This is a genomic window from Ferrimonas senticii DSM 18821 (assembly GCF_000422665.1).
In the GTDB taxonomy this organism is placed as follows: Bacteria; Pseudomonadota; Gammaproteobacteria; order Enterobacterales; family Shewanellaceae; genus Ferrimonas; species Ferrimonas senticii.
Window position 1 is genome coordinate 1 of the sequence record NZ_AUGM01000022.1, and the last position, 51972, is coordinate 51972.

Here is a 51972-nt window from a genome sequence, read left to right on the forward strand (position 1 = left end):
GTGATGGTAACGCTGTACGGGCCAGATTCGGAGGCATCGCTGTTGATGGTACCGCTGATGATGCCGGTGTCCGGATCGATCACCAAGCCTGCCGGCAAGCCTTCGGCACTGAAGGTTAGGGTGCCGTCGATATCTTCAAAGTTAGCGCTGACATCGATATTAATGCTGTCGCCATCTGCGCTGGAACGGTCGATTAAGTCTTCGCTGGTCGGTGCATCGTTAACATCGTTAACGGTGACCGTCACAGTGGCGCTATTGGTTGCGCCATTAGCGTCGGTGACGGTGTAGCTGATGGTGGTGTCGCCGTTGAAGTTGGCATTAGGGGTGAAGGTTAGGGTGCCGTCGTCGTTGATGACCACGGTGCCATTGGGGCTGCTGGCAACGGTCACCGTCAGGGCGTCATCATCGCTGTCGTTGCCAAGCACATCGATGGTCACCGGGGTGTCTTCGTCGGTCGTGGCGCTGTCGTCCTCAGCCACTGGGCTCGGGTTAGTCACCGCCCATTCAAAGGTTTCAGTGGTGGTGGCGCCATCGTCGTCGGTGGCGGTGATGGTAACGCTGTACGGGCCAGATTCGGAGGCATCGCTGTTGATGGTACCGCTGATGATGCCGGTGTCCGGATCGATCACCAAGCCTGCCGGTAAGCCCTCGGCGCTGAAGGTTAAGGTGCCATCGATATCTTCAAAGTTGCCGCTGACATCAAGGCTCACCACCTCGCCATCTTCGCCTGAACGATCAATCAAGTCTTCGCTGGTCGGTGCATCGTTAACGTCGTTAACGGTGACCGTAACGGTTGCGCTGCTGGTGCCGCCGTTGCCATCACTGATGGTGTAGTTGATCTGTGCTTCGCCAACGAAATTTGCCGCTGGGGTGAACACCAACTGGCCGTTTTCAATGGTGACAGTACCTTGATCTGGCGCGACCGACGCTTCAACGATGCTGAGGAGATCACCGTCACTGTCGGTGTCGTTAGCCAGCGCATCGATGGCGACTGGCGTGTCTTCATCGGTGCGAATGGCATCGTTATTAGCGATCGGATCGTCGTTAGTTGGTGCAACTTCAATATTGACGGTGGCGCTGTCGCTACCGCCATTGCCATCGCTGATTTGATAGTCAAAGGTGACGGTGCCGTGGAAGTTGTCGGCTGGGATAAATTGGATGCTGCCATCGGTGCCGATCTGCAGTTGGCCATTGGTTACGGCGATGGTTTGGGCTTGGCCGGTGAGGCTGATGCCATTGATGCTGCTGATGGATAAGCCATTGCCATCGGCATCACGGTCGTTGCTGAGCAAATTCAGGTTAACTGGGGTGTCTTCGTCGGTGCGGAGGCGATCGTTATTGGCAACCGGATCGGTATTTAGCGGTAAATCATTGTCGACGAACAAGCGCGGCTGGGGGCTGGCGGCTGGGCCTTCGGTATCAAAACGGCTTTGGGCAAGGGTTTCGGCGGCGGTGCGGTCGACATTGACGAAACTGTCACTGCCATCGGTTTCGCCGTTGCCGGCGGCGGTTTCCGGTAACGCTTCTTGAGATTCGCGCAGTAGCTCAATTACCGCGTCGACTTCGGCGTCGTCATTATTGGCGGTTGATGCAGTGGGAGACGCCACTTCATCGAACTCAATGGCCACTGAAGTCGGCATTAGAATCGTTTCGCCGGCGTAGACGATATCACCCACCTGGACTAAGCGCTCCTCGCCCTCCAGATTGGTGACCAGCAGCTCGACGGCGCCGCTAATGTGAGTGATTTTGACAGTAGAACCCAGCACTTGTGATTGCACGATCGTATCCCTTGACCTGAAAACCGCCCCGTATTCGCTACAGCATTCTTTTGAACAATGTAACAATTGTTACGGATTTTAACGTTTAGATAATATCTCGCTGGTGCTGATATTGCCAACCATCTGAGCAATTAATACCCAGTGCAACTTATTGAATATATGTTCTATTTTTAGGGTTCTTTGTGCTGGTTTGTGGTGAACAACCAGTGCATTGCTCTAGCCCAGAACCGTACTGATGGCGACGATTGCCGAATGAGTTACTAAAAAGTTGTATCGCAGTAAAACGATCTGTGGTCTACCGCCATACTGGAGAGATAAACAACCAAGTCGATTGTGCTGATTTGCCGGTTCGTTTAATGGCTAGCAGAGGAGGGCTGAAGAGTTACATGGCGGTGTCATCGCCACCAGTGGCTACAAACGTTTTCAATTGATAACAAATCGAATGGCTAGGGCGTGTTGACGTTTGGTGTTCAGAATTTGGTCGAGGATAGCGGCTGTCAATCGAGGATTGCGATAGAAGGCATAGTGGCTCTACGTCGAAATCGTATGACGAAGAGTGACAGCTGCTAGTCCGACCCTGCAAGGCGGCCCTAAGTGATCTCTGAACAGCAAAATTAAGCGACCAAGAACAATTTGCTGTCAAAAGCAGCCAACAATGAGCGCAAAAATATACAGCAAAGGTCAACACGCCCTAAATACAGCAAGCCCCAACTGGTCAGTCGGGGCTTGTTTTTGGTGCTTTGAGATAAATCGCGATTAACCGCCGGTGTGGCTCATAAATCGCAAGATCTGGGTTTCAGCACCGGTAGAGAAATGATGCTTCTCTGGCTTGGCGCCCATGGCATCGCGGATCACCTGCTTGAGGTGTTCGATATCATTCGGGTGTTCGCGCACCGCTTTACGTAAGTCGACCGAGTTTTCATTGCCCAAACACAGCAGCAGTTCGCCAGTGGTGGTGACTCGAACTCGGTTGCAGTCGCCGCAAAAGTTGTGGCTGTGGGGACTGATAAAACCGATGCGGATTGGGCTGTCACTCATCTTGTAGTAACGCGCTGGGCCGCCGCTGTTTTCGGTGGTGGCGATCAGGTCAAAGTGCGGCGCAATGCGGGCGCGTACTTCGTCACTGGTCAGCAGCGAGTGATCACGACGATTGTCCGCTAGGATCCCCAGAGGCATCTCTTCGATAAAGGTGATGTCGACCTGCTTTTCTCGTGCAAAACGCACCAGATCGACGATCTCATCATCGTTATTGCCCTTAATGGCAACGGCATTCAACTTCAGGCGCTGGAAGCCGGCGTCACGTGCGGCATCGATGCCAGCCAGTACCCGTTCCAGTTTGCCGGTACGAGTGGTGGCGGTGAAGCGCTCTGGCTGCAAGGTGTCCAGACTGATATTCAGTCGTTGCAGACCAGCATCGGCCAGCGGTTGGGCAAACTTGGTCAGCCGTGAGCCATTGGTGGTCATGCACAGATCGTCCAAGCCCGGCAGTTTGGCGAGCTTATCGACCAACTTAACTAAGTCGGACTTAACCAAAGGTTCGCCGCCGGTAAGGCGGATTTTGCGAACACCCAGTTCAACAAAAGCGCGGCCAATCTGCTCTAACTCTTCCAGAGTTAACACCTCAGAACGGGGCAGAAAGGTGGGCTTTTCATCCATGCAGTAGATGCAACGAAAGTCGCAGTGATCGGTCACTGACAGTCGCAGATAGTCGATCTTGCGGCCAAAGCCGTCGGTCAAACTCATCGGAGTCTTCCTCGGTTACAGCAGATCCGCGAATGGCTGCACCCAAACGGAGTCGCCAGCATTCACGTGATCTTGAGCTTCTTCGATAATGATCAAACAGTTAGCTTGAGTCATTGAGCTCAACATGCCACTGCCTTGGGCGCCGGTGCTGCTAACTTGTAGCTGCCCGGCAGCGCCCAGTTGCATGGTACCGCGAACGAATTCTGTTCGGCCAACCCGACTGCGCAAGGCTGTGGTCGAGATCGCACGGATCAGCGTCGGCTGCCAATTGGCTTCGCCTGCCAGCTTGCGCAAGGTTGGCTGCACAAATTGCATAAATGACACCATGGTGGCGACTGGGTTACCCGGTAAACCAAAGAACAGTGCCTTGCCGATTTGGCCAAAGGCCAGCGGTCGGCCTGGACGCTGGGCGATCTTCCAGAAATTGATTTCGCCGGTGGTGGCCAGCGCGTCTTTGATAAAGTCGGCGTCGCCAACGGAGACACCGCCGGAGGTCAGCACCACGTCGGCTTCGGCGGCGGCTTGGCGCAGCGCTTGTTCCATTGCCGCTTGGTTGTCCTCAATGATCCCCAGATCGATGATGTCACAATCCAGCTTGGCCAGTAGGCCGTGCAGCGAGTAGCGGTTGGAATCGAAGATGCAGTTCGGTTTCAGGTCGTGCTCTGGCGAGCACACTTCATCACCGGTAGAGAAGATCGCCACCTTAGGGCGACGATATACGGTTGGCTGTGCCAAGCCTAAAGAGGCCAGCAAACCGACGGTGGCGGGTTTAATCCGTTCACCAACGGCGGCGGCTTGCTCGCCTACGGCGATGTCTTCGCCAGCTTGGCGCACGTGCTCACCCAGCTTAACGCCATCATCAAAGCGCACCATGCCATCTTGTTCACTGGCCATCTCCCGCATAATCACGGTATCGGATCCAACCGGCATTGGCGCGCCAGTCATGATTTTGACCGCTTGGCCAGCTTGCAGTTGGCCATCGTAGGCGTGACCGGCAAACACCGTGCCCATCAGTTGGTATTGCTCAATGGCGGCATCGAACGCACAGGCGTAGCCGTCCATCGCCGAATTGGTGTGCTGTGGCACATTAATTGGCGAGATCGCCGGCACCGCTAACACGCGATCAATCGCGTCGGTTAGGGCGACGGTTTCGGTTTCGCTGACCGGCTTAACCAGGCTAAGGATATGGTCGATACCCTGTTGTACCGATAGCTGCGAACGACCCTCGGCGCTGCCTTGCGGGCCAAACGGTTGATTGGCTACCGGCTGCCAAGCTGCGATAAACCCTTGAACGTAGTCAGCGATGGCATCGACGTCGTTGATGTCCAGTTGTGGTAGGGCGCAGTCGGCTGGCAGCACGGTGGCGCTGTCGCAGGCGATCGCTTGGATCAGCGCATCGTCCTCAAACACCAACGGCTTGCCCAGCTCGGCGCGGTGCAGTTCCAGTTTTGGCAGCGGCAGGCGTTTAAAGCCTTCGACCAAAATCAGATCGAGGTGACGCTGATCCACCAAGGCTAATAACTCTTTCAGATCCGGATCGCCCTCGACTGGACGTTCCATCATCAGAGCCCGTCGGTTGGAAGAGGCGATCAGCATCTGATCGGCGCCGGATTTGCGCAGTTCGAAGCTATCCTTGCCCGGCTTGTCTACTTCAAAATTGTGGTGGGCATGCTTAAGCACCGCCACTTTCAGGCCACGAGCGGACAGCTCTGGCAGCAGTTTTTTTAGTAGGGTGGTTTTGCCAGTGCCGCTGAAGGCGCAGATCCCCAATACAGGAACTTGGCAGTCGGCAAGGAGTTGGTCCGGCGTCATGAAAACCTCATTAGCGGGTGTGGATGGGGGCGATAACGGGGTTAGCGGTTATCGCCAAGCAGCTCGGCTTCGAGTTGCTGTTTTTGTTCGGGGGTGTTGATGTTGGCAAAGGCGGCAGACTGGCCGTCAAATAGGCAGTAACTCATCCGATGCTGTTGGCACCAAAAGATCACTTTACGTTCGCCAGCATCTAAAAACTGTTGCAGCGATCCCAATAAGTTGCGCTGTAAAAGCATCACGATTGGGTGGTCTTGTTGTTCGTCGCGGGCGATCACCACTTCAGCGTCTTGCTGCTGCAGGTGGGTAAACATCCGTTCGGCTAAGTCGGTTGGCAACCTTGGGGTGTCGCAGGGCACCACTAATACGTAGTCGGTGGTGGCCGCCTCTAACGCACGGCAAACGCCGGCCAAGGGGCCGGCGAAGCCAGGAATGTTATCGCTGTAGACTGGGTAGCCTAACTGCCGATATTGGTCCTGATTGCGGTTAGAGATCAGCAAGGTTGGCAGTTGCTCGGCGTCCAGACGTTGCAGTACGTGCTGCACCATCGGCTGGCCAGCGACATCGATAAGGCCTTTATCTTGACCGCCCATGCGTTGCGCTTGGCCACCGGCCAGTACTGCCAAAGTCAGCTGATTCATTACGTATTTTCCTAAGCTTGTATCCGCAATTGGCCACCTTGCAACTGCCAACGCTGCTGGCATAGCTCGGTTAGTGGCGTTTGCTGGTGACTGGTCACCACGATGGCACAACCCTGTTGTTGCAGTTGCGCCACCATCTCGGTGATCAGCGTAACCGATTCTGGGTCTAAGTTGGCAGTGGGTTCATCCAGCAGCAACAGTTGTGGCTGCATTACCCAAGCCCGCGCCAACGCCAAGCGTTGCCGTTCGCCCCCAGAAAGGACCTGAGCACAACGATGCTCTAGATGTTCTAGGTGGGCGGCGTGCAGCGCCTGTTGGCAGGCTTGTTGGCGTTGGCTGCGGCTCAATTTTAATGAGCCTAAGCCAAACTCCAAGTTCTGGCGAACGCTGCCGGCAAACAGGTACGGTTGTTGGTGTAGATAGATCACCGCCCCACGGCGCTGGGCTGGGCCGTGAAATTGCACTTTGCCTTGGCTTGGTTTTGTCAGCTTTGACAACAACTTTAATAGGGTGGTTTTACCGGCACCGTTGGCACCTTTTAACCACCATGCTTCAGCGGCATTGATGGTGATATCAACGCCGCTAAAGAGGGAACTGTTGTTAAACTCGATACCGAGATTTTGGCCGGATAACAGCATAAATTACCCCCGTACCGGTCGATCGTTGCTGCGGCGTAGGGTGCCGACGGCAAAGTTAAGCAGCAGTGCCAGTACCATCAGTACCGTGCCTAGCGCGATCGCTTGGGCAAAGGTGCCCTTGCTGGTTTCCAGAGCGATGGCGGTGGGAATATTACGGGTCACGTTTTGAATGTTGCCCCCCACCAGCATTGAGGCACCGACTTCGGTAATCACCCGGCTAAAGCCACTGATCACTGCGACTAGAAGCGGTGCTTTCAGTTCGCAGCACAATACCCAGAAAGCACGGATTGGTCCGGCTCCTAAGGTTCGAGCGGTCTCCCAGGCACGCCAATCGGCACTCGAGAAAGTGCCATAGCTTAACGAGACTAATAACGGGAAGGCGAGGAAGAATTGCGCCATTACCATCGCCGGTTGTGAGAACAACCAACGCAGATCCCCAAGGGGACCAAAGCGGTACAGCATTAGGTAAACCAGTAGACCAACCACCACGGTTGGAATGGCTTGCAACGTTTGGAACAGCGATACCAGTAACCAATGTCCCGGAAAGCGAAAAATGGCCAGACCGAAGCCAATTAAGATGGCAGTCGGTAAGGCCATTGCTAATGCTTTGCCAGAAACCGTAAAAGAGACGCCGATGATGTCCCACACCTCGGCGTCAAAAGTTACCAGTAATCGCAGTCCTTCCAGTACGTTGACTAGAAAGCTTTCACCCATCAATTAGCCTTTGTAGGTTGCCTGGAACAGTTGCTTGCCGTTAACACGGAAGCCGTCGATCATCTGTTGACCTTTGTCGCTTACCAGCCAGTCACTCAGGGCTTGGGCGCCTTCGTGGTTCAGATCTGGGTAACGCTCTGGGCTGATTAGGATGATCTGGTATGGGTTAGCCAGAGCTTCTGCGCCTTGGTAGCTCACTTCAGAGCGGATGCGATCCAGGAATGCCAGGTAAGTACCACGGTCAGCCAGCAGGTACGCGCCCATCTCGTCGGCGGTCAGCAGCGCTGGACCCATGCCTTGGCCGATGGCGCTGTAGCCTTTGAAGGTTGGCTCGATACCAGCGGCTTTCCACATCGCCAGCTCTTTCATGTGAGTGCCGGACTCGTCGCCACGAGAAACGAATTTACCGTGATCAGCGATGCGCTGCATGGCGTCGTTGATGTCTTTGGCTTGAGCTAATTTCGCCGGATCTTCCTTAGGACCAACAATCACAAAGTCGTTCATCATCAGGTAGCGTGGCTGATGGCCGTAGCCCTCTTCTACGAACTTAGCTTCCGCTGCTGGGGCATGGGTCATCACCACATCAACATCACCGTTGCGGCCATGACGCAGTGCTTTACCGGTACCGGTGGCGATTACGTGCACGGTGTAGCCAGTGTCTTTGGTGAATTCTGGCAGCAGGTGCGCCAGCAGGCCGGTGTTATCGGTGCTGGTGGTGGTCGCCAGTTTTACCTCGGTGTTGGCTGCCATGGTTGGCAACACGATGGCCAATGCCGCAGAAGCGATCAAAGTGCGTAAAAATTTCATTTAGTGTCCTTGTGGGCAGGATTTATCCAGATTGCCTGTCTTTTTCGAGCGTTATTCGCTAGCTCTTGGCGTTGATTTTAGCAAAAGCAGTGCCAACAGTTTTAGCGGCAAATTCATGCGCGGCTTCACAGAAACAGGGTGTTTAACTTAGTCAAAATGACGCACTTTGCCAAAATGATGAGCAAAATGTTCCTTAAGGGACAAAATGTCGATTAGCAATTTATCGCAAGGGCACAGACTCCATGGTTGATTTAACAACAGCAAATACCGCGATGTCGGTACTGGTGGTCGATGATGAATCGGGCATGCGCTCGTTCTTAAAAAAAGCGTTGTCGCGCAACTTTAGCTTGGTGGAAACCGCCGGTTCGGTCGAGGAAGCGGAGCTGTTGCGCAGCCGCTGTCACTTTGACCTGTTGATTGTCGACATCAGCCTGCCGGGTCGTAATGGCATCGAGTGGCACGAGGCGCTTAATGAGGACAGTCGGCGTTCAGATGTGATCTTTATGACCGGCTTTGCTGATATGGATACCGCCATCCGCGCCCTGCGCGCCGGGGCTTCCGATTTTATCTTAAAGCCATTCCGCTTAGAGCAGATGATGCAAGCGGTGGAACGCTGCATCGAACGGCGGCTATTGCGCCGTGAAAACCTGCTACTTCGCCGTGAAGTAGCGCATAGCCATCCGCATACACTGATCGGCAAAAGCGCCAATATGGTGGAGATGAAAGAGGTGATCCGCCGCGTTGCACCAACCAATTCGGTGGTGTTGATCGAGGGCGAATCCGGTACCGGCAAAGAGTTGGTGGCGCGCAGCCTGCACCAACTGTCCAACCGCAGTGGCCCATTTGTGCCAGTGAACTGCGGTGCTATCGCCCCAGATCTGCTGGAAAGTGAGCTATTCGGTCACCTTTCTGGCGCCTTTACCGGTGCCCGTGGCAACCGCGAGGGGTTATTCAGCTTTGCTAATGGCGGCACCATCTTCTTGGATGAGATTGGTGAGATGCCGTTGCAGATGCAAACCGCGCTGCTGCGAGTGCTAGAGCAACGGGCGATCCGCCCTGTCGGTTCTGAAAAAGAGATCCCGGTGGATGTTCGGATCGTCGCGGCGACCAATCGTGAGCTGCTGGCGGAAGTGGAAGCGGGTCGCTTCCGGCGCGATCTGTACTACCGCCTAAATGTGCTTAATATCGTTATCCCGTCGCTGCGCGAGCGCCCTGATGATGTGGTTGATTTGGTGCATCACTTCACCCGCCAACTGGCCACCGAACTGGGGGTACGGGAGGTGGCTTGGAGCCATGAAGATCTGCAAGTGCTGCAGCGTTATGACTGGCCCGGCAACATCCGCGAGCTGCGCAATATGGTGGAACGCTGCTTGTTGCTCGGCAAACCACCGGCGGATTATTGGCGCAGCCAGCTGCCAGTTGAAGCTGAAGTGGAAGGTCATGGCGAACCGGGTTATCCGGTGACCATGGCACTGAAAGAGGTGGAAAAGCTGCACGTCTTGAAAGTGATTGACGAGCACGGCGGTAATAAGTCGGCCGCCGCTCGGGTGCTTGGGGTTAGCCGCAAGACCTTGGATCGTAAGTTCAAAGAGTGGGGCTTGAACGACTGATGAAGTTCACCCGTTGGCGCCAGTTGGCGCTGCGAGACATGCAGATGATGACCAGCACCGTGCGCTATCGGTTGCTGGTGTTGTTGCTGTTGCCGGTGCTGTTGACCCTCGCCAGTTTAGTGTTTATCACCATCTACTGGAACGTCACCTACACCGGTAGCCAGCTGTTTATGAAGGTGCGCTCGGATCTGTCGGTGGCTCAAGGGGTGCTAAAAAACCAGCGTTTAAACCGTCAGGACTTTTTGAAGCAGCTGCGTCATAGCTGGGAGTTTCAGCGGATTTTAGCCAGTGGCGAACCGGCCGAACTGACCCACTACCTGAGCGAACAGCAGCAGCATTTCGGGCTCAGTTTCCTGCGCTACATCTCACCCGAGCAGCTGCAACTGGATGACGATCTGCGGGCGCTGATGAGCAGCCCGACCCATGGCGGCTTGCAGGTGCTCAGTGCAGCGCAAATGAATCAATTGGATCCGCTGTTGGCCGAGCGAGCCGAGATGGCGGTGGAGGCCACCTTGATGTCGGGGCCGGCACGGCGCAAAGTTGAAACCCGCGGCTTGTTCTCGCGTTTCTTGGTGCCGGTGCTGGATCCGCACAATGTGCTGCATGGTTATCTGGATGGTGGGGTGCTACTGAATCGGGATACTCAGTATGTCGATCAGGTGCGCGACCTAGTCTACGCCGATGATGCCTTGCCCTACGATGTGCTTGGGACCACCACCTTGATGCTGGATGATCTTCGGATCGCCACCAATGTGCCGGATCGCGCCAATGGTGCGCGGGTGATCGGCACCTTGGTGTCGGAGCAAGTGCGCAAAAAAGTGCTGTTGCAGGGCGAGGTGTGGGTTGACCGCGCCTTCGTTTATGACGATTGGTACGTGTCCGCCTACGCGCCGCTGAATGACATCAGCGGCAAACGCATCGGCATGCTCTATACCGGCTTTAGTGAAGAGACCTTTATCGGCAACTACCTGCGCAATATCTACGAGCTAGGCTCGATGTTGTTGGTGGTATTGGTGCTCTCGGGTTGGGCGGTGTATCGCGGCGCTGCCGGTTTGCTGCGGCCGATTGGGCGGATCTCCAAAGTGGTACAGCAGGTGCAGGCGGGGCAAGACCGACGCATTGGCGATCTGGGCTTAAGCCACTCCAACGAACTGTCACAATTGGCCAAACAGTTCGATGTGATGCTGGATCAGTTGCAAGAGCGCAGCCGCCAGATCCAAGCGGCTAACGACCAACTGGAACAAAAGGTGGTGGAACGCACCCAAACGCTGCAGGCACGTACTCTGGAGTTGAAGCAAAACATTGAGCTGCTGAATGCCACCCGCGAGCAGATGGTGACCAATGAGAAATTGGTGGCATTGGGGGAGATGACCGCGGGGATTGCCCACGAAATCAATAACCCGACTGCGGTGATCCTGGGCAACATCGAGCTGATTAAGTGGGAATTGGGTGACAGCGCCGCAACGGTGGAGGAGGAGATCGAACTGATCTTGCAGCAGGTACAGCGGATCAAAGCGATTATCCAGTCGTTGCTGCAGTATGCCCGCCCCGGGCAGATGGATGCGCCAATCAGTTTGCAGCCGATCAATCCGATCATCGACGAGATGCTGGTGCTGGTGCGCCATTCACTGCGCAAGCAGTCGGTCGAAGTGTTGCTGGACTTGCAGGCGCAGCAATCGGCCCAGGTTAACCGGCAGCAACTGTTGCAGGTCCTGATTAACTTGGTGGTTAACGCGGCCCACGCAATGGATGGCGACGGCGAGGTGCGAGTCAGTTCAGAGGATTGGCTCGATGGATCTGGCCAGCCGCAAGGGGTGATCATTCAGGTGGCAGACGATGGCTGCGGCATTCCGACCGAGTTGCAGTCGCGGATCTTTGATCCGTTCTTTACCACCCGTAAGCAGGGCACCGGTTTAGGTTTGTCGCTCAGTTACGGCATTGTGCGCCGTTTCGGCGGCCACTTTGAGGTGGAATCGGCGCCCAACCAAGGTTCGGTGTTCACCCTTAAATTGCCGCTGGCGGCGCCGCTGAACGACGGCAATGAGATGACCTTAAGTTAATTCGATTAGCCAACGAAAAACGCCCGTTGCAGCATGCTGTAACGGGCGTTTTTTTTGGAAGCTATCAGCTATCAGCTATCAGCTATCAGCTATCAGTTGGCAGTTAGCAGCTATTAGTTGTCAGCTGTCAGCTGTCAGCTCGCAGTTGTCAGTCGTTAGTTAGCAGTTGTCAGTTAACCACTAACCGCTGGCGTTACTGCGCGCTCCAGATCAGTTTGCCGCTGTCTTGCAGGTCGTAGCCGCCAAGGCGACGGGCGTGTTCGTGGATCTCAGGCGATTGCAGGGTGCTGAACAGCTCTTGCAGGTGTTGGCGGAAGAACACCCCGCGTGGCATCACAAAGTCGAACGACTCTTGCCCTAACGGCAGAAACGCCAAGCCAAACTCGCCAGCGATCCCTTGGCAGCCAAAGCCAAAGTCGGCGTCGCCACGGGCGATGGTGGCCGCCACTTCATGTTCTGATAACGCTTCGGGTTGCAGATTCAGATCGTTGGCAGTTAAGCCCCGCTCGGCCAAAAAGTTATCCATATGGTGGCGCGAACCGGCACCGGCTTGGCGTGGCACCCAGCGGTATTGCAGCGACAACGCTTCGGTGACGTCTTGGCTTAGGTGGTGGTGTTCGTTGCGCATCAGCAAACCGAAATCGCGGTTGGCACCGTGCACCATGATCCACTGCTTGTGGCTAGCGTGGTGTTTCAACAGTGCCGGGTGCCGCAGATCCCGCTGTTCACGGCTGCTCCAGTGGATACAGCAAAGATCGGTATAACCGTTGGCTAAGTGGGTCAAGCCAGAGCGGGTATCGCTGGGGCAGTAGTTGATTAAGCCGGAGGCGCCGATGCGCTGACTGACGCGGCGGACGGCGTAGTGCAACAACGGATCGTCAGAACCGCCGATCACCAAGCGGTCCGACAGGGTGCCGCCGTGGCAGCTGTCGATGATCCAGCGATCGATCAGGGCTTTGGGGAACAGCCATTTGCCCGTCACTTTGGTGCCCGGCAGTTGGCGCTCGTTGGCCATCGCGTAAACCTTTTTCTCATTCAGATCGAGATATTCGGCTACCTGCTTAGCATTAAGAAACAGGGTGTCCTGACTCATCACTGTGCTCCGTCAAATTCAATGGTTTCAGCGCCGTGGTATACCAGAAAATGGCGCCCTTTGGCACGGGCGATGGTAGTGATCCCCAGCTGTTTTGCCAGATTCAATCCCATTTCTGTGATACCGGAGCGGGACAACAGCACCGGAATGCCCATTTTCGCTACTTTAATTACCATTTCTGAGGTTAAGCGGCCGGTGGTGTAAAACACCTTATCGCCACCATCGAGCCCCTCTAACCACATCTCACCGGCAAGGGTATCGACCGCGTTGTGACGACCAACGTCTTCAACGAAGCTTAAAATTTTGTCTTGCTGACAGATGCCGCAACCGTGGACGGCACCGGCGTTTTTGTAGGTTTCGTTATGCTCGCTTAAGTTTTTTAGCAGCGCATAGATACCGCTTTGGGTCAGTTGCGGTGTCGGCAGTTGGATATCCTCGATGCCGGCGGTAAAACTGCCAAAAACGGTGCCTTGACCACAACCGGTGGTAACGGTTTTTTCACTCATCTTGTCGCTGACGCTACTGGTGTCTTCTTTGGTGATGATCGCGGCGGAGTTGACCTCCCAATCGACAATCACCGATTCCACCTGAGTGATATCACTGATAAAGCTTTGATTTTTCAAATAGCCCAGCGCCAACGCTTCGGGACGGGCGCCCAATGTCATCAAGGTGACGATTGGCTGCCAGTTCAGATACAAGGTCAGCGGGCGTTCGCAGGCGATGTTCTTTTCGACCACTTGCCCTTGTTCGTTGACCGCCGTGACCGCGAGGGTCAATGGGGCTTCGGCGTGAGTTCGGGACAAACGTGGGCGCTGCGAGGCTGAAGTCATTGGTTAATTCACTCTTCAGAGGTAGTTAATGTCTGGGGGAATGTCGCTAAGTTACCGCTAGCGTGATGGCGCTGTCTTGGCCCCCGCTGCAAAACTTATTCCAGCTAGTAAACTAGACTAAATTGGGATCCCCCTCACCGTCTTGTTGTGGGATTGTGGCAACATGACGCGTCTTGCGAAGAGATTTTCTCTGCAAGGCTGATGAAACTGTGATCGCGCTAACTAAAGTGGTTGAAACTGTGGTTAGTTTAACAGTTCGCTGTTTGCTATCGATGCGCAACCCTGCTGAATTGGATAACTGATGTCCCGAAGCGAATCCTACTGGTCATTCTTTGTGACCCTAAAAACCAAACAAGTCTCCGTTGGCCGTTGGGCGCAAACCCAATGGGAGATCGACCAGTTTATCCCTGCCGATGGTGAGATGCCGGAAGGGGCTTACAAGGTCACCATGGAACTGTTTTTGGACGAACGTGCCAATTACCGTCTCAACTTGGATCTGGACGCGCCCAAGCTGTTCCTGATCTGTGATGATCACGGTGATGGTGTGCCGGTGCCACAAAGCGTGACCGCCAACCAAAATATCGCTGCCAGTGCGCTGGAGGGGGACACCCCAGTGTTGGCGATGGCGATGCCAGATGCGGTGGGACTGTGGCTGGAAGCCTTTATTACTCGCCATGGCGAGATGGAGGTCGAAGTGAAGCGACGCAAACACATCAACGTCCGCGGTGAAATGCGCGACCGTCGAGGTTCGTAATGAGCGGCTTTTTCAAACGCTGGCAGGAACGCAAAAGCGAGGTCGCCGAGCACGAGCGGGTTGAAGCGATTGAGCAAGCGCAGCAGCAAGCCGATGAGCAAGTGCGCGCTGCCGCGGAAGCGGAACGCGAAGCCCGTGGCGATGCGCCGATTGAACTGCCCGATCCAGAATCGATTGAGCAGGGCGGCAGCTTTGCTGATTTTCTGAAAGAGGGGGTCGACCCCGCGACTCGTAAACAAGCATTACGGGCACTGTGGTCACAACCTCAATACAATCAGCTTGATGGTTTAGTGGACTATGGCCACGATTACGCCGCCCAGCCGTTGCTGGATGGTGATACCGCCGCGCAGTTGACCCAAAGCGTGTTTCGCCACGTCAAAAAAGCCGCCGATGCCTTGGAAAAATTGGACGATCAGCCAGAGCCGCAACAGCAACTGGCACAACAATCGCCGCCGGCGCTGGATAAGCCGGATACCAAGGCCGATGCAGACGATAAGCCGTCTGCCGAGCAAACCAGCTAACTACGGAATTTCCTATTGTGAGCCAAACTTCCATTTCGTTGGACAACGCCAGCGCACAGGCGCTGCAACAAACCACCTTGCTGGCCAATCTGATCCCAGCAACCGTGAGTTTCACCACCGCCGGCCATCTGCTGCTGGTTGGCCCTGAAGACCGCGTTCGCTTGGCCGCCGCTAAGCTGGATGGCATGGCCAGTCGCACCCTGTTAATCAATGAAGCGGTTAGCCGCAGCGATGACGACTACCTCGAACAGGTGATGATCGCCGCCGAAGCGACCGAGACCCTGCCATGTTTCAACGCTGAACAGCTGCAGATCCGCGGTTTCCTTGGTCAGTTCCAAGTGGCGGCGCTGCTGCCACAGCAGAGCCAACCAATTGCGCTCGCCACCGAAGCCATTGCGCGGCCACATTTTGATCTGGTGCTCGATTTGGGTTCGAGCGCCAGCATCGAGTTGGAGTTACTGCCAGCCGGTTACTTCTACGTAGGCGATGACCAAGCTAAGTTGGTGGATGCGCTGGCGCAACTGCCAGAGCTAAAAGGCCAGTTTGATAAACCGCGCTACGTGCAAATTAACGCCGATGTTTGTGCCCACCATGGAAGTGGTATCAGCGGCTGTCAGCGCTGCTTAAGCGTCTGTCCAGCGGATGCGATCTCCAGCACTGGCAAAAAAATCGAGATCGACGCCAACCTGTGTCACGGTGTTGGCTCCTGTGCCAGCGCTTGTCCAACTGGGGCGATCCAGTACGACCAGCCAACTGCGCCAATTTTGAAAGATTACCTGCAGCGTTTGCTGGCTCGCTATCAGACCCTGTCTGACGTGCGTCCGGTGGTGCTGTTCCATGATGCCACCGTTGGTGCTCAGTTGTTGACGCAACTGCAGCAACTGCCGGCGGGCGTGTTACCGGTCGAGCTGGAAGAGATCGGCGTTGCCGGTGCCGAACAATGGTTGGCGGCCTTGGCCTGGGGGGCTCGCCAAGTGTTGGTGCTGACCCACAGCAACACCCCGGCGACCTTGAAAGCTCTGGTGGAAAGCGAGCATCAGACCTTGATGACGCTGTTCAGCGCAATGGGCGTGGACAGCCAGCGTCTGCAACTGCTGGAAGCCGAGCAACTGACTGAGATCGATGCCATTGTGGCCGCGAGTGGCGAGCTGGCCCCGTTGCCAGTGGCGGCATTCCCAACCGATCTACCGAAACGTGACACCTTCTACAACGCCTTGGATCACCTAAATGGTTGCCACTTGGGCAGTGCCGAGCTGATCGAAGTCGCCGGTGCGCCGTACGGTGAAGTGGTGGTGGATACCGCCAAGTGTACCCTGTGCATGAGCTGTGCGGCTTTGTGTCCGGCTCGCGCCCTAGAAGACGGCGGCGACACCCCAGCATTGCGCTTTACCGAGCAGCGCTGCGTCCAGTGTGGCCTGTGTCAGCAAGCCTGTCCTGAGGGCGCCATTAAGTTGGTGGCGCGCTTTGATCTGGATCGTGAACGCCGCCAAGGCTGTCGCGATCTAAATCGTGAACAACCGTTTGAATGCATTACCTGTGGTAAGCCGTTCGCGACGAAGGCCGTAGTTGAGAAGATGACTACCGCTCTGGCCGGCCACAGTGCCTTTGCTGGCGATGCGATCCAACGTTTGAAGATGTGTGAAGACTGTCGAGTCAAAGATATGTTCACTGACTTGCTCGACGATCCAGAAAAACAATTGCGGGTATAACCATGACCGAGTCCACCGCTGCAGTAAGCAGCCAAGAACAACAACATCTGCGCGCTGACGTTTACCAATTGTTGGCAGCGTTGTTGCGCCATACCCCAAGCCCAGAACTGCTGCAGTTTTTGGCGCAATTGGAACTGGATAGCGAGCAAGACAGCCCAATCATTCGTGCTTGGCATGGTCTTAAGCTGGGCGCGGCCAATGTCGCCCCAGACCAACTTGAAGATGAATACTTCAACCTGTTTATCGGCCTGGGTCATGGTGAAGTTATCCCGTACGCCAGCTGGTATCTAACCGGTTCGCTGATGGACAAGCCGTTGGCATTGCTTCGTCAAGACTTGGCACAGCTCGGCTTCGCCCGTGAAGAGCAGGTCAAAGAGCCAGAAGACCATCTGGCGGCGCTGTGTGAAGTGATGGCGTTTTTGCTGATGGAAGGCAATGCGGCTGAGCAGATCAGTTTCTACCAACGTCATATCGCCCCTTGGGCCGACAAGTTTTTTGCCGATTTGGCCAAGGCTAACAGCGCGAGCTTCTATACTTCAGTTGCAGCCCTAGGCCAAAGCTTTATCGCTATCGAGCAAAGCCACTTCGGCGGATTAACCTTGGATACCCAAGTTACCCAAGCTTAACCCGGGATACCTTCCCTCCGTCGTTGTCACAATCGCTCCTAACTAGGGGCGATTGTTTTATCTAGGTTCGCTAGCCGCTGCGTTGGCGCCGGTGTTGTTGCGACCATTGGCTAACAGCCAACCGCCGCGAGAACTGGCATATCTAGGTGGCCTTTGGGCATTGGACAACTCGACGGTGAAACAGTAATACCAATTCGTGTAAGTAAATGGTTTATCTAGTGCGAAGGAGAAATCGTTTCAATCAAGGCACTCAACGCCACTGCTAGTGGCTCTACCAGTAAGTTGAGTAACGCCGAGTGAAACGATTTGAACCAGCAATAGTGATCAGATATTTAGGCGAACTGGTATAAGAAGTCGTTTCACTTTCACCCACTTCGTTCAAGTCACTGCGGCTTGAACGCACGGAGGTGTTATGACTCAACCGCAACTCAAGCTGAAACGCCGTGGTGCTCTGAAGGCCATTGGCCTTGGCATCGGTGGCGTTGCCCTTGGCAGTGCTACCGCTCAGGCTGCCCCTCGTGCTTCTGAAACTCCCCAATCATCTTCCGCGAAACCTCGTTATCGCGCGTCAGAGCACGTCCTAACCTACTACGCCACACTCAGCGAACAGGAGGGTTAGTGATGAAACTTACCCGTTCTGCAACACCGCAACCGCAGCCCAACCTGGGCGCCAGTAATCTTGGCTTGAATCGACGCCAGTTTTTAAAACGCGCTGGGGTAACCAGTGGCGGCATCGCCGCTGCGTCAATGCTTGGTAGTGGGATGATCCGCAAAGCTGAAGCGGACACCATGGCCGCCGATGGCCCGATTACCACGGTGCGAACCATCTGCACTCACTGCTCGGTCGGCTGCGGGCTTTACGCCGAAACTCAAAATGGCATTTGGACTGGCCATGAGCCGGCCTTTGACCATCCGATCAATCGCGGCAGTCATTGCGCCAAAGGGGCGTCATTGATCCACCATACCCACAGTGAGAAACGGGTGAAGTACCCGATGAAATTGTCAGGCGGCAAATGGCAACGGCTCAGTTGGGATGAGGCGATCAACGAAGTCGGCGATCTGATGCTCAAGATCCGCCAAGAGTCTGGGCCTGATTCGATCTACTTTATGGGATCGGCCAAGACCAACAATGAACAAAGTTACTTGTACCGCAAACTGGCGGCGATGTGGGGCACCAATAACATCGACCATTCGGCGCGGATCTGTCACTCCACTACGGTCGCGGGGGTAGCCAATACCTGGGGCTACGGAGCCATGACTAACTCTTACAACGACATGCACAACTGTAAGAGCATGATCTTTGTTGGCTCGAATGCTGCCGAAGCGCACCCTGTGGCAATGCAGCACATCCTGATCGCCAAGGAGCGGGGCGCCAAAATGATCGTGGTCGATCCGCGTATGACCCGCACTGCTGCCCATGCCGATGAATACGTACACATTCGCCCCGGTACCGACATTCCATTTATTTATGGCCTGCTGTGGCACATCTTCGAAAATGGCTGGGAAGACCAAGACTTTATCGACCGCCGAGCGTGGGGGATGGAGCAGATCCGCGCTGAGGTGAAGAAGTACCCGCCAGCGGAAGTGGAAAATATCGTTGGCGTCACTGGTGCGCAGATGGAGCGGGTGGCGCGGACGCTGGCGGAAAATCGCCCCGGCACCATCGTTTGGTGTATGGGCGGCACCCAGCATACCGTCGGTAACGCTAATACCCGAGCGTACTGCATCTTACAGTTGGCGCTTGGCAACATGGGCAAAAGTGGTGGCGGTGCCAACATCTTCCGTGGCCACGATAACGTTCAAGGGGCAACCGATTTTGGCTTGCTGTTTGACAACCTGCCGGGCTACTACGGTCTGTCAGAAGGGGCGTGGCAGCATTGGTCGCGGGTGTGGGAGTTGGATTATGAATGGGTCAAGTCGCGGTTTGACCAAGGCACCTATTTAGGTAAAGCGCCAATGACCAGCCCGGGCATCCCTTGCTCCCGTTGGCACGATGGCGTGCGCGAAGATAAAACCAAGATTGGCCAGCGCGATAACGTGCGGATGGCGTTCTTCTTAGGCCAATCGGTCAACACCGAAACCCGTGGCCGCGAGGTCAAAGAGGCGCTAGAGAAGATGGATGCGGTGGTGGTGGTCGATCCCTACCCAACCATGGCGGGGGTAATGTCAGATCGCTCCGATGGCGTCTATCTGCTGCCATCCTGTTCACAGTTTGAAACCTACGGCTCGGTATCCGCTTCCAATCGCTCGCTGCAGTGGCGTTCGCGGGTGGTGGAACCGGTATTTGAGTCCAAACCCGACCACGTGATCATGTATCTGTTGGCGAAGAAACTGGGGATTGAAAAGCAGCTGTGCAAAAACATCACAGTTAACGGTGAAGAACCGCTGATTGAAGACATCACCCGCGAATACAACAAGGGGATGTGGACCGTTGGCTATACCGGTCAGTCGCCGGAACGATTGAAAGCGCACCAGCAGAACTGGGGCGACTTTGAATTCGAGGACCTGCAGGCCAAAGGCGGCGCATTGAAAGGCGAAACCTACGGCTTGCCATGGCCATGTTGGGGCACACCGGAACTGAAACACCCGGGTACCCACATCCTCTACGATACCTCTAAGCACATCATGGAAGGCGGCGGTAATTTCCGCGCTCGCTTTGGGGTTGAGTACCAAGGAGAAAACCTGCTGGCGGACGATCCGGGTTCCAAAGGCAACGACATCGGCGAAGGCTTCCCGGAATTCACCGCCGATATGTTGAAGCAGCTTGGCTGGTGGGACGAACTGACAGCCGAAGAGAAACAAGCAGCCGAGGGTCGCAATTGGAAAACCGATCTTTCCGGTGGCATTCAACGGGTCGCCATCAAGCACGGCTGTATCCCCTACGGTAATGCCAAAGCGCGCTGCCGAGTTTGGACCTTCCCAGACGAGGTGCCAATCCACCGTGAACCGCTGTACACCGTCCGTCGCGATCTGGTGTCAAAGTACCCGACCTACGATGATCGCCAGGTGGCACGCCTGCCAACGTTGTACAAGTCGATTCAGCAAAAGGTGATTGCCGAAAACTTGGATAAGAGTCATCCACTGATTGTTACCACCGGTCGTTTGGTGGAATACGAGGGTGGCGGCGAAGAGACGCGCTCGAATCCATGGTTGGCGGAGTTGCAACAGACCATGTTTGTCGAGATGAATCCCGCTGATGCCGCTGCCCGTGGTATCGAGGATGGCGATGCGGTCACACTGCACTCACCGGAGGGCGCGGTGATCCACATCAGCGCGATGATCACCGAACGGGTGATCCCCGGTGAATGTTTTATGCCGTACCACTTTGCTGGGATCTTTGAGGGCAAATCGCTGGCGTCACATTACCCCGAGGGCACGGTGCCCTACGTGATTGGTGAATCGGCCAACACCGCCATGACCTATGGCTATGACATTGTCACTCAGATGCAGGAGACCAAAGTGTCGATCTGCGAGATCCGTAAGGCCTAAGGAGCAGTCGTTATGGCAACAATGAAATTTTTATGCGACACCAAGCGCTGCATCGAATGCAACGGCTGTGTGGTCGCCTGTAAAAACGCCAATGACACCGCGCTGGAGTGGGGGATTCAACGCCGCCGGGTGGTGACCTTAAATGACGGTGTGGTTGGTAAAGAGAGTTCGATTTCGGTCGCCTGCATGCACTGCTATGACGCGCCGTGCATGGCGGTCTGTCCGGCGGATTGCTTTGAGCGTACCGAAGACGGCTTGGTGTTACACAGCAAAGAGAAGTGTATCGGCTGTGGTTACTGCTTGTATGCCTGTCCATTCGGGGCGCCGCAGTTCCCGAAAAAGGCTGCCTTTGGCGCTCGAGGGCAGATGGACAAGTGTACCTACTGTGCCGGCGGACCGGATGCCGAGCCGGGTACCGAGAAAGAGGCTGAATTGTACGGTGCTAACCGCATTGCGGAGGGCAAACTGCCATTTTGCGCTGAGATCTGTGCCACCAAATCGTTGCTGGCTGGCGATGCCGAGGTGATCTCCAAGGTATTCCGCCAACGGGTGGCGACTCGTGGTGCTGACAACGCCGGCTGGGACGGTTAAGGAGGTTCCGATGAGAGCAACCATCACCAGTGCGTTACTGCTGGGGTTTGTGTTGGCCATAATGGCGCTGGCGGTTTCGCCGCCCGCGCTGGCAAAAGCCAGCGAAGCCGAACAACAAGCGCAGGCTAAGGCGCTGCAGGCGGCGCAGTTAGCTGAGATCGATAAAGCCACTGCGCCTGAGGTACCACTGATCCGTTCGGCGCAAGCCGCCGAAGAGATGATCAGCAATCAAAGCAACGCCGAGGGGCTAAGCCCATTGTGGACGGCGGTACGCGAAGGTCAAACCGGCCGTACCACCTCAAAGTCACCGTTCGCCGATAGCTTTATCAATCAGTATGATTTTATGTTGATTGAACAACGGCCTGGCTGGCTCAGTAAAGCACTGACCTTTTCGCTGTTTGGCATGATTGTGGTGTTCGCCGTATTCGTGTTGGTTAATGGTGCCTCCAAGCTCGAGAAGGGGTTCTCGGGAGTCGAGGTAAGGCGCTGGTCGAATGTGGATATCTGGGTTCATTGGCTGATGGCGATCCCCTGTATTTTGCTGATCCTAACCGGATTGGCGCTACTGGCGGGGCGCTGGGTGTTTGCCGATTGGTTGGGGCCTCAGGGGCTGGCGACGCTGGCGGCGATGGCTAAACCGATTCACGACTATATGGCGTTGCCGTTCGCGTTGTTTGGGGTGATTGCGATGTTGCGCTGGATGAAGCACAACATTCCTGCCGGTTACGATCTGAAATGGTTTACCGTGGTTGGTGGCTACCTCAACTTCGGCCCATTTAAGGGACAGCACCCGGATGCGGGCTTTTCCAATGCTGGTGAAAAACTGTGGTACTGGAGTTTCACTCTATTCGGTTTGGCGATCATCGTGTCAGGGATGTTCTTGTTGTTTCCTGAGGCGTTGTCGACCAGTCGCACTGACGCGTTATGGGCGCTGTTGATCCACGCGTCGGCAGCCATCGTGATCACTGGCTTTACTGTGGTGCATATCTTTATGGCCACGGTGCTGTCAGAGGGCGGTATGGTCAATATGGTTACTGGCTATTGCGATGAAAACTGGGCCAAACAGCACCACAACGTTTGGTACGACGAGATCAAGGCCGACGGCAGCATCGAATACAAAACCAGCTAGTTAACGCACCTGCCTCTAAGCGCCCGCACGGTAAGTTACCGTGCGGGCTTTTTTGTTGGCGACCTGCTGGTGCGATAGTGAGCAACCGTCTTGATAATGGTGTTTTTTGCCATCGACAAAGATTGCTGCGATCACGTTTTACGCTGCATAATGGTTAACAAGTTGTAATCGAGGGCAGGGATTATGCTCGCCGTAGTGCAGGATAAGTTTGACGCCTATCGCCGCTTAGCGCGGTTGGATCGGCCGATTGGCACCTTTTTATTGATGTGGCCAACCATGGCGGCGTTGTGGTTAGCTGCGGAAGGGTTGCCCAGCCCGTTTGTACTTGGGGTGTTTTTCATCGGGGTGTGGTTGATGCGTGCCGGTGGTTGCATCATCAACGACTTTGCCGATCGCAAACTGGATGGTCATGTCAGTCGAACCAAGGCGCGGCCGCTGGCTGCGGGCGAAATCCAAAGTTGGGAAGCGCTGTTTTTGTTTGGTGCGTTGGCGTTGCTGTGCTGGGCGTTGGTATTGCAGCTCAATGAGTTGACTGTTCGCTTAGCGTGGGGTGGCATCGTGCTTACGGTTATCTACCCGTTTACCAAGCGGTTTTTGCCTGCGCCACAGATGTTTTTAGGGGTGGTTTGGAGCTGGTCGATTCCGATGGCGTTTGCGGCGCAAACCGGAGAGGTAGCGCCAATTGCTTGGCTGCTGTTCGTGGCCAATTGGTGCTGGACGGTGGCCTACGACACCATGTACGGCATGGTCGATCGTGAGGATGACCTTAAGGTCGGTATTCGTTCTAGTGCCATCTGGTTTGGTCGCTGGGACCGGCATCTGATCGGTCTGTTTCAAGTGATTGCGATGGCGCTGCTGGTAGCGGTTGGCTTGGTGCTAAACCTCGGTGGTTTTTACTTTGCGGGTTTAGCGGTGATGGCTGGGTTATTTATCTATCAGCAATGCTTGATCATTGGTCGAGATCGCGACGCCTGCTTTGTGGCCTTTCTTAATAACAATTGGGCCGGCGCGGCGTTATTCCTTGGAGTCGTGTTGGATTACGCCATCGCCTAATTGTTCTTGTTTTTAAAGCCGCCGATTGGCGGCTTTGTTGTATCCGTTACTAGGGCGTGTCGACGTTTGGTGTTCAGAATTTGGTCGAGGATAGCAGCTGTCAATCGAGGATTGCGATTGAAGGCCCTCTCTTCTGAAATCAAAATCAGGGCTCTACGTCGAAATCGCATGACGAAGAGTGACAGCTGCTAGTCCGACCCTGCAAGGCGCCCCTTAGTGAGCACTAAACAGCAAAATTAACCAATCAAGATCAATTTGCTGTCGAAACAGGCAGCGGTGGGCGCAAAAGTATACAGCAAAGGTCAACACGCCCTAATTACCATCAATGCAACCGTAGCATCACTTGGCGGGCGATGGCTTGGCTGCGTTGCCATTGGCTGCGGCCAATCGTAAAGCAACAGTTCAACTCGTCGCCGTTGACCTCGGCCTGGTGTGGATAGTTACCTTGGTGGCTGCGACCAAAGCCACTCTTTTCGAGCATTCGCTTGGCGGCAACGTTGCTCGCTGTGCAGCTTGCCAGCAAAGTGTCTGCGTCCAGTTCGTTAAAGGCCAAGTCCCTAACAAATCGTAGCGTTTCAGTGGCAAGCCCCTGTCCCCAAACTTGAGGGTGCAGTTGCAAGTTAACGCGGTAATGACCGGGTTGCTGGCGTTGCAGGCTAACCAATCCGCACAGTTGCTGCTGATGATCCAGCAGTGCCAGTTGCAGGTGACTTGGTTGCAAGCCTTGGCCGAGCTGTTCTTGAGTTTTCACAATCTGCGGCAGCAAGCGGTGCTGCTGTTGTCGCGGATCGGTGCCGAGTACACTGGCAATGGAGTGTATATCGCTGATCTGCAACAACCTTAGTGACAGCCGTGGTAACGGCAGTGCTTGCCGGTGGCTTAAGCGTTGCAGCAACGGCAGCGAAGCGGCGGTGTGCACTAAGTGCAGGGCAGGTTGGCAAGACATCGGCTCGGGCTCGGTAGGAAAAATGAGCGCGGATTATCCAGCTATGTGGTGCCATTGGCTGTGATCTGCCGAACAAAAAAAGCACAAGGCGACCAATTTTAGGTCGCCTTGAGAAAATTGTTCACGGGGCTGCTATTTCAGATAGGCAAAGGCATCGCCGATCAGATGCTCGCTGTTGGCACCTTGAGCAAGAAACCGTTCGCGGGCGACACCGGCCATCTCGAAACGACCAGCAACGTAGATATCGTAGTCGCTTAAGTCGGCGATATCGTCACAAACGGCGTCCAATACCGAGCCGTGGCGAGCACCCGCTTGCCACTCGTCAAATACAGGCACGAAGGTTAGCGATGGCAGGCTGTCCGCTAACTGCTCGGCGCGTTGACGTAGATACATGCCGGCGTTATCGCGACAGCCCCAATACAGGATGGTGGGAATGTTATCGTCGATGGCGACCAGCTGTTCCAGCATCGAGTGAGCGTAGCTAAAGCCAGTACCGCCAACCACCAGTAGCCTTGGTCGGCGGCTGTGCAGACGCAGGTGAGCGTGACCAAACGGGGCTTCGATGGAGATTCGGGTGTTGCTGCGCAGGTGCTCAATCACCTGCATGGCGTAGCTTTCTGCTACAAAAGCGCCGATATGCAACTCGATCTGTTTGCTACCGGGGGCGGAAGCGATGGAGAACGGCCGTTTATCTTCTGGCCCCATGACGATGGTCAGGTACTGGCCACCAACAAAGTCAAAAGGCTCTTGTGGGGTTAGGCGCACCTGAAACACGGTGTCGCTGAATGGACTGATGCTGTCCACGTGGCATTCAATGGCTTTCATACTGCTACTGCACTTCCTTTAATCGAGGCCGTATTCGACCCAGCGGGCGTCGACCTTCTGTTTTATCTCGTCATCCATAACGATTGGCTGGCCCCATTCGCGATCGGTCTCCCCTGGCCACTTATTGGTGGCATCCATGCCAATCTTGGAACCCAAGCCGGCAACCGGTGAAGCAAAATCGAGGTAATCGATCGGGGTGTTCTCTACCATCAAGGTATCCCGCGCCGGATCCATGCGGGTGGTCATCGCCCAGATCACATCGTTCCAATCGCGGGCATTAACGTCGTCATCGCAAACGATGATGAACTTGGTGTACATAAACTGGCGAAGGAAACTCCAAGCGCCCATCATCACCCGCTTGGCGTGGCCAGGGTACTGTTTTTTAATGGTAATCACTGCCATTCGGTAGGAGCAACCTTCTGGCGGGAGATAGAAATCTTCGATTTCGGGGTACTGTTTTTTCAGGATTGGTACGAACACTTCGTTGAGCGCTACCCCCAGCATCGCCGGCTCATCCGGTGGGCGGCCAGTGTAGGTGCTGTGGTAGATGGCGTCTCGACGCATGGTCATGTGAGTCACGGTAAATACCGGGAACTGTTCGACCTCGTTGTAGTAACCGGTGTGATCGCCGTAGGGGCCTTCGGCCGCCAGTTCGCCAGGTTCAAGATAGCCTTCAAGAATGATTTCGGCGGTTGCTGGTACCTGCAGATCACAGCTTAGCGCTTTGGCGACCTCGGTGCGTTCTCCGCGCAGTAGTCCGGCAAAGGCGTATTCGCTCATGGCATCGGGCACCGGCGTTACCGCGCCCAAAATGGTGACCGGATCCGCGCCCAGCGCGACCACTACCGGATAGCGTTCGCCAGGGTGTTGCTGTTGAAACTCTTGATAGTCGATGGCGCCGCCACGGTGCGCCAACCAGCGCATGATCAGTTTGTTTTTACTGAGCAACTGCTGGCGATAGATCCCCAAGTTTTGCCGTTTTTGATTCGGCCCTTTAGTGATAGTCAGGCCCCAAGTCACCAAGGGGGCGACATCGCCGGGCCAGCAGTGTTGTATCGGCAGTTTGCTAAGGTCGACTTGATCGCCCTCAAATACCAGTTGTTGGCATTTAGGCCGTGAAACGGATTTCGGTGGCATGTTCAACGCTTGTTTGAACATCGGTACTTTAGCGATCGCGTCTTTAAACCCTGATGGCGGTTCCGGTTCCTTAAGAAACGCCAGTAACTCGCCAACTTCCCTAAGTTTTTTGGGGTCAGTGTGGCCGAGCGCCATGGCGACGCGCTTAGGGGTGCCAAACAAATTAGCCAATACCGGCATGGCGTGGCCTTTGGGATTCTCAAACAGAATCGCCGGCCCTCCAGCACGCAAAACTCGGTCGCAAATTTCGGTCATTTCCAAGTGAGGATCGACCTCTGCGCTGATGCGTTGCAGTTCACCATGGCTTTCAAGGTACTCAACAAATGAACGTAAGTCCTTAAAATTCATCGTTTTTATTCTCTTTGTTAGCTTTCGCGCAACATTATAGCGCAGCATTAGGCAATCTGGCTCCCCAACATTCAATCCTACCGTGGTCGAGCTGTTACTACCTTTTGGATTATTCGCCCCTGAGCGGATGACAATTTGGTATTCGACACAAGGATGTGCCCGATGAAGTACTCTTCTGCGCTGGTGGCAGCGACGACAATGCTGCCGGTCGTTGCGCTGGCGACCCCATTTGCGGATGGTCGCAGCCAAGGGATGGCGGGCGTTGGTATTGCTGCCGGTGATTTTCGCCAAACCTTAGCAAATCCTGCGCTGTTAACTCGTTTTGCCGATGATGATTCGTTTTATTTGCAATTGGGACTTGGGGCCTTGGGCCGTGAGTATGACGATACCATCGATGGCGTTGATGCAACTCAAGATGATATCGCCGCGTTTGAAGCGGCGTTGGCGCAAGGCGATCGCGTGGCGGCGATGGAAATTGCCCTGCGCGCCGGTGAACGGTTACAAGCATTAGAGCAAAATAGCCCCGGTGGCGAATTGGAGTTATTGCTCGGAGGTTACCGTCCCAGTCAAAGTTTGGCGTGGGGAGTGTCGCTAAGCGGCTATGCCGCAGTATCTGGGGTGGTGGACTACGTCGAAAGTGATGAGCAGTTGTTGCGCGAAGCATTGATTACCTTGCAGTTTAACCCTGATGAGATCGCCAGTAACGCCGATCTGCAAGGGGCTTTTGTGTCGGAATTGACGCTGTCGCTGGCTCGTCAATTTACGCTAAATGAGTTACCGCTGTCGGTGGGGATTGCGCCAAAGTTGCAGCGTATCGACAGCTACTATTACAACGCCAACATCTCCAATTTCGACGATGACGATCTGACCGACAATCGTAATATGACCGACACCACCGAATTTAACCTCGATGTCGGTTTTCACAGTGGTTACGGTGCCTGGCAGTGGGCGTTAGTGATCCGCAATCTGCTTGAGCAAGAGTTAACCGACGTGACGGGGCAGTCGCTGATGCTGCGGCCTACTGCGGTTGCGGGGTTAGGGTGGCAAGCGCACGGCTTAACCATCGAGGTCGATTTGGATTTAAACGAAGATGACTCTTTTGAAACCTACATTATGCCCAGCCAATGGGCACGAATTGGCGCCGAGTATGATTTTCGCCAGTGGCTGCAAGCGCGCTTAGGTTTTCGTAGCGACCTGTCGGACAACTACCACGACATTTGGAGTTTTGGCTTGGGATTCAGCCCTGGCCAGATGGTGAGCTTGGATCTGGCGGCGCAATTGGGCGACAACGACGAGCTGGGGGGGCAAATCCAGTTGGGGCTGCGCTTTTAGGGGCACTCGAGCGGATGATAGCGCTGATCGGAATGGTTAAGGCGATAGCAGCGCTGTTGCCAGCGATACAGCCGTTGGCCTTGATGAAGTTCGCTACGAGCGTTGGCTGGTAGTGTCGCTAAGGCGCCGCCTTTATCTTGGGGTAGTTGGCTGTGAATGGTTCGGGCTGACAGTGGCGCTATCCGGATTGGCTGCGGAGGTTGGTCAACACGATAGCGTGGCCAATCGCGGTCGCTTGCCCAGCGGCTGGAGCGCAAGCGATGATCGTGCCAAGTCAGATTGCAGCGGCCATGGGGCTGCCAGACTCGATTGGCCCAATAATGGTTGCCCCAATAGCCGGGGTGACCAACGCTGATCCCCACCGACACACGGGCGCTTGCCGCAGCGCCAAGACCGATGCTCAGACATAGCAGTAACCCAAATCGCAGTAACATTGTGCTACCCCGCTGCTGTTAGTTAACTGACACTCGCTTAAGTATGGCAAAAAATAACCCGAAGCTGGGCTTCGGGTTGTCGGTATTGGCGTCAGCAATCGCGATTACAGGGTCAGCTTGATGGCCGCGGCTGGAGTCAAATTCTTGTTGGTTTGGTAGTAACCCTGACTCTTATCATCTTTAAGACCTGCGGCGCTGCCATAGATCCAGTAGGTATTGGCTTCGTTAGGGTCTTTGGCAATACCGTAAGGCTTACCGGCTAAGCTTTGCAGTGCGTTGCCATCACCTTGTAACAGCGGCGCGTATTCGAACCAATCCATGGTTTCGCCATTGGCGTCGATGGCTTTAATGTCGGAGCGACGTTTGCCTAAGCCCAGTAGCTGGCCTTGGCTAACGGTTAGGTGAGCTTCAGTTTGCTCTTTGCAGGCGCTGTTGCATGAATTGGCCGATTCCGCCTTTAGGGTCCAGTACACTGGCAGACGCTCGCCCTTAGCTAAGAACTTGCCGTCTTTGCTGAATTCGATGTCACGCTTGGCCTGAATAAAACCGACAATGACGTTGTCGAGAATGTCGGTTGGTACCACGTTAAACAGGTAGTTGCCGTTGCCTTTAACAATGCTCGGCACTGATAGGTAACGGCCTTTCGCTGGCACAAAGGTGCCATTGATGTTGACGTACAACGCAGGGCGACTGTAGCGCTGCTTTTTGCCATCAACCTCTTGGGTCATCGACTCATTGAAAAATGCCGCGCCGCCAATTTCGGCCTCTTTGGCCCATTTGTAGGTTTGATTGGCGATGGTGAATGGCAGTTCAAAGGTTTCCGCCAACTCGCGACCGCCAGTGGCGCGGACGTCGGCCGCTAATACACTGCTGTGGGCGGGGGCATCGATAGTGAGCGCAAAATCGGAGCCGGTGATCTGGATGGTACGGCCTTTGTCACCACCAACACGTTGGCTATCTTGGTAATTGATGATCACGTTGAGCAGTTTGTTGCTGCTGTCGCTGTGGATGGCATCCATGTGGCGGATAGAACCATTAGCGGAGGTAGCAAAAATTTCTTGAGTGGGGGCCGCCAGTGCCGAAGCGGAGCACAGCGCCAACAGGGAAAGAGAAACTAAAGTGCGTTTCATAAGATCTAAGTCCGTTCAGTTTATTGCGGGCGAGTTGCCCAAACTAAACTCAGCGGCGCAGCCTAGAATCCATTGCAGATTCCACTGTCGCTTTGCGTCCCTACCTCACGATAGGTTTGCCCTTAGAGTCGAAAATGGAGGCGGAGTTTATCCTTTTTGATGAAATATGAAACCGGAACCAAAACTTTCATTGATCTGCGTCACATTAGATTTTCGGCCAGTGGCTTGAGGTTGTTACGACAATAAAAAAGCCGGCGCATGGCCGACTTTATCAAATTGAGAGCAGCGAACTGTTACTTCGACTTAGCGCGTTTCATCGCGTCAAAGAATTCGTCGTTGGTCTTGGTCATAGCCAACTTGTCGATCAAGAACTCCATCGCTTCCACTTCCTGCATTGGGTTAAGGATCTTACGCAGGATCCACATCTTTTGCAGTTCATCGGCAGACGCCAGCAACTCTTCACGGCGGGTACCAGAGCGGTTGAAGTCGATGGCTGGGAACACGCGACGTTCGGCGATCTTACGGCTTAAGTGCAGTTCCATGTTACCGGTGCCCTTAAACTCTTCGTAGATCACTTCGTCCATCTTCGAACCGGTATCAACCAGTGCGGTGGCGATAATGGTCAGGCTACCGCCCTCTTCGACGTTACGCGCGGCACCGAAGAAACGCTTTGGACGGTGCAGGGCGTTGGCATCGACACCACCAGTCAGCACTTTGCCGGAGCTTGGTACTACGGTGTTGTAGGCGCGGGCCAGACGGGTGATGGAATCCAGCAGGATCACCACATCTTTTTTGTGCTCAACCAGACGCTTGGCTTTTTCGATAACCATCTCGGCCACTTGCACGTGGCGGGAGGCTGGCTCATCAAAGGTAGATGCAACCACTTCGCCTTTGACCAGACGCTGCATCTCGGTTACTTCTTCAGGACGTTCGTCAATCAGCAGTACCATCAACTCACACTCTGGGTGGTTGTGAGCAATCGACTGAGCGATGTTTTGCAGCAGCAGGGTCTTACCGGCTTTTGGCGGTGCCACGATCAGACCGCGTTGGCCTTTACCGATTGGGCTGGCCAGATCCAGTACGCGAGCGGTGATGTCTTCGGTTGAACCGTTACCACGCTCCATCCGCAGACGGTCGTTAGCGTGCAGCGGAGTTAAGTTTTCAAACAGAATTTTGCTGCGCGAGCTTTCAGGGCGGTCGTGGTTAACTTGGTTAACTTTCAACAGCGCGAAGTAGCGTTCGCCATCTTTTGGTGGACGGATTTTACCGTCGATGGAGTCACCGGTGCGCAGGTTAAAGCGGCGGATTTGGCTTGGCGATACGTAGATATCGTCTGGGCCAGCCAGGTATGACGAGTCGGCGCTGCGCAGGAACCCGAAACCATCCTGAAGGATCTCCAATACGCCGTCGCCGAAGATATCTTCGCCGGACTTGGCGTGGGCTTTAAGGATGGCAAACAGAATGTCTTGCTTACGGGCACGAGCAAGGTTTTCCAATCCCATGGATTCGGCCAGAGCAACCAGCTCCGAAACCGGTTTCTGTTTCAATTCGGTTAGGTTCATAGGGGGGTTCTTTTGATCGGTACTGCGCGGCTCAGAGCGGCGCCGACGAACTGTCATAGTCGCGTTCGAATAATTTAAGAGAATGGGTTTTTGCTGAAAAAATCAACAAAGAGAATGTTTGGTTAAGAACTTAGCACCAATGCCGAAGTGCGTCCAGCGCTTTGTCCTATACAAAAGAGCCAGACTAACGATTGTTTAGTCTGGCTCAATTTTATAATAACGATGGCTTACAGGTGGCCGTCGATAAACTCTTTCAGCTGAGTTTTAGAGGCTGCACCGACTTTGGTGCCAACCAGTTCGCCGCCTTTAAATAGCAGCAGAGTTGGAATGCCACGGATGCCGAATTTAGCTGGGGTGGCGTTGTTGTGATCAACGTTCATTTTACCGATGGTCAGCTGGCCATCGTAATCGTCTGCCAGTTCGTTCAATACTGGGGCGATCATTTTGCATGGGCCACACCACTCTGCCCAGAAGTCCACCAATACTGGCTTGTCGGCGTTGATTACATCGGTGTCAAAGCTGTCGTCAGACAGAGTTAGGATCTTGTCGCTCATAAGTTACTCCAATTGTGTCCCATGCTAGGCCATTGCCCTAAGGGTATCTCCTTAATATGGGAGCGAGCTTGCCTGCTTTCAATGGTGGCGGCCAATTACATTATTAGGTCGCGCTAATCGAGCCGCTGGTCAAATAATCGCAAATGATTGCTGCGGCGTGATACTGGCGATAATTTGACGGCTTGGGTTTGCTTTGGCAAGCGCTTCCGATATGCTGCTTGGCATTATGACAAAGACCCATCTTACCGATACCCAATTTGCCGATTTCCCATTGGCAAACTCCGTAGTGGCGGCGCTGCAAGGCGCGGGCTTCAGCCACTGTACTCCCATTCAAGCGTTGACGCTGCCGATTCTGCTTAGCGGTAAAGACATTGCTGGCCAAGCTCAGACTGGCACCGGCAAGACCTTGGCGTTTTTGGTAGCGACCTTCCATGAGCTGCTAAGCCGTGAGGTACCTGCTGATCACGATGGTCACAGCCCGCGCGCATTGATCATGGCGCCAACCCGTGAGTTGGCGATTCAGATCTGCAAAGACGCTGAGCCACTGGCCAAGGCCACCGGTTTGAAACTGGGTCTGGCCTATGGCGGAGAAGGCTACGAAGAGCAGCGTGAAACCATCGCCGCTGGCGTCGATATTCTGGTGGGCACCACCGGTCGTCTGATCGACTACTACAAGCAGGGTGTGTACCAGCTAAATGCCATTCAAGTGATGGTACTGGACGAAGCCGACCGGATGTTCGATCTGGGCTTTATCAAAGACATTCGTTACCTGTTCCGTCGCATGCCTGCGCCAGCAGCGCGTCGTAACATGCTGTTTTCCGCTACCTTGTCATTCAAAGTGCAGGAACTGGCATACGAGCACATGAACGATCCTGAGCATGTGCAGGTAGAGCCAGAGCGCAAGACCGCCAAGCAAATTAAGGAAGAGCTGTTTTATCCGTCCAATGAAGACAAGATGAAACTGCTGCTGACCCTGATCGAAGAGGAATGGCCAGACAAAGGCATTATCTTCGCCAACACCAAGCATCGCTGTGAAGAGATCCACGCTTGGATGGCGGCGGATGGCCATCGGGTTGGCTTGCTGACCGGTGACGTTCATCAGAAGAAACGTCTGAAGATCCTGGAGCTGTTCAAAACCGGCGACATCGACTTCTTGGTCGCCACTGACGTCGCCGCCCGTGGCTTACACATCGCTGATGTGACCCACGTGTTTAACTACGACTTGCCGGACGATTGCGAAGATTACGTCCATCGTATTGGCCGTACTGGCCGTGCTGGCGCTAAAGGTACCTCCATCAGTTTTGCTTGTGAGCAATACGCGATGAACCTGCCAGCGATCGAGGATTACATCGCCCATCGCATTCCGCAAAGCAGCTATGACGCCTCGGCTCTGCTGAGCGATCTGACCGTGCCAAAACGCAGTCACAGTCGCAGTCGTCGCCCTAACGATCGTGGTAACGATCGCAGCGGAGGCCAGCGCGGTGGCCGTCCACCACGCCGTCGCAGCTAACCTGCCCGTCAATAGCGGCCCAATCGTGGCCGCTATTACTTTGGGCTCCAACAGTTTCAATATGCTGTTGGCCCAGCCAAATCATCCTTTCCCGACGGTTATTGCCAAACACAAACGCAAAGTGCGCCTGGCGCGCGGCTTAGCGGCTACTGGCCGGTTAGATCCGCAGGCGGTAACTGAAGCGCTGGCGTGTTTGCAGTGGTTTGGCTTGCTGCTAAAACAAACTCAAGTGCACCAGGTGCAGGTGGTGGCTACCGCCGCGCTGCGACAAGCACTGGATGGGGCGGAATTCTGTCGGCGCGCTGAGCCGCTGCTGGGTTATCCGATAGCAGTGATTAGCGGTGACCGCGAAGCGGAACTGATTTTTCAAGGGATGCGGGCGACCACCAAGGTCGACGGCCGCTGTTTGATGATTGATGTCGGCGGTGCCAGTACCGAGTTGGTGATTGGCGACAATGACATCGACTATAAGATCTCGTTGCCGTTTGGGGCGGTGCTGTACACCGAACGCTTCTTTGCCGCCGGGATCAATCAAGCCAGCTTGGTGGCGGCGCGAGCCGCAGTGATCGGTGCACTGGCACCGGTACGGCAATCGTTATTGCAATTGGGGTGGCAACAAGCGTTGGGGATCTCCGGCAGCTTTCGCAGTGTGTTTGAGTACGAACAATCAAACATCGCCGCAAATGCCCCGATAAGCCCTGCCAAGCTAATGGAACTCGAAGCTAAGCTGCTGGCAAATAATGGTGAACTTCCCGGTTTGTGCATTGAACGGCAACCGACATTTGCCGCTGGCATCGCCATTTTATCGGGGCTGATGAGCAGTTTGCAGATTGAGGCGTTCTACCCCGCAGGTGGGGCGTTGCGGGAGGGGGTCTTGCTGCAGTTAAACCAACAGGTTGAAGTGGCTGGCGCCGCGCTTGAATTGAATTAACGTCACTGTTCGCTAATTGTGACCGATCCAGATCACAGACAGCGGGATCGCGCCGATATTAACTAATGCACTTGAGTACAATCTGCACTCACGCATTAAATTAGTCGATTCAGGCGCAAATAATGACCTCTACTACTACAAAAACCAGCCTTTGGGGGCGTTGGTCTGCGGTACCACTGTGGCTGCAGATCCTTACTGGCATGCTATTGGGTATGGGCACCGGCCTCTACCTTGGTGAAAACGCAGAATATCTAAAACCGATTGGCAGCCTGTTTGTTAACACCATCAAGATGCTGATCGTGCCGTTGGTGTTCTGTTCGTTGATCGTTGGCATCACCTCGATGCGCGATACCCAGAAAATGGGCCGCATCGGCGCTAAGTCCTTCGTGTTTTACATGGCCACCACTGCTGTTGCAATTACCATTGGCCTGGCGTTTGGCGTGCTGTTCCAGCCAGGGGCAGGCCTAGAACTGCCGGTCGCGTCAGCGGCGGAAACGGTAAAAGAGGCTCCCAAGTTTGTCGATATTATCGTTGGCATGATCCCAACCAACCCAGTGGCGGCACTGGCTGGTGGCCACATTCTGCAGGTTATCGTGTTTGCGGTAGCGCTGGGGGTAGCACTGGTCCTGATCGGCGAACGCGGCCAGCCGGCGGTAGCGTTGTTTGAATCGCTGGCTGAAGCGATGTACAAGCTGACCGATCTGGTGATGCGATTAGCCCCTTACGGCGTATTCGCGCTAATGGCTTGGGTGGCTGGCTCTTACGGATTGGCGGTATTGCTGCCACTGATCAAAGTGATTTTGGCGGTATACCTGGGCTGTATGGCTCATATCTTTGGTTTCTACAGCCTGATTTTGGCGTTCATCGCTCGCATCAGCCCAATCACTTTCTTTAAGCATATCTCTGAAGCGATGGCCGTGGCTTACACCACCTCCAGCTCCGCAGGCTCTCTGCCAGCGTCGATGAAATGTGCCGCCAGCTTGGGCGTGAACAAGCGGGTATCCAGCTTCGTATTGCCTTTGGGCACCACCATCAACATGGATGGTACTGCGCTGTACCAAGGCGTATGTGCGTTGTTTGTGGCGCAGGCATTCGGTGTTGATCTGACCATGACTCAGTACCTGACCATCATTGCCACTGCAACCTTGGCGTCCATCGGTACTGCCGGTGTGCCTGGTGCTGGTCTGGTGATGTTGACTCTGGTGCTGACTTCCGTTGGTCTGCCGCTGGAAGGGGTGGCACTGGTGGCTGGTATCGACCGTATTTTGGATATGGCTCGCACCGTGGTAAACGTTTCCGGTGACTTGCTGGCGACCACCGTGATTGCTAAATCTGAAGGTGAGATCAACCAGCAGCAAACCCAAGCTGCGCAGGCTTAAGTAGTCAACCTATCGAATTCAACAGGGCGCTTCGGCGCCCTGTTTGCGTTTATGCGACGGCCAGTTTGGTTGGCGAATAATAGCCATGAATTTCGTGTGGATTTACACATTCTAATCGTTTGATTTGTTGTGTGAATGTTAAATTTTAAGCGATTTTCGGTATGGTGCCTCCCAGTTAACCATCAGCACACTGGTTTTTAGGGAGGGGTACCATGATGGGTAAGCAAACCGCGGTGGCTGTGACACTGCTAGCGGCGCTCGCTGGTTGCAGTGACAATAACGACAACCATGACGTTGCTGCGGAGCAATCGCCAACGGTAGTGTCGCCGTTAGCACACGCCATCTTAGCGGGGATGCAGGTAACCGTTGATGGGACCACCTCGCCGCTAACCGATGGCACTCTTAGCCTTGCAGCCGGACAACCATTCACTCTAACCATTGGCGATTTCAACAGTGCCGAGGTTATCGCCAGTGATGAGTTAACCCTGTTTGCGCTGTTCGGCGCAGAGCCGCAACTGGATGCCAATGCCATCTATCAGGCATTGCAGAATGAGGATTATCAGGGGTCGCTGGCGCAGGTTAGTAACTTGATAAGCTGGCTGTTGGCGTGGGATGAAAATTTCGATCTGAGCGATGGCATTCAAGCACGATCGCTGGATTGGCTGCAGATGAGCGATGGGCTGAGCTTCAATCTACCCTACCGTGATTTTATCGAGCAGCAGTTACAACCGCGTTTACGGCAGCAAGGTTGGCGTTTGGGCTACCCGTTTGAATATGCGCTGCTGCACTATTACCGGCTGCTGGGACTGCAAGTTGCAGGTTTTCGCGAACTGACCGTCGAGCAATATCGCGCCGGTGTGCTGGAGCTCACTTGGCACAGCAGTTACGACGATAACGGCTTACCCATCCGCCGTGCCGGCTACGGCAGTAAAAATGAGTTAGTGGCCAACGACTGGCAGCAAAGTTACAACGATTATCTGCAACCGCTTGAGCGCCGTTTTGATTATTACGATGTCTATGGCCAACTGGTGCAGGGTGATGTGGCACAGCACCGTTACGACCCGCTTGGCAATCGCAGCTATTGGTCTGAAACCGAAGACAGTGGTAACCGATCCTATACCAGTGAAGAGGTAACCCTGCGTAGTCAGCAAGGGTTGCCAACCGTGGTTAGCTATCGCAGTTATGCCGATGGCGACTTGCGGCGGCAACTGGATCACCACTACCTCTACAACGAGCAATTTCAAGCCAGCAGCGTCACGGTTAAGCAAGATCTCGATCCCGAGGTTGATGGCATTGAACTGTCGCAGCAGCAACTATTTGAGTACGACCAGCAGGGCAATCAACGTCGTTTTACCGAGCTTGAGGATGCTGACAACGACGGCGTTGTCGACAGCCGTTTGCTGGTTGAATGGCGCTTTGATGCCGCGGGGCAGCAACTGTTTTACGGTAACTACTTCGATAACGATAACGATGGCGTGATCGATAGCTACAACAGTCGCACCCGCACCTATGACGAGCAAGGTAACAACAGCAGCTATTACTACGTCAACGACAGCGATAACGACGGCAGTTGGGACAGCAACGTCTATAGCCTCTACCGATGGGATGACAATGGCAATCGCATCGGCATCACCAACTATCGTAACTACCTAGATGCCGCTACCTACAGTCAGCGGGAAACCATTGAATACCACTATGATGGCCGCAACCAGCCGATAAGTTATCAATCGTTAACCGACACCAACGGCGATGGCAAGCCGGAGCGTGCCAGCTACTCCAGCACCGAATATCACAACGATGATCAAGGGCGGATCTTAAGTCAGATCCATCGTGCTGATTTTGATGGCGATGGCGTGGTAAACAGCGTGACCACCGAAACTTACCGCTACGACGATAACGGCTTGCTGCAGCAAAGTACGCTGCAAACCGATTTTAACAACGACGGCATTCTCGACCGCGATGAACGCGCGATTTACCACTACGAGGCCGTCGCTGATGTGCTCGGAACCTTGCTGCATCGGCTAAATAATTAAGGGGAAAGGCGATGACACACTCACATTGGATGGTGGCACTGGTTGGCGTCATGGCACTGGTTGGTTGCGATAGCGGTGATACCGAGGCAGAGCAACCGGCGACGATAGCGATCGACTTCAATGGCCTGTTGCCGGATGGATTCCCGGTTCAGTTGGATGGCACCAGCGTTGCGATTACCAATGGCATGCTCAGCGCGGTCAGCGGCCAACAACTGACGCTGAATTTGGGCGAGTTTGTCAGCGAACCGGTGGCAGTGCATGCCGAGTTAACCCTGTTTGAGCTGTTTGCGATTACCCCCAGCACCGATGCGCTGGAACTGGATAGTTTGCTGCGTGATTACGATTATCGAGGCGAGTACGCGCAACTGAGTAACTTGCTAAGTTGGTTGCTGGTGTGGGATCAGAACTTTGATCTTAGCGACGGCCTGCAAGCGCGACCGCTGGATATGGCGATAATGACCGATGGCTTAAATTTGGCGGTGCCATTTCGGGAATTTAACCAGCAGCAATTGCGCCCAAGGTTGGCCAAACAGGGTTGGGAAATTGACTATCCTGTGGAATACGGCCTGCTGCAGTACTATCAACTGCATGGGCTTAAGGTCAGTGGCCAGCGCCTTATTGCAACGGAATACTATGACGCTGACGGCCTCTATCAAACCTATGAGCATGTTTATGATGAAACCGGTTTAAAGGCGCGCTCCTCTTTCTATAACTCGGCCGGGGAGCTACGCCGCGATACCCAATATCAGTACCACCATAGCTATCAGCTAAGCCGCCACCAAAGCCGCCGTTATCTGGAAGACGGTTCGTTATACCGAGAATCGATCCGTGAGTTCCAATACGACCAGTTGGGCAATGAAATTGCCGTCGATGAGCAGTCGTTGGCCTTTGGTGGTGTTAGCAGCGACCAGTATCGTACCAATCGCAGCGCTCAAGGGTTGCCGTTGCAGCGCCAGCAATACGCCTTTGATGAGGGCGTATTGGAGCGCAGCATTGAAAGCTACTGGCGCTATAACGAGTTACACCAGTTACTTGAATTTCGGGTAGAGAACGACAGCGATCGGTTGCAGTTTGGGCTGGAGGAGTTGTTTGTATCGGAGTTTGAATACGATGAGGCTGGCAACCCCGTGCTGCATCGAGAGCGGATTGACTGGCAAGCGGATGGGGTGATCGATAATCGCAGCGAGAGTCGCAGTCAATTTGATGCGCAAGGGCGACTGATCGAGCAGACGCAGCAACAAGACTACGATGGCGATGGCCAGATGGACACTCACAGTCGGCATCAATATCAATACAGCGACAGTGGTTATCAAACCTTCTATCGCTACGACTATGACGGTGATAATGACGGTCAGTTTGATTTCAACATTATTTATCAATATCAGTTTGATGAGCAGGGCAACCGCACGGGTGACATCAACTATCGCGATTACGTTGATGACATGAACTACGGCTTTAAAGAGCTGCACCATTGGCAACGTGACGCGCACGGCAATGTCACCCTCTACCAGCGGCAAAGCGATGATGATGGTGATGGCACCATCGATCGGCGCTACCGCGCTGACTATCAGCTGCAATACGACAACCAAGGGCGGGTTATTGTCCATCAGGAGTGGTTAGACAGCGATGGTGATGGCGAGATCGACAGTTACAGCCGTCACTACAGCGAATTCGATAGCGGCGGTTACCTGTTAGAGACTGGTTACAGCAACGATGAAAACGGCGCTGGCAATGCTAACGCCAGCAGCCGCCAAGTACGCCGTTATCAAGCCAGCGACGACATGCTACTCAGTCTATTTCAGGATCTTATCGAAGATGACTAAAGCTCGCCAGCAAGTATCCGCCTGCTGGCGCTTTAGTGATGAATGCAAACGCGGTTCTTACCGCTGTGTTTGGCGACATACAGTTGCAGATCCGCCAGTCGTACCTGCTGCTCGAAATCGAATGGGATTGAGCGATCATTGGTCGACAGGCCAATGCTCAAGCTGACGCTAAAGTCGCCCTGATCGCTGGGGTAGAGTTGCTGCTCGATCTCATGGCGCAGTTGTTCTGCCAATTCCGTCGCTTGCGCTTCGCGGCAGTTCGGCAGCACCACTAAGAACTCTTCGCCACCCCAACGGCTGATTTTGCCGTGATCGCTAAATTGCTCCAACAGCGTGGCCGCCACTTTGGCGATCACCTGATCGCCGACAGCATGGCCGTGGTTGTCGTTAACCGCTTTAAAGTTGTCGATGTCGATCATTAAGCAGCTCATCGGCAACGCTTGCTGCTGAAATTGCATAACATAGGCGGCCAACGCTTGGCGATTAAGGCAGCCAGTGAGATCGTCGTGGCTGGCTTGATAGGCCAATTGCTGCTGCAGATGATGTTTTTCGGTGATGTCGTGGTAGACCACCAGGACCGCCGGTTCGCCATCCCAATCGACCGCATTTTCATACAGTTCAAACATCTTGATTGAGCCATCAACACAATGGGTTTCGACGATAGAGTGAGCGCCAAAGCGTTCGCCTTTGATCACGCTGTGGTATTTGCTGAATGCCTCGGCGTGACTCTCCTCGGGAATGATCCGCATCAGGCTTGGCCACGACAACACCTCTTGCGCCGATTTTGCATGCACCAATTGGGCGTAGGCATCGTTGACCAGCAGCGGCACAAAGTTGCGATGAATTACGATCCCTTGGTGGGAGCTTAAGATGAGGTTGCGGTATTTGCTGCGACTGTCGCGCAGTTTTTGCGTGCGACGTTCGCTGGCGGAGATATCAATGATGGTGATTTGCAGCGCCGGTTCACCATCGAATTCAACGAAGTGTTCCACCGTTAAAATGGCAAAACAGTTACCCAACCGGTCGCTGCTGATGGAACGGCGCACCGCCGGCGCGACTTCACCAGACATTAGCCGATAGTAGTTGTTGACGGCATCGGCATGGGACTGCGGTTCGATCAATGTCAGCAGCGAGGCGTTGCCGAGCAACTGCTGCAAACTCTCGAACTTGTACATCTTAAGAAAACGGTCGTCAGCCCACAGCGGTTTGAAAGCTCGGTGGATAACGACGCCAAAATTGACGCTGTCTGAAACGCTCATACTACCTGGTCGCAAACATGGTTAGACAATGATTATCTTAGCAGTTGTCGATAATTGTAAGCTTAACTCATCGGCAAAAGCGGTAATTAGATGAGCGAAATAAACAATTAACTTTGCCATCACACTTACCGTTATCTCTTATTTCTAAAATGAATATAGTTAGACCAATCAGTTCGGATAGCATCAGCCTCCTTTCGTTAGAGTGAATGCAGCGGCATCACCATTGAGGTTAGCGATATGAATTGGATGGTTGGCGCCAACATCTTGGTGATGTTGGTGATGTTCTGGGGGCTCTTTCAGCTGCAGCAAAAGCAGTGGAAATTGGGTCAGCGAGTGCTGTTGGCGTTGGTGCTTGGGGTCGGTTACGGCGGCGTGCTGCAACTGCTTTATGGCGTCGATTCGGCGGTGATGGTGCACTCGATTGAGTACTTCAATATTGCCGGCCAAGGCTATGTGCAGTTGCTGAAGATGATCATCATGCCGCTGGTGATGGTGTCGATCATCAATGCCATTATGAAGCTCAAAGATGGCCAGTCATTGGGGCAAATTTCGGCGCTGACCATCGGTTGGTTGTTATTCACTGTGGCGATCGCGGCCGTTATCGGCCTGGTGGTGGCCCAAGCCTTTGGTCTGAGCGCCGAGGGTCTGGTGGAAGGCAGCCGTGAAGCGGCGCGGGCTGCGGCGTTGGAGTCGCGCCAAGGCGCGGCAGAATCGATCTCGATCGCCTCGACCATTTTAGAGTTAATTCCATCTAACCCGTTCTTGGATATGACCGGTGCCCGCGACACCTCGATCATTTCGGTGGTGATTTTCTCTGCCTTTATTGGGTTGGCGGGGTTAGGGTTGTTTCAGCAGCAACCGCAATTGGCTGAGAAGTTTGCCAGCTTTATGGAGGTGGCGTACGCCATCGTGATGAAGATGGTCAATATGGTGTTGCAGTTGACGCCGTACGGGGTCTTAGCGTTGATGACCAAGGTACTGGCGGCCAGCAACTTCAGCGACATTTTGAATCTGTTTGGCTTTGTTGCTGCCTCCTATACCGCCATTTTACTGATGTTTGTTGTCCACTTGGTGTTGATCACTTTGGCAGGTGGTCATCCGCTGCGCTATCTGAAAAAAGTCTGGCCAGTGCTGACCTTCGCGTTCACCAGTCGTTCTAGCGCGGCCACCATTCCGCTGACAGTACAGGCGCAAACCAGACAGTTGGGGATCCCCGACGGTATCGCTAACTTCGCCGCTACTTTTGGGGCCACCATCGGCCAAAACGGTTGTGCCGGTTTGTATCCAGCGATGCTGGTGGTGATGATTGCCCCAACCGTTGGTATTGAAGTGATGGATCCACTGTTTATTGCCTCAGTGTTACTGACCATCGTTATTGGTTCGTTTGGGGTTGCTGGGGTTGGCGGTGGCGCCACCTTTGCGGCGCTGATTGTGTTAAGTGCTTTGGATCTGCCGGTGGCGTTGGTGGGGCTGCTGATCTCCATCGAGCCGTTGATCGACATGGGCCGTACCGCACTGAACGTTAATGGTGCCATCACCTCCGGTTTCCTTACGTCACGAATGTTAGGGCAGACCGATATGTCATTGTTAGCGCAAGAAAAACCGCTAGAGCTGGAGCACAGCTGATGGCCTGTAGTTAGTTATTGCCGCATAAAAGATGCGCAAACCAGAAAAAACGGCATCCGCGGATGCCGTTTTTTGTGATTGGATTTGTGAATCGCTCTAATAAATTCACAACAGCATTGAGATTCCCAGTTGGCAACAGCACAATTGCTCCAAACAAAAGTTTGATAAGCAAACAAAAGTTATGACCGAACGGGAACATCAGATCCTCGAACTGCTGCGTCAGGATCCTCTGATCCCTCAGCAGCAGCTGGCGGATCAACTGGGGATCAGCCGCAGCGCGGTTGCTGGCCACATTATGAATCTGACTCGCAAAGGCGAGATCCAAGGCAAGGGCTATATCCTGTCGCCACAGCGGTTTGCGATGGTGATTGGTGGCGCTAACGTTGACCTTTGTGGTCGCGCCGATAGCCACTTGGTGAATGGTGACTCCAATCCGGGCAAACTGCGCTGCAGTGCTGGTGGCGTCGGTCGTAACATCGCCGATAACTTGGCCCGCTTAGGCAGCCAAGTTGAATTTATCGGTGCCGTTGGCGATGACGACTGGGGCGATATGCTCAAGCGCAGTTGTCGCGCCGTCGGCATCGGTGTTGATCACTGCTTAACCGTGGCGGGGGCGACGAGCTCAAGCTACTTGTCGATTCATGATGCTAGCGGCGAGATGCAGTTGGCTTTGAATGACATGGCGTTGATCGAGCGACTTGATGCCAGCACCTTATCGGATCGCGATGGCCCAATCAGCCGTGCTAACGCCTTAGTGATCGATGCCAACCTTAGCGAAGCGGCTTTGGCCTACCTGTTTGATCGCCATGCCGATGACGGGATCCTCTTTGTCGATCCGGTTTCCAGTGTTAAAGCCAAACGAATCAAGCCCTTTCTTGCCAAAGTGCATACCCTCAAGCCAAATCGCCTTGAAGCAGAGCTACTGACCGGCATTGAGATCCGCGATCACCAATCGATGGCGGCAGCGGTGGTTGAATTACACCGCTTGGGGGTACAGCGAGTATTGCTGAGCCTCGGTAGCGAGGGTGCCATCGCCAGTGATGGCAATGAACAGCGTTACATTCCAGCCACCGCCACTTGCGTTAACAACGTCACCGGCGCTGGCGATGCGCTGATGGCCGGCCTTGTGCACGGCTACCTACAAGACTGGGATTGGTTCACCAGTGTCGAATTTGGTTTGGCGGCGGCGCGTTTGGCGCTGGCGGCAGACAACACCATCAGTTCAACTATGTCAGCAGCGGCGGTAATGCGCCTGCTAGAGGAAGTATCATGCTAAGCAACTACCTAGATATCCTGCCAGAAGTGGCCGAAGCCCTTGCTAACAACCAGCCGGTAGTGGCATTGGAATCCACCATTATTTCGCACGGTATGCCATACCCGCGTAACGTGGAAACCGCACTGCAGGTGGAAGCGGCGATCCGTGAACAGGGCGCGATCCCAGCGACTATCGCTATCATCGGCGGTCGTCTGAAAGTGGGTTTGAGCGAAGAGCAGATCACCCACCTGGGTAAAGCGGGCCTGTCGGTGACCAAAGTGAGCCGTCGTGATATTCCATTTGTGGTTGCCGCGGGTAAAGATGGCGCGACTACCGTGGCTGGCACCATGATTCTGGCAGCGATGGCGGGCATCAAAGTATTTGCTACCGGTGGTATCGGTGGTGTTCACCGTGGTGCGCAAGAGACCATGGATATCTCTGCCGATCTGCAAGAGCTGGCCAACACCGACGTGGCTGTGGTGTGTGCTGGTGCCAAATCGATTCTGGATCTGGCGCTGACCCGTGAATACTTGGAAACCCAAGGCGTACCAGTAGTGGGTTACCAGACTGACTCTCTGCCAGCGTTCTACACCCGCGAAAGTGAGCATGGTATCGACTACCGTCTGGATACCCCAGAGCAGATCGCCCTGGCACTGAAAGCCAAGTGGGCGATGGACTTGCACGGTGGTGTGGTGGTTGCTAACCCAATCCCAGCTGAGCATGCGATGCCATTGGAAACCATCACCAATGCGGTTGAGCAAGCGTTGGCAGAATCCGTTGAGCAAGGCATCGTTGGTAAAGCGTCTACTCCGTTCCTGTTGGCTCGTGTGTGTGAACTGACCGGCGGCAACAGCTTGGATTCCAACATTCAGCTGGTACTGAACAACGCCCGTCTGGGCGCGCAAATTGCTAAGGCTTACTGCGCTTAATTCGCCAGTTACCCAAGCGACTAGCCCGAGCCATTGCTCGGGCTTTTTTGTGCTTGAACTATGGCGGCAATGCGTTGCTGTAACACTGGCAGCAGTTGTTGTTCAAACCATAGATGTTGTTTGAGCCAACGGTTATTGCGCGGCGAGGGATGGGGCAACGCAATCTGCTTATGGCGGAGGGTTTGCTGCCAGTCGGTGACCGCGCTGGTGGTGTTGACAAAGGCGGGTAGGTAGCGGCGCTGGGCGTATTGGCCAAGCAGTAAGGTCAGTTGCAACTGCTGCAACTGTGGCAGTAGCCTTGGGTGCCACAGCGGCGCACAGCGTTTATCCGGAGGGTTATCGCCGCTGCGGCCGGTTCCTGGGTAACACAGCCCCATCGGCATGATCGCCACCAGTGCTGGATCATAAAATTGGTCATCACTTAGCCCAAGCCATTGCCGCAACCGCTGACCGCTGGCATCGGCAAAGGGAATGCCTGATTGATGTGCTTTGCGCCCCGGCGCTTGGCCAATAATCAAGATTTTAGCGCTGGCAGAGAACTGCAGCAGTGGCTTGGGCTCCAGCTTGTCGTGGCACAGGGTGCAGCGGCGCGGATCGAGATTCATCGAAGCGTTGGCAGTGAAGGCGGTGTGACTAATGCTACCAGCCTAAGGTGACATCGGGGCGATGACCTGCGACAGTGATTTTTTATCGATAACGTTAAGGATAACGGCATGCAAGGCAAGGTAATTTTATTAACTGGGGCATCGGAAGGGATCGGCCGCGCGCTGGCAGTACAATTGTCACAAGCGGGGGCGCAGTTGATGTTGGCGGCACGCAATCTTGAGCGGCTGCGTGAGTTGCAGCAACAACTGCCAGGTGCCAGTGCCGTGATCGCCTTGGATGTGGCGGATCCTCAGCAGTGTCAGCAAGCGGTAGCGGCGACCATTGAGCAGTTCGGGCGGCTGGATATGTTGATCAACAACGCTGGTATCACCATGTGGAGTCGCTTCGAGCAACTGGACGATCTGACGTTGCTGGAACGGCTGATGCGGGTTAATTATCTCGGTGCCGCGTGGTTGACCCACAGTGCCTTACCGCACCTAAAGCAGAGCCGCGGTCAGATCGTGGCGGTGGCGTCGCTGGCGGGCTTAACCGGTGTACCGGAGCGCAGCGGTTACGCGGCCTCCAAGCACGCAATGGTTGGCTTTTTCGATTCGCTGCGGATTGAACTGCGTGGCAGTGGCGTCGATGTCAGCGTGATTTGCCCCGATTTTGTGGTGTCGGAAATTCATAAACGCGCCATTGGCGCCGACGGTCAGCCGCTGGGCGAGTCGCCGATGCAGCAAGACAAGATCATGACCAGCGAGCAGTGCGCCGAACAGGTGTTTGCTGCCATTGCCGGACGGCGGCGACTGTGGATTGGCTCGTTGCGTGGCAAGTTGGGGCGCTGGTTGCGACTGCTGGCGCCAGATCTGATCGATCGGATTGCTGCAAAGGCGATTGCCGAGCGCCGCTAAGGTGCAATGGTGGGCGCGGCTGTCTGGATTAGTTGCCACGCTTTACAGTGGGCTCAGTGGGTGGCTGGATTGCAGCGATGGCGGGCTGTTGTAAGGCTAGTCGGTAACGATACCGATAGGCCAAGGAGCGCCGGATGAACAGCAAGGTAGCGGCATTTGATCACTGGATCCGCAACGATTTTGTTGAGCTCAATAGCGAATTAGAGCGTCGCTACTGGCAGCAAGATGATAAGGCTAACGTCGATAACATTGGCACTGAGCTTAAGCAGCAGTTGCAAGCGCAGGGGCGGGAATATTGCGCATCACTGTTGGCCCAAGGCAATACCGATGAAGGCTTTGACCGCGCGTTTGACTTGCTTGGCAATGTTGGTCTGTATCTGGCCGCTTGCCGCCGTCATGGCTTGTCGGATCCCGACCGTGACAGCCGTTCGCCCCAGCAGGAAGCCAGTGCGCTAGCGATGCACATCGCCGCCAGTATCGGCGTGGTACCACGGTTTGCCACCGCCCACCTGTGTACTCATAACTACGCCGTTAACGGTCGCTATAAAACCTTTACCGATTTGAGTGCCGAGCGCTGCTTTATCGATTACAACAGCAAAGGCATTCTAGCCTTTAAGCGCGCCAGTGAAGCATTGATTAAAGTGTTGCCGCTAGGGGTTAGTCATCCGATGGCATTGGCGCTGTTTGCTGCCGCAGAACAAGCCTTACAAGAGGTCAAAAGCAGTAACCAAAAGTTGTTTGAGCTGCTGGACCCACAGCAGTTTTTCTATGGGGTGCGCCCCTATTACAAGCCGCATCACGTTGGCAGCCAAGTCTATCGCGGCGCCAATGCCGGTGATTTTGCCGGTATCAACGTCATCGATATGTTGTTGGGGCTGTGTCAGGCCAACGAGCCAGCCTATGGTCGGATGTTGGTCGAGAAGTTCCTATATATGATGCCGGAAGACCAAGCGATCCTGCGCGATACCATGCGCCGTCGCAGTTTGATGAGCGAATTTTTAGGATTACCGGCGTCGCAGCAGCGTCAACCCTGGTATTCACAGCATCTGCAGGCGTTCCTGCGGCTGTGTCAGTTGCACGGTGATATTGCCACTCAGCACCATCAGCAACTGGTGCACAGTTACATCGTCAAACCCGCCGAGCAGATGGCGACCAAACACATGGGGCAATTAACCGCGTCTGGGCCACAGTTGGCGGGGCTGCTGCAATCGTTAACCGATCTATGCGATCGCCGTGCCGGTGTGCAACGCGACGATATCGTCACCAGTTTTGATCAGCTTGAAACGCTGCGGGGACGGTTATGAGTCGCGCCGATTTTCAACTGCCCAATGGCCACTACCTGGCCAGCCACAGTGCTGGTCGGCCGCTAATCCGAGTGGGGCAGGTAATTGCGCAGCGCTATCTCGAACCTTGGGCTGGCAACAGTGCCGAGCCTTGGGCGGGCTGGCTTGCTGAAATTGAACGGTTTCGGCAGCAACTCGCGCTGCTGTTTGCGGTAGATGCTAGCGGTGTATGTCCGCAGAGCAATGTCTCTAGCGGTGTCGCTAAAGTGGCAATGGCCTTGCCGGCGCTGCAAGCGGGCAAACCGCTGCTGATGAGCGAACATGACTTTCCCAGCATCGGCTTTGCGTTGGCCAAAGCGCTGCCGCTGGGGACAGAGCAGATCCGCTTTATTCCTAAGCATCTGGATCTGACCGATGCCAACGTATGGGAGCGTTATATAACCGACGATTTGGCGCTGGTGTGGGTAACTCATGGTTTCTCCAACCTTGGAGCGCTGGCCCCTTTGGCAGAAATTGCTCAGCTGGCTCGAACCAAAGGGATCTTAACGGCGGTGGACGTAGCCCAAACCGCTGGAGTGATCCCGCTAAATGCCTCTGCACTGGGTATCGATATGCTGTTCGGTTCGTGCTTGAAGTGGCTTTGTGGCGGCGCGGGAGCGGGCTTTATGTGGTTACGACCAGAGCTTAATTGTCAGTGTCAGCCCAAGGATGTGGGCTGGTTTTCCCATCAAGATCCGTTTGCGATGGATATTCATCAATTTCAGTATCACGATGAAGCGCTGCGGTTTTGGGGCGGAACGCCCTCGGTAGCCCCGTTTGTGATTGCCGCCGACAGCATTGGCTATTTCAACCAGTTAGGGATCGATCGTGTTCGTCAGCACAACCTCGCACTGCAACAGCAATTATTGGAGCAGATCGGGGATTTGGTGGTGTCGCCGCATCAAGCGACGCAGCGTAGCGGTACCTTGATTATTAATGTGGGCGCCAAACAACCGCGGTTGTTATCGGCATTGCAGGCGGCTGGCGGGATGCTGGATGAGCGACATGCCGGGGTCCGATTGTCGCCGCATATCTATAACGACAGCGACGACATCGATGCGATGATTGCCGCCATCCAAGCAGTGGTGACGGCTGGCGGGCGAGATTAAGCCCAGCCTAAGAATAGTGGGATAAGAATCGGCGCCGACAGCGATAGTAGGAAGCCGGAGACAATCGCCACCGGTACCGTCATCGGCCCGCCGCTTTTTTGGATCATCGGTAAGGTGAAGTCCATCGAGGTGGCACCGCCATAGCCGATGGCACCTGCTGGGGTGCGTCGCATCAGCATTGGGATCAGCACAATCGCCACCAACTCCCGAGCCAGGTCTGACAGAAACGCCACCGAGCCCATCATCGGCCCCAACTCTTGGCTGATCATCGCGCCAGAGAGCGAATACCAACCCACGCCAGAGGCAATCGCTAAACCATGAGGGATCGGCAGCTCAAACAGCCACGCCATTGCCGCACCGGCGGCTAGGCTGGTTATCAGCACCACCGCGGCAATGGCAAGACCACGGGGATTTAGTAGGATTTGCCGTAGGCTCATATTGGCGGCGCGCATCTGGATCCCAATCAACAGCAAAATCGCCATCAAAATGCCCAGCGCCAACGGATCTAAAGTGGAATGCGGCAGCGGGATCACCAGCCCTAGCAAGAAACCGCCAATCACTACCAGCGCGAGCTGCACCGATTCGCGCACCATCGCCGCTGTGTTGCTTTGCTGTTCACTCAATTGCACCGTTAATGGCAGCCAACGATCGACCAATGGCAGTGCCGCCAGATTGGCGATCAGCGTTAAGCCAACCAGTACCGTCACCATCTGGGCAATATTTCCCATCTGCTCGCCAAGATTATCGAGACTGGCCAAGCCCATCCCCATAATAATTAGAATCAAATAAACCATGGCAGTGAGAGCATGGCCGATCAGTTTAAGAAGCTGCGGTTGGCTAAGCTTGATCAGGTAGCCGACCGCCAACGGTGATAAGATAATTAGGGTATTCAACGAATGCCTCAAAAGACCAAGGGGGCTGAGATGGCCGTCAGGCTAACAGTCCAGCAGCACCGCAACAAGGAACATCAATGACCATAAATAAACGCTTAAGCATTGCTCTGCTGCTGTTGGTTATGGGATTGCTGGGATTTGCGATTTATCAGCTAAATGCGGTGAACCGGTTGGCAGCAGAGATCCAGGCAGAGCACCAAGTGGATGTAGTAATGTACGGGGCCACCTGGTGTGGTGTATGTGCGCGGGCGCGGCAGGATCTTGCCCAAGCAAACATTAACTACATCGAACTGAACGTCGAAGCCAGTGACGTTGGTAACCGGCAGTTTCGCCAACTTGGAGGGACAGGAGTGCCGCTGTTCGTTGCCAACGGTAAACTGATCCGCGGCTACAGTCCGCAGCAGTTGCAGTTGGCGTTGCAATCAAACTGAACTAACGCGGCGATTAGGATGCGCGTTCGCCCACCAGATTCAATACTTCGACATTGCCGCCGAGCACGGCGATTATCGATTTGCCTTGGCGGAATTGCTCCGGCAAGACGACCCGGCCGGATGGTCCCAGCTTCAGATCGCGCAGTAGTGCCTTTTCCATTACCAATGAGTTTTCATCGTAATAAAGAACACTAATATCAACAGCGTGCATGTAAATTCCTCTGATACTCAAGCGTGACCTTCCTAGCCTAGTCGGCAAATGCCTGGTTGACCTCAACAGCATTGTGGAGCCAGCGATGGAAACATGGACGAGAGTTGCCCAAATCAAGGTATAATTTTTCTTTTTACCTGTTTGGGGAATCCACTTTGCATTTTTCTGAGCTGGCGCTTGATCGCCGCCTGTTAGCCACCGTAGAACACTTGGGTTTTGCCCAAGCGACCGAAATCCAGCAAAAGGCCATTCCGGCGGCCATCGCAGGACGGGATCTATTGGCATCATCTCGTACTGGCTCAGGGAAGACGCTGGCATATCTGTTACCGGCGTTGCAGCGGGTAATTAAATCCAAGGCATTATCAAAGAAAGATCCTCGGGTACTGATCTTGGCGCCAACCCGCGAGCTGGCCAAGCAGGTATATGGGCAACTGCGTTTGGTGGTGGCCAACACCCAATATAGGTCGCTGCTTATTCTTGGCGGTGAAGACTTCAACCTACAAAGCAAAGCACTGGCGCGGGATCCGCACTTTGTGGTGGCGACCCCAGGCCGGTTGGCAGATCACCTCGAGCATGGTCACCTATACCTCAAAGGTCTGGAATTGCTGATCCTCGACGAAGCGGACCGAATGCTGGATCTGGGCTTTGATCAGCAGCTCAAAGCGATCCACAAAGCGGCGGATCACCGTAAGCGTCAAACCCTGTTGTTCTCGGCTACTTTGGATCACGCTCAAGTGAGCCAGTTCGCTGCCGAGATGCTGCAAAACCCACTGCGTATTCGTATTGATGACGAAGCCCAAGTGCACGCCGACATCAACCACCGCTTCCTGTTCTCCGATCACCTTGATCATAAACAGGCGCAGTTGCAGGCGCTGTTAAAGCAGCACGACTTTACTCAGCTGATCCTGTTTACCGCCACTCGCGCCGATACCGACCGGTTGGCGCAGTTGGTCAAAGAGTGGGGCTACAGCACTTTGGCGCTGTCCGGTGAACTAAACCAAGGTCAACGTAACGCCATCATGCAGGACTTCGCCGCTGGCAAAGCGGAAATTCTGATCACCACCGATGTGGCGAGCCGTGGCTTGGACATTGCGCGGGTATCCCACGTAATCAACTTCGATCTGCCAAAGCACAGTGAAGAGTACGTTCACCGTGTTGGTCGTACCGGCCGTGCCGGTGCTAAAGGGGATGCCTTATCGCTGGTTGGTCCGAAAGACTGGGTTAACTTCAAAGCGCTAGAAGCGTTCTTGAACCAGCCTTTGGCGTTTGAAGCGCTGCCAGAGCTGGAAGCGCAATTTAAGGGCTTTAAGATTAAGACCGCCAAGGCTGTCGACTCGAAAGCCAAGACCAAAACCGCCAAGGCGGCACCGAAGCGCAAAGCGACACCGAAGAAGGTACAGAAGAAAGTACTGAAAGAGGTCGGTGATGCGCCAATGATGTTCCGCAAGAAGCCAAAGGCCGACAACGCCGAGTAACTTAGGCACTACTCTTTATATAGAAGAAGCACAAAGGCGAGCGTTTAGCTCGCCTTTGCTGTCTCTGCCCCCAGATATTGCCGATATTTGGCGATGAGTAACCGCTAAATAGCCGCCGCAATCGCAGATTCTGTGGATAACTCTGTGATCAATCCTGTATTGGCTGGGAGTTTGCGCAGTTGAATCATTTTCGCTGAAAAACAGTTGTCAGCGCCGAAACCGTCCCTATAATGCGCATCTGTCGACGGGGCACAGCGAGCAAATCGCCGCAATGAAAACCAAGTCGACCGGTTCGAAAAAGAAGTTAGAAAATAACGCTTGACGAACCAAACGGATACGCTAGAATGCGCGTCCTGTCTCGAACGAGACAAGCTCTTTAAAAATTAGTCAGACAATCTGTGTGGGCACTCACGTGGAACGAGAA

General features: G+C 54.5%; 45 protein-coding genes and 1 riboswitch. Of the genes, 25 read left to right on the forward strand and 20 right to left on the reverse strand.

Going from position 1 to position 51972, the window contains the following annotated elements; all coding sequences use genetic code 11:
• The 7 genes from G506_RS19580 to G506_RS0111870 all read right to left on the reverse strand — a co-directional run.
• Positions 1-1778, reverse strand: a 1778-nt coding sequence (locus G506_RS19580) for an Ig-like domain-containing protein (RefSeq protein ID WP_156904887.1), incomplete at its 3' end; no start/stop codon positions are given.
• Between the two features lie 756 nt (positions 1779-2534).
• Positions 2535-3521: a GTP 3',8-cyclase MoaA gene (gene moaA, locus G506_RS0111845; RefSeq protein WP_028117053.1), complete on the reverse strand. Its 987-nt coding sequence runs from the start codon at positions 3519-3521 to the stop codon at positions 2535-2537.
• Between the two features lie 15 nt (positions 3522-3536).
• Positions 3537-5333 carry a bifunctional molybdopterin-guanine dinucleotide biosynthesis adaptor protein MobB/molybdopterin molybdotransferase MoeA gene (locus G506_RS0111850; RefSeq protein WP_028117054.1) on the reverse strand — a complete coding sequence of 599 codons (1797 nt, stop codon included), beginning with the start codon at positions 5331-5333 and terminating at the stop codon, positions 3537-3539.
• Positions 5334-5374: 41 nt separating this feature from the next.
• Positions 5375-5971, reverse strand: coding sequence for a molybdenum cofactor guanylyltransferase MobA (gene mobA / locus G506_RS0111855; protein ID WP_028117055.1), 597 nt, complete (start codon positions 5969-5971; stop codon positions 5375-5377).
• 11 nt (positions 5972-5982) lie between these two features.
• The gene (gene ccmA / locus G506_RS19585) at positions 5983-6609 is read right to left on the reverse strand and encodes a heme ABC exporter ATP-binding protein CcmA (RefSeq protein WP_051202089.1); all 627 of its coding nucleotides are present in this window, start codon (positions 6607-6609) and stop codon (positions 5983-5985) included.
• Between the two features lie 3 nt (positions 6610-6612).
• A complete protein-coding gene (locus tag G506_RS0111865; protein WP_028117056.1) occupies positions 6613-7323 on the reverse strand; it encodes an ABC transporter permease in 711 nt (236 codons plus the stop codon).
• A 3-nt stretch (positions 7324-7326) separates the two neighbouring features.
• Positions 7327-8130 carry an ABC transporter substrate-binding protein gene (locus tag G506_RS0111870; RefSeq protein ID WP_028117057.1) on the reverse strand — a complete coding sequence of 268 codons (804 nt, stop codon included), beginning with the start codon at positions 8128-8130 and terminating at the stop codon, positions 7327-7329.
• A gap of 242 nt (positions 8131-8372) precedes the next feature.
• Here G506_RS0111870 and G506_RS0111875 point away from each other — a divergent pair, with 242 nt between their 5' ends.
• Together G506_RS0111875 and G506_RS19590 are read left to right on the forward strand one after the other, a co-directional pair.
• Positions 8373-9740: a sigma-54-dependent transcriptional regulator gene (locus G506_RS0111875; RefSeq protein WP_028117058.1), complete on the forward strand. Its 1368-nt coding sequence runs from the start codon at positions 8373-8375 to the stop codon at positions 9738-9740.
• Positions 9740-11800, forward strand: coding sequence for a sensor histidine kinase (locus G506_RS19590; RefSeq protein ID WP_051202090.1), 2061 nt, complete (start codon positions 9740-9742; stop codon positions 11798-11800). The genes G506_RS0111875 and G506_RS19590 overlap by 1 nt, the downstream gene beginning before the upstream one ends.
• Before the next feature lie 193 nt (positions 11801-11993).
• On the opposite strand, the gene G506_RS0111885 is transcribed toward G506_RS19590, so the two are convergent.
• Both G506_RS0111885 and G506_RS0111890 read right to left on the reverse strand, forming a co-directional pair.
• Positions 11994-12893, reverse strand: coding sequence for a helix-turn-helix transcriptional regulator (locus G506_RS0111885; RefSeq protein WP_028117059.1), 900 nt, complete (start codon positions 12891-12893; stop codon positions 11994-11996).
• The gene (locus G506_RS0111890) at positions 12893-13723 is read right to left on the reverse strand and encodes a formate dehydrogenase accessory sulfurtransferase FdhD (RefSeq protein WP_028117060.1); all 831 of its coding nucleotides are present in this window, start codon (positions 13721-13723) and stop codon (positions 12893-12895) included. Before G506_RS0111890 ends, G506_RS0111885 begins: the two co-directional genes overlap by 1 nt.
• Before the next feature lie 301 nt (positions 13724-14024).
• On the opposite strand from G506_RS0111890, the gene G506_RS0111895 reads away from it, so the two are divergent.
• From G506_RS0111895 to ubiA, 9 genes are all read left to right on the forward strand, one after another.
• On the forward strand, positions 14025-14477 hold the full coding sequence (locus tag G506_RS0111895) for a DUF3305 domain-containing protein (RefSeq protein WP_028117061.1): 453 nt from the start codon (positions 14025-14027) through the stop codon (positions 14475-14477).
• Positions 14477-14998, forward strand: a complete 522-nt coding sequence (locus G506_RS19595; RefSeq protein WP_051202091.1) for a DUF3306 domain-containing protein — start codon at positions 14477-14479, stop codon at positions 14996-14998. Before G506_RS0111895 ends, G506_RS19595 begins: the two co-directional genes overlap by 1 nt.
• 14 nt (positions 14999-15012) lie before the next feature.
• Positions 15013-16707 (forward strand): 4Fe-4S binding protein, encoded by a 1695-nt coding sequence (locus G506_RS0111905; RefSeq protein ID WP_028117062.1) that lies wholly within the window; start codon positions 15013-15015, stop codon positions 16705-16707.
• 2 nt (positions 16708-16709) lie between these two features.
• On the forward strand, positions 16710-17333 hold the full coding sequence (locus G506_RS0111910) for a TorD/DmsD family molecular chaperone (RefSeq protein WP_028117063.1): 624 nt from the start codon (positions 16710-16712) through the stop codon (positions 17331-17333).
• 412 nt (positions 17334-17745) lie between these two features.
• A complete protein-coding gene (locus G506_RS20955; protein WP_156904889.1) occupies positions 17746-17952 on the forward strand; it encodes a hypothetical protein in 207 nt (68 codons plus the stop codon).
• A gap of 2 nt (positions 17953-17954) precedes the next feature.
• Positions 17955-20822, forward strand: a complete 2868-nt coding sequence (locus G506_RS0111920; protein WP_028117064.1) for a formate dehydrogenase subunit alpha — start codon at positions 17955-17957, stop codon at positions 20820-20822.
• A gap of 12 nt (positions 20823-20834) precedes the next feature.
• The gene (gene fdh3B, locus G506_RS0111925) at positions 20835-21413 is read left to right on the forward strand and encodes a formate dehydrogenase FDH3 subunit beta (protein WP_028117065.1); all 579 of its coding nucleotides are present in this window, start codon (positions 20835-20837) and stop codon (positions 21411-21413) included.
• Between the two features lie 10 nt (positions 21414-21423).
• Positions 21424-22542: a formate dehydrogenase subunit gamma gene (locus G506_RS0111930; protein WP_240473424.1), complete on the forward strand. Its 1119-nt coding sequence runs from the start codon at positions 21424-21426 to the stop codon at positions 22540-22542.
• A 183-nt stretch (positions 22543-22725) separates the two neighbouring features.
• Complete coding sequence (gene ubiA / locus G506_RS0111940; protein WP_028117067.1) at positions 22726-23595, forward strand: 4-hydroxybenzoate octaprenyltransferase; 870 nt, start codon at positions 22726-22728, stop codon at positions 23593-23595.
• 322 nt (positions 23596-23917) lie between these two features.
• Here the strand turns inward: ubiA and G506_RS0111945 are convergent, their stop codons facing one another.
• From G506_RS0111945 to ubiD, 3 genes are all read right to left on the reverse strand, one after another.
• The gene (locus G506_RS0111945) at positions 23918-24541 is read right to left on the reverse strand and encodes a GNAT family N-acetyltransferase (RefSeq protein ID WP_028117068.1); all 624 of its coding nucleotides are present in this window, start codon (positions 24539-24541) and stop codon (positions 23918-23920) included.
• Between the two features lie 132 nt (positions 24542-24673).
• Complete coding sequence (gene fre / locus G506_RS0111950) at positions 24674-25366, reverse strand: NAD(P)H-flavin reductase (RefSeq protein ID WP_028117069.1); 693 nt, start codon at positions 25364-25366, stop codon at positions 24674-24676.
• Positions 25367-25384: 18 nt separating this feature from the next.
• A complete protein-coding gene (gene ubiD / locus G506_RS0111955; protein WP_028117070.1) occupies positions 25385-26851 on the reverse strand; it encodes a 4-hydroxy-3-polyprenylbenzoate decarboxylase in 1467 nt (488 codons plus the stop codon).
• Positions 26852-27013: 162 nt separating this feature from the next.
• Between ubiD and traF the strand changes: the two genes are divergently transcribed.
• Positions 27014-28183, forward strand: coding sequence for a conjugal transfer protein TraF (gene traF / locus G506_RS0111960; protein WP_169628105.1), 1170 nt, complete (start codon positions 27014-27016; stop codon positions 28181-28183).
• Here traF and G506_RS0111965 read toward each other — a convergent pair.
• From G506_RS0111965 to trxA, 4 genes are all read right to left on the reverse strand, one after another.
• The gene (locus G506_RS0111965; protein WP_028117072.1) at positions 28180-28617 is read right to left on the reverse strand and encodes a hypothetical protein; all 438 of its coding nucleotides are present in this window, start codon (positions 28615-28617) and stop codon (positions 28180-28182) included. The two genes, traF and G506_RS0111965, sit on opposite strands and share 4 nt — an antisense overlap.
• A gap of 104 nt (positions 28618-28721) precedes the next feature.
• Entirely contained in the window at positions 28722-29747 is a 1026-nt protein-coding gene (locus tag G506_RS0111970) for a hypothetical protein (protein WP_156904890.1), read from the reverse strand.
• A 48-nt stretch (positions 29748-29795) separates the two neighbouring features.
• Positions 29796-29878: riboswitch (cyclic di-GMP riboswitch) on the reverse strand.
• A 162-nt stretch (positions 29879-30040) separates the two neighbouring features.
• A complete protein-coding gene (gene rho / locus G506_RS0111975) occupies positions 30041-31309 on the reverse strand; it encodes a transcription termination factor Rho (RefSeq protein ID WP_028117074.1) in 1269 nt (422 codons plus the stop codon).
• A gap of 227 nt (positions 31310-31536) precedes the next feature.
• The gene (trxA, locus tag G506_RS0111980) at positions 31537-31863 is read right to left on the reverse strand and encodes a thioredoxin TrxA (protein ID WP_028117075.1); all 327 of its coding nucleotides are present in this window, start codon (positions 31861-31863) and stop codon (positions 31537-31539) included.
• A gap of 226 nt (positions 31864-32089) precedes the next feature.
• Here trxA and rhlB point away from each other — a divergent pair, with 226 nt between their 5' ends.
• The 5 genes from rhlB to G506_RS0112005 all read left to right on the forward strand — a co-directional run bounded on the left by rhlB (position 32090) and on the right by G506_RS0112005 (position 39539).
• Positions 32090-33373 carry an ATP-dependent RNA helicase RhlB gene (gene rhlB / locus G506_RS0111985; protein WP_028117076.1) on the forward strand — a complete coding sequence of 428 codons (1284 nt, stop codon included), beginning with the start codon at positions 32090-32092 and terminating at the stop codon, positions 33371-33373.
• 25 nt (positions 33374-33398) lie between these two features.
• Positions 33399-34304 (forward strand): Ppx/GppA phosphatase family protein, encoded by a 906-nt coding sequence (locus G506_RS0111990; protein WP_169628106.1) that lies wholly within the window; start codon positions 33399-33401, stop codon positions 34302-34304.
• A 122-nt stretch (positions 34305-34426) separates the two neighbouring features.
• Positions 34427-35683, forward strand: a complete 1257-nt coding sequence (locus G506_RS0111995; RefSeq protein ID WP_028117078.1) for a dicarboxylate/amino acid:cation symporter — start codon at positions 34427-34429, stop codon at positions 35681-35683.
• A gap of 212 nt (positions 35684-35895) precedes the next feature.
• Complete coding sequence (locus G506_RS0112000; RefSeq protein WP_028117079.1) at positions 35896-37716, forward strand: RHS repeat protein; 1821 nt, start codon at positions 35896-35898, stop codon at positions 37714-37716.
• A gap of 11 nt (positions 37717-37727) precedes the next feature.
• The gene (locus tag G506_RS0112005; protein ID WP_156904892.1) at positions 37728-39539 is read left to right on the forward strand and encodes an RHS repeat domain-containing protein; all 1812 of its coding nucleotides are present in this window, start codon (positions 37728-37730) and stop codon (positions 39537-39539) included.
• Positions 39540-39571: 32 nt separating this feature from the next.
• On the opposite strand, the gene G506_RS0112010 is transcribed toward G506_RS0112005, so the two are convergent.
• Positions 39572-40798, reverse strand: a complete 1227-nt coding sequence (locus G506_RS0112010; protein WP_028117081.1) for a sensor domain-containing diguanylate cyclase — start codon at positions 40796-40798, stop codon at positions 39572-39574.
• A gap of 237 nt (positions 40799-41035) precedes the next feature.
• Here G506_RS0112010 and G506_RS0112015 point away from each other — a divergent pair, with 237 nt between their 5' ends.
• From G506_RS0112015 to G506_RS0112025, 3 genes are all read left to right on the forward strand, one after another.
• Entirely contained in the window at positions 41036-42424 is a 1389-nt protein-coding gene (locus G506_RS0112015; protein ID WP_028117082.1) for an L-cystine transporter, read from the forward strand.
• A gap of 181 nt (positions 42425-42605) precedes the next feature.
• Entirely contained in the window at positions 42606-43700 is a 1095-nt protein-coding gene (locus tag G506_RS0112020; RefSeq protein WP_028117083.1) for a PfkB family carbohydrate kinase, read from the forward strand.
• Complete coding sequence (locus tag G506_RS0112025; protein WP_028117084.1) at positions 43694-44608, forward strand: pseudouridine-5'-phosphate glycosidase; 915 nt, start codon at positions 43694-43696, stop codon at positions 44606-44608. The genes G506_RS0112020 and G506_RS0112025 overlap by 7 nt, the downstream gene beginning before the upstream one ends.
• 20 nt (positions 44609-44628) lie before the next feature.
• On the opposite strand, the gene G506_RS0112030 is transcribed toward G506_RS0112025, so the two are convergent.
• Positions 44629-45213: a uracil-DNA glycosylase family protein gene (locus G506_RS0112030; RefSeq protein ID WP_028117085.1), complete on the reverse strand. Its 585-nt coding sequence runs from the start codon at positions 45211-45213 to the stop codon at positions 44629-44631.
• Between the two features lie 108 nt (positions 45214-45321).
• Between G506_RS0112030 and G506_RS0112035 the strand changes: the two genes are divergently transcribed.
• The 3 genes from G506_RS0112035 to G506_RS0112045 all read left to right on the forward strand — a co-directional run bounded on the left by G506_RS0112035 (position 45322) and on the right by G506_RS0112045 (position 48538).
• On the forward strand, positions 45322-46107 hold the full coding sequence (locus G506_RS0112035) for an SDR family oxidoreductase (RefSeq protein ID WP_028117086.1): 786 nt from the start codon (positions 45322-45324) through the stop codon (positions 46105-46107).
• Positions 46108-46241: 134 nt separating this feature from the next.
• On the forward strand, positions 46242-47411 hold the full coding sequence (locus G506_RS0112040) for a PrnB family protein (protein ID WP_028117087.1): 1170 nt from the start codon (positions 46242-46244) through the stop codon (positions 47409-47411).
• A complete protein-coding gene (locus G506_RS0112045) occupies positions 47408-48538 on the forward strand; it encodes an aminotransferase class V-fold PLP-dependent enzyme (RefSeq protein WP_028117088.1) in 1131 nt (376 codons plus the stop codon). The genes G506_RS0112040 and G506_RS0112045 overlap by 4 nt, the downstream gene beginning before the upstream one ends.
• Here the strand turns inward: G506_RS0112045 and G506_RS0112050 are convergent.
• Positions 48535-49431: a LysO family transporter gene (locus G506_RS0112050; RefSeq protein ID WP_028117089.1), complete on the reverse strand. Its 897-nt coding sequence runs from the start codon at positions 49429-49431 to the stop codon at positions 48535-48537. The genes G506_RS0112045 and G506_RS0112050 overlap by 4 nt on opposite strands.
• A gap of 77 nt (positions 49432-49508) precedes the next feature.
• Here G506_RS0112050 and G506_RS19600 point away from each other — a divergent pair, with 77 nt between their 5' ends.
• Positions 49509-49862 (forward strand): glutaredoxin family protein, encoded by a 354-nt coding sequence (locus G506_RS19600; RefSeq protein WP_051202093.1) that lies wholly within the window; start codon positions 49509-49511, stop codon positions 49860-49862.
• Between the two features lie 13 nt (positions 49863-49875).
• Here G506_RS19600 and G506_RS0112060 read toward each other — a convergent pair whose 3' ends face one another.
• Entirely contained in the window at positions 49876-50073 is a 198-nt protein-coding gene (locus tag G506_RS0112060) for a TIGR02922 family protein (protein ID WP_028117090.1), read from the reverse strand.
• Between the two features lie 155 nt (positions 50074-50228).
• On the opposite strand from G506_RS0112060, the gene G506_RS0112065 reads away from it, so the two are divergent.
• Positions 50229-51548, forward strand: coding sequence for a DEAD/DEAH box helicase (locus G506_RS0112065; RefSeq protein WP_028117091.1), 1320 nt, complete (start codon positions 50229-50231; stop codon positions 51546-51548).
• Positions 51549-51972 lie beyond the last annotated feature (424 nt).

Coding starts and splice junctions, on each gene's coding strand:
- G506_RS19600 (WP_051202093.1), top strand. CDS start 49,509: ATGACCATAAATAAACGCTTAAGCATTGCTCTGCTGCTGTTGGTTATG.
- G506_RS0112040 (WP_028117087.1), top strand. CDS start 46,242: ATGAACAGCAAGGTAGCGGCATTTGATCACTGGATCCGCAACGATTTT.
- G506_RS0112020 (WP_028117083.1), top strand. CDS start 42,606: ATGACCGAACGGGAACATCAGATCCTCGAACTGCTGCGTCAGGATCCT.
- G506_RS0111945 (WP_028117068.1), bottom strand. CDS start 24,541: ATGTCTTGCCAACCTGCCCTGCACTTAGTGCACACCGCCGCTTCGCTG.
- ubiD (WP_028117070.1), bottom strand. CDS start 26,851: ATGAATTTTAAGGACTTACGTTCATTTGTTGAGTACCTTGAAAGCCAT.
- G506_RS0111970 (WP_156904890.1), bottom strand. CDS start 29,747: ATGAAACGCACTTTAGTTTCTCTTTCCCTGTTGGCGCTGTGCTCCGCT.
- fre (WP_028117069.1), bottom strand. CDS start 25,366: ATGAAAGCCATTGAATGCCACGTGGACAGCATCAGTCCATTCAGCGAC.
- G506_RS19595 (WP_051202091.1), top strand. CDS start 14,477: ATGAGCGGCTTTTTCAAACGCTGGCAGGAACGCAAAAGCGAGGTCGCC.
- traF (WP_169628105.1), top strand. CDS start 27,014: ATGAAGTACTCTTCTGCGCTGGTGGCAGCGACGACAATGCTGCCGGTC.
- fdh3B (WP_028117065.1), top strand. CDS start 20,835: ATGGCAACAATGAAATTTTTATGCGACACCAAGCGCTGCATCGAATGC.
- G506_RS0112025 (WP_028117084.1), top strand. CDS start 43,694: ATGCTAAGCAACTACCTAGATATCCTGCCAGAAGTGGCCGAAGCCCTT.
- rhlB (WP_028117076.1), top strand. CDS start 32,090: ATGACAAAGACCCATCTTACCGATACCCAATTTGCCGATTTCCCATTG.
- G506_RS0111865 (WP_028117056.1), bottom strand. CDS start 7,323: ATGGGTGAAAGCTTTCTAGTCAACGTACTGGAAGGACTGCGATTACTG.
- G506_RS0111920 (WP_028117064.1), top strand. CDS start 17,955: ATGAAACTTACCCGTTCTGCAACACCGCAACCGCAGCCCAACCTGGGC.
- G506_RS0112005 (WP_156904892.1), top strand. CDS start 37,728: ATGACACACTCACATTGGATGGTGGCACTGGTTGGCGTCATGGCACTG.
- G506_RS0111885 (WP_028117059.1), bottom strand. CDS start 12,893: ATGAGTCAGGACACCCTGTTTCTTAATGCTAAGCAGGTAGCCGAATAT.
- G506_RS0112010 (WP_028117081.1), bottom strand. CDS start 40,798: ATGAGCGTTTCAGACAGCGTCAATTTTGGCGTCGTTATCCACCGAGCT.
- G506_RS0111850 (WP_028117054.1), bottom strand. CDS start 5,333: ATGACGCCGGACCAACTCCTTGCCGACTGCCAAGTTCCTGTATTGGGG.
- G506_RS0112060 (WP_028117090.1), bottom strand. CDS start 50,073: ATGCACGCTGTTGATATTAGTGTTCTTTATTACGATGAAAACTCATTG.
- trxA (WP_028117075.1), bottom strand. CDS start 31,863: ATGAGCGACAAGATCCTAACTCTGTCTGACGACAGCTTTGACACCGAT.
- G506_RS0111995 (WP_028117078.1), top strand. CDS start 34,427: ATGACCTCTACTACTACAAAAACCAGCCTTTGGGGGCGTTGGTCTGCG.
- G506_RS0111875 (WP_028117058.1), top strand. CDS start 8,373: ATGGTTGATTTAACAACAGCAAATACCGCGATGTCGGTACTGGTGGTC.
- moaA (WP_028117053.1), bottom strand. CDS start 3,521: ATGAGTTTGACCGACGGCTTTGGCCGCAAGATCGACTATCTGCGACTG.
- G506_RS0112045 (WP_028117088.1), top strand. CDS start 47,408: ATGAGTCGCGCCGATTTTCAACTGCCCAATGGCCACTACCTGGCCAGC.
- G506_RS0112030 (WP_028117085.1), bottom strand. CDS start 45,213: ATGAATCTCGATCCGCGCCGCTGCACCCTGTGCCACGACAAGCTGGAG.
- G506_RS20955 (WP_156904889.1), top strand. CDS start 17,746: ATGACTCAACCGCAACTCAAGCTGAAACGCCGTGGTGCTCTGAAGGCC.
- G506_RS0111910 (WP_028117063.1), top strand. CDS start 16,710: ATGACCGAGTCCACCGCTGCAGTAAGCAGCCAAGAACAACAACATCTG.
- G506_RS19590 (WP_051202090.1), top strand. CDS start 9,740: ATGAAGTTCACCCGTTGGCGCCAGTTGGCGCTGCGAGACATGCAGATG.
- G506_RS0111965 (WP_028117072.1), bottom strand. CDS start 28,617: ATGTTACTGCGATTTGGGTTACTGCTATGTCTGAGCATCGGTCTTGGC.
- G506_RS0111895 (WP_028117061.1), top strand. CDS start 14,025: ATGTCCCGAAGCGAATCCTACTGGTCATTCTTTGTGACCCTAAAAACC.
- ubiA (WP_028117067.1), top strand. CDS start 22,726: ATGCTCGCCGTAGTGCAGGATAAGTTTGACGCCTATCGCCGCTTAGCG.
- G506_RS0111870 (WP_028117057.1), bottom strand. CDS start 8,130: ATGAAATTTTTACGCACTTTGATCGCTTCTGCGGCATTGGCCATCGTG.
- mobA (WP_028117055.1), bottom strand. CDS start 5,971: ATGAATCAGCTGACTTTGGCAGTACTGGCCGGTGGCCAAGCGCAACGC.
- G506_RS0112015 (WP_028117082.1), top strand. CDS start 41,036: ATGAATTGGATGGTTGGCGCCAACATCTTGGTGATGTTGGTGATGTTC.
- G506_RS0111930 (WP_240473424.1), top strand. CDS start 21,424: ATGAGAGCAACCATCACCAGTGCGTTACTGCTGGGGTTTGTGTTGGCC.
- G506_RS0112000 (WP_028117079.1), top strand. CDS start 35,896: ATGATGGGTAAGCAAACCGCGGTGGCTGTGACACTGCTAGCGGCGCTC.
- rho (WP_028117074.1), bottom strand. CDS start 31,309: ATGAACCTAACCGAATTGAAACAGAAACCGGTTTCGGAGCTGGTTGCT.
- G506_RS0112035 (WP_028117086.1), top strand. CDS start 45,322: ATGCAAGGCAAGGTAATTTTATTAACTGGGGCATCGGAAGGGATCGGC.
- ccmA (WP_051202089.1), bottom strand. CDS start 6,609: ATGCTGTTATCCGGCCAAAATCTCGGTATCGAGTTTAACAACAGTTCC.
- G506_RS0111890 (WP_028117060.1), bottom strand. CDS start 13,723: ATGACTTCAGCCTCGCAGCGCCCACGTTTGTCCCGAACTCACGCCGAA.